Genomic DNA, 49,619 nt, shown 5'->3' on the forward strand with positions numbered 1-49,619 from the left:
ATTGTGTGTTAAACCCTCAATAAATGCAAAACTAAACAGGCCAATTACGATTGCCAATTTCTCTGTGGCATCGTAAAAACTAAAAAATGAAGCGGTGTCGGTTGTGTTTTCCGGAATATGTTTAGAATAAGTAGAACGTGATAAAGATTGTATTCCGCCCATAATCAGGCCGACAATGGCGGCCAGGGCATAAAATTGAGTAGAATTAATTATAAAATAGCCATAAATACAGCAACCTACCCAAACCAAAACTACAATTATTAAAACATTAATGTTACCCATTTTTTTGGCTAAAAGCGACATCATCCATGCGCCTAAGATTGCCACCAATTGAATGATTAAGATAACGGCAATTAAACTGCCCGATTCCATTTTTAAAACCTTGGCTCCGAAACCCGCAGCAGCAAGCATAATGGTTTGTACACCCATCGAATAGAAAAAGAAGGCAATTAAATAAGTTTTTAAAAACTTCATTTGCCTTAATTGATTCCACACTTTTGCAAATTCACCGAAACTGCTTTTAATAATCCCCTTGTTTACAGCGCCTGGATTAGGCACATCTTTTGGCAACGCCTTAAAAGGAATCTGAGCGAATAAAAACCACCAGATACCAACCAACAAAAATGATATTTGAGCCGGCAATGATTTATCCGTAATTCCAAATAATTCGGGTTTTAGCACAAAAACAAAACAGATTAACTGCAATATCACGCTACCAACATAGCCGTATGAAAATCCCTGGGCACTTACTTTATCCTGGTTATCGGTTGAAGCAATTATGGGCAGATAGGCATTGTTAAACATTACACCGCCCACATAACCCATTGCAGCCAACACAAAGCAAATAATTCCGGCTTCTAAAGTTTCCAGTTTGAAGAAAAATAAACCCATGCAGGCGAAAGATCCGACATAGGTAAACAATTTCATGAAGAACTTCTTTTTGCCTTTCGCATCCGCATAGGAAGATAGTACCGGCAACAAAACCACCATTAATAAGTAAGCGAAAGCAAGCGCATAATTAGAAAGAACGGTATTAATAAAGGTCTTACCAAAAAAAGTTACTTCGTCACCATGCGCTTTTGTTGTAGTAATTGCAACATAGTAAACAGGAAAAATGGTCGAGGTAATTACTAAATTATAGGCAGAATTTGCCCAATCGAAGAAAGCCCAGGAGCGTATGGTTTTCTTATTATCTTTTTCTATCATTTGTTTTTCGCTTCTCGGAAGACTAAACTGATTGTTTGGATACCACTGATTAAATAGTTCATTACAAAACTAATATTTTATTGCTAACTTGATAGGCATTTTTCTCCCATCTCCCATCTCCCATCTCCCATCTAAAGATAATAATTCTTCCCATCAGTTTTAATCTTACCTGCATCTAATAACTCTCTGATGGCATCAATTCTTTCAGCTTCAGTACCATTTTTAATGTTGGTAACTAAGTCATCGAGACTTAAAGGCTGTTGTTGTAGTAAGGAAACAATTTCGAATTCGATTTCCTCCCCCATTTGATTTTGGTTTTCGGCTCTTTTTTCAGCTAAGCAAACATCGCAAACACCACATTTTGTAGCATGATGTTCATCAAAATAATTCAGCAACTGAACACTTCTGCACAAATTAGACGAAGCGTAAGCCACCACCGCATTAATCTGCTTGTGTAAGATCTCTTTTCTCAGCCCGAGGTATTTCACATCGAGGTCAAAATGATCCATATCAACTCTTGGTCTAACATATTGTAACTGTGGCTGATCGGTCTGTTGAATATATGTAAGCAATTCAATAGCCTGCAGCTTATTCAATAAGCCGATAATATCTTGATAAGACAGGCCTGTTTTTTTGGCTAAATCGCCTTCATTAATTTTAACAAAACCATCGAAAGCACCTCCATGCGAACGCAAAATCGTCTTTATAATCCCATCGTAAGCCTTATTTTCAATCTGAAAACGATAAATATCTTCATGACTGGCAATAAACATTATTCTCGATGGTAAAAAAACACTTTCAGATAAGGTTAAATAACCATCATGCTCTAAAAATTTCAATGCAGAAATTGTCTTTAAAACACTGATATTAAATCGCTTACAAAAATCAGCTATATCGAAAGCAAGGGTTAGCCCTTCGCCGGCACCAAATGCAAGTTGAAAATAGTTGCCAAGATAGTGATAGGTTTTTCGGATTTCGTCAGGAGATGGAAAACTATCAAGGTACCTGGACTCAAGCCCCAAAACATCAGACTGATTGGCTAAAAGAACCGCATAACTTCGCTTTTCGTCTCGTCCGGCCCTACCTGCTTCCTGGTAGTAGGCCTCTAAACTTTCAGGTAAATCTAAATGCACCACAAAACGAACATCTGCTTTATCTATGCCCATCCCGAAGGCATTTGTAGCAACCATAATACGCGTTTTGTTGTTTTTCCACTCCTCCTGTTTTAAGAAGCGTGAATCACGTTCTAATCCTGCATGGTAAAAATCGGCTTTAATCTGATTCCTATTGATAAAATTGGCAACCTCGGCAGTTTCTCTCCGGTTACGGACATAAACTAAACCTGTACCTTTTACCTTTTGGCAAATATCGATCAGCTTTTTGTACTTATCTTCGTTACCGAAAACCACATAGCTTAAATTGTCTCTCGCAAAACTTTTCACAAAAACCTGTGGGTCTTTCATTTCCAGTTTTTCTACGATATCTTTTCGAACAAAAGAGGTAGCAGTTGCTGTAAGTGCCAAAACCGGAACATCAGGCAAAATTTCGCGGAGTTTGGCAATCTGTTGGTACGGCGGACGAAAATCGTAGCCCCATTGCGAAATACAATGCGCCTCGTCTACCGCAATCAGGTTCACATTCATGTAGGAAATACGAACACGCACTAAATCAGACAATAAACGCTCCGGAGATAGATACAGGAATTTAATTTTACCATAAATACAGTTATCAAGAAGAATATCGATTTCCCGTTTTCCCATACCAGCGTAAATGGCAATGGCTTCAATGCCTTTCGATTTAAGGTTTTCTACCTGATCCTTCATCAAGGCAATTAGGGGAGAAACGACAATGCAGATTCCTTCTTTAACCAAGGCAGGAACCTGAAAACAGATTGATTTGCCACCACCCGTAGGCAATAGCGCTAAACTGTCATTTCCTTCTAAAACAGAAGCAATAATATCTTCCTGTAAAGGTCTAAAAGCCTGGTGTCCCCAATATTTTTGTAAAATCTCTATTGCTGTCATAAATCGGCAGTATCAAAACTATACATTTAATCCAAAATCACCACTTATTATTGTTGGAAATTGAAAAAAATCATCTTTAGAAAAGATTATTAACTTTGCTAAATAAGAAGGATTAAATGTTAGAAACGCAGTTTGCAGATATTGTCAGCTTAATTAAAAATGCCCGGGCAGTGGCATTGAAAACTGTTAATTCTACATTAATAAACCTATATTGGAATATTGGTGAGTATATACACAACAGAGTTAAAAACGCCGAATGGGGACAATCAGTTGTAAAGCAACTAGCAGAATTTTTATCAAAGAATGAACCTGATTTAAAAGGTTTTTCGGATAAAAACCTTTGGCGGATGAAACAGTTTTATGAAAGCTATAGAGATTATCCAAAACTCTCAACACTGCTGAGAGAAATTAGCTGGACTCACAATCTGATTATTCTTTCTAGGTTAAAATCAATTGAGGAAAAAGAATTCTATTTAAAACTTTGTCTAAAAGAAAAATATAGTAAGAGAGAGCTTGAAAGACAGATATCTGCTAGTCATTACGAAAGATCTATAATGGGAAATACAAAACTCTCACCAGTGGTGAGAGTTTTACAAAACGAGATTGAAACCATATTCAAAGATACTTATGTATTTGAATTGCTTAATCTTTCCGAACCTCACAGCGAAAACGATCTGCAGAAAAATTTAGTTTTAGAAATGAAAAATTTCATCCTTGAACTTGGGAAAGATTTCTTATTTATTAGTGAAGAATATAAAATACAGGTCGGGAATAGCGATTTCTATATTGATCTTCTTTTTTACCATCGTGGCTTACAATGTTTAGTTGCATTTGAATTAAAGGTAGATAAATTTAAGCCCGAACATTTAGGTCAGTTAAATTTCTATTTGGAAGCTTTAGATAGAGATGTTAAAAAGTTAAATGAAAACCCAAGTATTGGTATTCTCCTCTGCAAAGATAAAGATAACGAAGTGGTAGAATATGCATTGAGCCGAAGTCTCTCTCCCACTTTAGTCGCAGAATACAAAACACAGCTTCCCGATAAAAAAATACTTCAAAGAAAAATACACGAATTATTCAAATAACCATCCAATATATAATGAAACACCTCTATTTTTTATCCGCTCTTTCGTTATTATTTTTCAGTTCTTATGCCCAGGAAAAGAAATGGGACATTGAAAAGTACCAGGGCACTACAAAAAATTTCACCCTAAATACGGATGAAGGTACCTGGATGAATCTTGATGTAAGCGCCGACGGACAGGAAATTGTTTTTGATTTACTGGGTGATATCTACGTAATGCCCATTAGCGGTGGAGTAGCTAAACTGATCAGCGGAGGTATTGCATGGGATGTACAACCAAGGTTCAGCCCTAACGGGAAGTACATTTCTTATACAAGCGATAAGAGTGGAGGCGATAATATCTGGATCATGAACCGTGATGGTTCCGGCAAAAAGCAGGTTACCAAAGAGAGTTTCAGGTTATTGAATAATGCCACCTGGATGCCCAACAGCGAATATCTGGTGGCTAGAAAACACTTCACGGCCAGCCGATCGTTAGGTGCCGGCGAAATGTGGATGTATAATATCAATGGTGGCGACGGTGTGCAGTTAACCAAACGTAAAAATGATCAGCAGGATGCTGGTGAGCCCAACGTTTCGCCCGACGGAAGATATCTTTATTTTAGCGAAGATGTGAGCCCTGGTCCAAATTTCGAATACAGTAAAGATCCTAACGGGATTATTTATGCCATCCGTCAGCTTGATTTAACGACAGGTAAATTAATTACCTTAATTGATGAGCAAGGAGGTGCTTGTCGTCCGCAGGTTTCTCCCGATGGAAATTTAATTGCTTTTGTAAAACGGGTAAGGTTAAAATCTACTTTATATGTTCAGAATATTAAAACGGGCGAAGAGTGGCCAGTAAATGAAGATTTATCCCACGATCAGCAGGAAACATGGGCGATTTTTGGCGTTTATCCGAATTTCGCCTGGACTCCGGATAGCAAAAGCATCATTTACTATGCTAAAGGCAAAATCAGGAAAACCGAAATAGGTACATTGATCAATAGTACCATTCCTTTCCAGGCCAATACCATTCAAACGGTACAACAGGCTTTACATTTTGAGCAGCAGGTTTTCAGCAACGAGTTTTCGGCTAAAATGTTGAGGCAACTTACAACCTCACCTGATGGAAAAACCATCGTTTTTAATGCAGCAGGATACCTATACAAACAAGAATTACCGATAGGAAAACCAGAAAGATTAACAAATGGTTTGGATTTCGAATTCGAACCGGCTTTTAGTCCGGATGGAAAATATGTGGTTTATACTACCTGGAGCGATGAATTGCGTGGAGCAATAAAAAGAACCGATTTCAAATCAGGTAAAACTATCACCCTGAGCGATGAAAAAGGTTTTTATTACTCTCCTCAATATTCAACCAAAGGTGATAAAATTGTTTTCAGAAAAGGAAGTGGAAATGATGTTTTAGGTTATAATTATGGCCGTGGAACGGGAATTTTCATGATGCAGGCCAATGGTGGCGCTAAAACTTTGATTTCGGATAACGGCATCCGTCCACAGTTTAATAATACTGATACCCGTATTTATTTCCAAAGTTATGCAGATGGTAAAAAGGCATTGAAAAGCATCGATTTAAACGGCGCTAACGAAAGAACACACTTTACTTCACAATATGCCAATCAGTTCGTCATCAGTCCTGACAATAAGTGGGTGGCCTTTAACGAATTATTTAAAGTTTACATCACACCGATGATCAATATTGGTACAGCGCAAGATGCATCGGCAGGTAATAGTGCTATTCCGGTTACAAAAGTGACTACCGACGGTGGAACATACATTCAATGGAGCAACGATAGTAAAAGCTTGCATTGGACATTAGGACCGAAATATTTCACCATTGATGTAAACAGTGCTTTCAATTTTGATGGCACTACACCTAAAACAGAAGCTTCATCTATCGATATCAATCTGGTTTTAAAAGCTGATGTTCCTACCGGAATTATGGCTTTAAAAGGTGCCAGAATCATTTCAATGAAAGGTGATGAAGTAATTGAAAACGGAACCATTCTTACCGATGGAAATAAAATTACGGCAATCGGAAAATCAGATGCGGTAAACATCCCTGCCAATGCAAAAGTAATTGATGTTAATGGCAAAACCATTATGCCTGGCATTGTTGATGTGCATGCCCACTTGCGAACCAGTCCGGATGGCATAACACCACAGAACGATTGGAGTTATATGGCTAATTTAGCTTTTGGTGTAACCACTTCACACGATCCATCAAGCAATACCGAAATGGTTTTTAGCCAAAGTGAAATGCTTAAAGCAGGCAGAATGGTTGGTCCGAGGGTTTACTCTACAGGCTCCATTTTATATGGTGCCGATGGTGATTTTAAGGTTGTGATTAACAGCTTAGACGATGCCTTGGCCAATTTACGCAGGTTAAAAGCTGTTGGTGCTTTTTCGGTGAAATCATACAATCAGCCAAGAAGAGAGCAGCGTCAACAGATTTTAGAAGCCGCACGACAGCTAAAAATGGAAGTTGTACCCGAAGGAGGTTCTACTTTTTTCACCAATATGAATATGGTTGCCGACGGGCATACCGGAATTGAGCACAGTATCCCGGTGTTACCGATTTATAAAGATGTAACCACGCTTTGGAACAATACCGAAGTGGGCTACACCCCCACACTGATTGTAGCCTATGGCGGCCAATGGGGTGAAAATTATTGGTACGATAGAACCAACGTTTGGGAAAACGAAAAATTGATGACTTACACACCACGATCCATTGTAGACGCAAGGGCAAGACGGAGGACCACATCCGAATACAGTGATTATAATCACATTGGTATTGCAAAAGCGACCAAACAGATTGCCGATGGTGGTACAAAGGTTAACCTTGGCGCACACGGGCAAATCCAGGGTTTAGGGGCACATTGGGAATTGTGGATGTTGGTTCAAGGAGGCTTTAGTCCGCTGCAGGCCATTAGGGTGGCAACATTAAATGGCGCTAGCTATTTGGGCATGAACAAAGAAATTGGTTCATTAGAGGTAGGTAAACTGGCAGATATGGTGATTATGGATGCTAACCCTTTGGATGACATTAGAAATTCGGAAAAAATCAAATATGTGATGATCAATGGCCGCCTTTATGATAGTGCTACCTTAAATGAAGTAGGTACAAGAGAAAAACTTCGTGGCAAATTGTGGTTCGAGAATATCAGGGGAAATGGCTACATCATTCCAAATGGAGAATCAGAAACCTGGACTTTTACCGTTCCGCACTGTGATTAAAACTAAACCCGTAAATTTCGGAAACATTTTTTGACCATATAAGACAACTAAGGTACATATAAGCTTTAAATGATCTTCTATTCCTTATATGGTCAAAAATAATACAACAGATTATTAGCTGTAATGAGAGATATTGTATTAATATTATTTTCTTACAGGTTCAGGTTTCGAATGCACAACACTTAAAGTATCAATTAGAAGAGAAGTGATTGAAATTAACAGACTATCTAGCAAAAAAATCGAAATAGATTGGGTATTAAAAGGTTCGAAAAAACAATTAATTTAGAATACATTAGATAGATGAAACCAAACAAACTTTACACCTCCGCTTCAGTTATATTCTTACTATTAAGCATACTGGTTTTCTCTTACAGTGGTTACTACATCCTGGGCATCCAAACTGTAAATTTATTCCTCGTTTTGATTGCAATGGCTTATATCACTTCATTTATAGCCTTGATAAAAAATAGAAAATCCATTATTTCCTGGTTATTGCTGATCATAAATTCGATTATACTCATCTGCATCATCTATTTCCTCACGCATTTCAAAATGAAGATCTGATTTTTGTTATTCACATTAAATCTTACTTTTATATTATGAATTCCAAAGAAATCATCATTTATTTAATCATTCCTTTAATTGGAATTATATCTTACATACTCCTGGCAAAAAAAATAAAACAGGAAAAATCAGAAAGTTTTCTTCTCATAGAATTTCTTATGATTTTTGCTAATTATGGTGGGCTGATTCAAATAGTCTTTATTTTCTTTCTGTTACAATGGTCAGCAGTTTTCTATTTGTTTTACTTTTATTTAGCACTTATTGCACCAATTATTATGGGATTTATAGCTTATAGACGAAGAAATTATAAAACACCATCCATTTTCGACCAATGGGCGTATATGTGCGCAGGATTATATTTTGTTTTTGCACCAATCATTTTTGCTGTTTTATATTTTGCATAATAACCTAAATAAATGATCACGATCATCATCTTTTAATTACAGCACTAAAAGCCCGTATTCCCTTAAAGTATTTATGGGTTTCGAATACCAGAAAAGTTCAAAGTTTTCCAATTCTGTCTCAAAATCGGTCTTAATTTCCTGAAAAGTATATACTTTTTCATTAGAGATCGAAATTTTATTCAAGATAGCAGTTAACCACTCTCCTTCTTTTTTATTGGTTTGAACGATAAAAGTTTCCTTTTTATCGTGGAAGGTAAGAGAGGCCATTTCCCAGGTATTTCCTTTTTTCGATTTTGTAAAATAATCAGCCGAGGGCTTTCCTCCTATCCACACTACTTTTGCAGTAGGTTTCGTATTAAAATGATCATCATCATTCAAAGCCTTTTCTATAAAATCTGCTGGAATTTTTGTCCTCGGGATTTTAAAATCGAACCAATCCTGCAGCTCATAATCAAAACAGATGCCATGCATAAAATTGAAGAGCGATTTCTTTAATCCATAGCTGAATTTATTGTGATCAATCCCTGTTTTATCCGTATAATTGATATCATTATTGGCAAAACTCCCAATCACTTCTGTATCTTTTACCACCCCGAATTTTTCCGGATACATCCCCACCGGACTATGTGCCGTCATGGCAAACTGGTGCCAAAAACCCGATTGTAGTATGCCTACTTCAAATAATTGACGTACCATTTCTAAACTATCAACCGTTTCTTGTATAGTTTGCGTAGGATAACCATACATTAAATAAGCATGAACCATAATTCCTGCTTCGGTAAAGTTACGGGTAACCTTAGCTACTTGTTCTACGGTTACACCTTTATCAATCAGTTTTAACAAACGATCGGATGCCACTTCCAATCCACCTGAAACAGCAATACAACCGGAAGCTTTGAGCAACAAACATAAATCCTGACTAAAACTTTTCTCAAAGCGGATATTCGTCCACCAGGTAACCGCTAATTTCCTTCTGATAATTTCCAGAGCTACTTCACGCATCAGTGCGGGTGGTGCTGCCTCATCTACAAAATGAAACCCATTCTGTCCGGTTTTAGCATATAAATCCTCAATGCGATCCACAATCAACTTAGCGGCTACAGGCTCGTAAACTTTAATGTAATCCAGTGAAATATCGCAAAACGTACATTTACCCCAATAACAGCCATGGGCCATAGTAAGCTTGTTCCACCTTCCATCACTCCACATGCGGTGCATGGGGTTAACAATTTCAATTACCGAAATATATTTGTCTAAAAGCAGGCCTGTATAATCTGGTGTACCTACATCAGCTTGTTTATAATCGTTTCTGAAAGCATCATTACGGTAAACTACTTTACCATTTTCAAGAAGAAAAGTTCTTTTATAAAAGTGGGCTTCAGCTGGGATGGGGTGCGCAATGTTATGGTACAACAATTCGATTGGCAGCTCGCCATCATCCAATGTAATGTAATCAAAAAACTCAAAAACCCGTACATCTGACAACGACCTTAATTCGGTATTTGGGAAACCGCCGCCCATAGAAATTTTGATTTCAGGATGATTGGCTTTTATCCATTGCGCACAGCGGAAAGCACTGTATAAATTGCCTGGAAAAGGAACAGAAATCAAAAATAATTTAGGCTGTACCGTTTCTATTTTCTCTTTTAAAACCGAAACCAGGATCTGATCGATGTAAGTAGGTTCTTTTAATAAAGCATTATATAATTCATCAAAAGAATTCGCACTTCTGCCTAAACGTTCGGCATAACGGCTAAAGCCAAAATTTTCGTCGATGCACTCTACAATATAATCAGATATGTCTTCTAGATAAAGTGTGGCCAGATGTTTTGCTTTATCCTGCGTACCCATCGCCCCAAAGGCCCAGTCTAATTCTTCTAGAGCAGCAAACCGTGAAGCCTGCGGCAAAAAATCATCACTACAGATCTGTAAAGCCAAGGTTGGGTTTTTGCCCTGAAGAAAGGCAATTACTGCATCAATGGTTTTTAAATATTCATCCTGTAAAGCAAAAATGCGTTTAGCATTGTCGCTTTTAGGTTTTTGATTGTCTACCCTAAATAAATCTTGTAGTCCTTTTTTAGAAAACAATTCCAAAATTACTTCAATTCCTAAGTCGGCCTGTGTTGCGCTGATATTTTTGGTGTTCAGAAAACCTTTTATATACGCCGTTGCTGGATACGGGGTATTCAGTTGGGTAAACGGCGGCGTAATGGCAAATATTTCGGTTTTCAAAAGGAATTGTTTTTTCTGCAAAAGTACAGGATTTTTCATACAGTCGTCACCCTGAATTTATTTCAGGGTCTATTTTTAAAAAAGATGCCGACCCCTAAGTAGCTATCCGACCTTTAAAAACAAAATAACAGCTCATAAAAAAATCCGATGGCTACCGGATCAGCATGACGAGTCGCGGGATATGATCCAATTAAACTAAAAGCCCAATTAACACGTTTTATCCTTACATCAACACCTTTTCTATCTGAATGAAAGTTTTTTGTCTTTACATCCTGATGCTCTTCGCGCAACTCAGCTTTGCGCAAAAAACATTTATGTTCCCCAAAATTAAAACACAAGGATCTTCTGTTGAACAGTTTACGCCTGCCGACTGGACAGTTATCGACCAGGCTTACGGCGATTTAAACAACGATGGTTTAGCCGATTTAGCAGTAATTTTAGAGTATGATAAAGCAATTGATGAAACCCGGGTTTATGGCGATAACAGCAGCGCGATTATAAAGGAAACACAGAAACCGAGGATTTTGGCCTTATTTTTTAAAGACAAATCATCAGGAAATTATTATTTATCTACACAGAACAATGATTTTATCTTACGCTCGGAAGAAGGTGGTAAACTGGGCGACCCATTGCAAAAGATTGCGATTAAAGACCAGCAACTTTATCTCCGTTTCCAGGGAGGATCAGAGTGGCGCTGGGAATTAGGTTATACTTTTAAATTCGAAAACAAAGATTGGTTTTTAACCAGCGCCATCAATCTTTACTTTAACCAAAATACTGGAGATATGACTGAAAGGGTTTACGATTTTAAAACACGCGAATTATTTACCACTGTTGGTAATTTGCATAGAAGGGATATTGCCAATAAGAAAACCAGCGAAGTATTGTATTTTTCTCAACTGAGAACATTTAAGACTTTCAAAAAGCCATGGGCTTGGGAAATTATACCAAATGTTTATTTGTAGCGGAGCAAACCTCGCAGGTTTTGAAAACCTGCGAGGTTTATTTTAGTTCACCCCTAACAACCACTGTTTTAGGTTAAATAAACCTGATAAAGTGGAAAGCCCGAAGCGAGGAACTCGTGAGGATTTGGAACGATAGCAGGGCTGCAAATCCGAAGTATTACAGCCGCTCATTTCCAAAATAATATTGACCACCTTAGCCACCTGAGGACATCTAAGTAGCGCGACTTACAAAGCTATCAGGTTCTATTCGGGGTATTTCTGGTTTCATCTACCTCATTGAAAGCTACGCCGTTTAAAAACACGAGAGGCTGGATAGCCCCTGATCCCGATGAAAAATCGGAACAGGGTGACGGATATTATAAATTCTGCGCAATTACGAAGCCACTGGCCCAGGCCCATTGAAAGTTATAACCACCCAGCCAACCTGTAACATCTAAACATTCACCACCAAAAAACAGGTTGGGTATTCTTTTACATTCCAGGGTTTTAGAAGAGATTTCATTCGTATCTATCCCACCGCGCATCACCTCGGCTTTGTCGTAACCTTTATCGCCAGCGGGTTTAACCTTAAAATGATGGATCGTTTGTTCAATTAAATCGAGTTCTGTTTTGGTTAATGCAGCAACAGGCTTATTTAAAGGCAAAAACTTACCTAAGGCATCGGTAAACTTCTTAGTATAAATCCGGTTTAACAGCGTAGATAATAAAGTTTTACCATTGTTTTTTCTTTCTTCATCCAATAGTGCAACAATATGTTGATGCAGCAACAGATTAAGGTTAACCGTTTCACCTCTTCTCCAAAAAGAAGAGATTTGCAAAATAGCAGGTCCACTTAATCCCCAATGGGTAAAGAGGATATTCTCTTCGAACGAAATTTCATCGTTGCTAACTTCGCAAAAAACAGAATTGCCCGAAAGCTGGGCAAACCACTCTTCATCCTTACCAGTAATGGTTAAGGGAACCAAAGCCGGAGCAGTTTCAATTATTTTTAGATCATTTTTTCTGGCGAAACGTAAAGCAAAATCGGTAGCGCCCATTTTTGGGATAGGCAAGCCTCCGGTGGCAACCACCAGCTTTTCAGCGCTAATGATTACCGTTCTACCATTTTTCTCGTAAGTTACTTTAAAGCCTTCAGGCAGTATTTCAATGTCCTTTACATCGGCATTACACCTGATTTCTTGTCCGAAATCTTCGCAAATGGAAGTAAAAACCTGAACAACATCTTTCGCATTTTTATCATCAGGAAATAATTGACCCAAAGTTTTTTCTTTGCCTGCTATGCCATAAGTCTCGAAAAAGCCAATGGTATCGTCAACCGTCCACTGGGTAAAGGCCGATTTTACAAAATGTGGATTGGCAGATATAAACTGCTCAGCTGATGTGAATTGATTGGTATAATTGCAGCGGCCGCCACCAGAAATTAAAATTTTGGCCCCAGGTTTTTCGTTTTTCTCAAGCACAATTACTTTCTTACCCAAATAGCCTGCCTGCACGGCACACATCAATCCGCAGGCACCTGCACCAATAATTATTGCATCAGCATTCATCAATAAAATTTATTATGGTTACTTTTGCACAAAAGTAGCATTATTTTCAAGCGCATGGCAAAACAGATTAGCGAATTAAAATTAGGTATTTTAGGTGGCGGACAATTGGGTAGAATGCTCATTCAACAAGCAATCAATTATAATGTAACTACATTAGTTTTAGACCCGGATCCTGATGCTCCCTGCAAACACATTTCAAATTATTTCGAAAATGGCTCAATTACCGATTTTGACACCGTTTACAACTTTGGAAAGAAAGCTGATATTATTACCATTGAAATTGAAAAGGTAAATATTGATGCGCTTGAGCAATTGGAAAAAGAAGGTAAAAAGGTGTTTCCGCAATCAAGGGTGATCCGCTTAATCCAGGATAAAGGCGTACAGAAACAGTTTTTTAAGGAAAACGATATTCCAACTTCTCCTTTCCAGATTGTGAATACGAAGGAAGATATGGAAAACAGTAGCATCCCTTTTCCATACATTTTAAAGCTTCGAAAAGACGGCTATGATGGTAAAGGCGTAATGAAAATCAACAATGCCACCGACCTTGAGAATGCTTTTGATGCGCCCTGTATTATTGAAAAACTGGTCGATTTTGAAAAAGAAGTAGCCGTAATTGTGGCACGTAATGCCAATGGCGATATGAAAACTTTCCCAATGGTTGAGATGGAATTTAATCCTGAAGCCAATTTAGTGGAGTTTCTGATTTCACCATCAACTTTTGGCGAAACCCTGCAGCAAAAAGCCGAAAACATAGCTAAAAATATAGCTTCGGCAATGAATATTACAGGAATTTTAGCGGTTGAGATGTTTGTTTGCAAAGATGGAGAGTTATTAGTTAATGAGGTAGCACCTCGTCCGCACAATAGCGGCCATCAGACTATTGAAGGTAACTATGTTTCTCAATTCGAACAGCATTTACGCTCAATTTACAATTTACCATTAGGCGATACCAGCAGCATTACCAATGCCATTATGATTAATTTACTTGGCGAAAAAGGTTTTGAAGGTGTAGCCAGATATGAAAATCTGGAAAAAATATTAGCCATCGATGGTATTTACGTTCACTTATATGGCAAAAAATACACTAAACCATTCCGCAAGATGGGCCATGTCACCATTGTAGATATTGACAGGGAAAAAGCAATTGAAAAAGCAAGGTTTGTACAAAAAACATTGAAGGTAATTGCATAAGCTCCTAGTCCCTGAAAGGGGAACTAATAGCGAGCTGGAAATACAAAATTTTAAAAGAAGTTAAAAAAAGAAATATAAATAGATATGAGTCAAGGAAATTCAAATTCGGCATTAGTAGGAATCATCATGGGTAGCAAATCAGATTTACCTGTAATGCAAGATGCTGCTGATGTATTAAAAGAATTTGGAATAAACTACGAGATCACGGTTGTTTCTGCACATAGAACACCAGAACGCATGTTTAATTACGCTAAAGAAGCACAAGGCCGTGGCTTAAAAGTAATTATTGCAGGTGCTGGCGGTGCTGCTCACCTACCTGGGATGGTGGCTTCTATCACTACTTTACCCGTAATCGGTGTTCCGGTTAAATCATCAAACTCTATTGATGGCTGGGATAGTATTTTATCAATCTTACAGATGCCGAATGGTATTCCGGTTGCCACAGTAGCTTTAAATGCAGCTAAAAACGCAGGTTTATTGGCTACGCAGATCTTAGCTACCGCTGATGAATCTTTAACGGTTAAAATGCAGGCTTATAAAGATGAATTAAGAAGAAAAGTTGAAGAAAGCGCAGAAACAATGTAATAAAGTACTAAGACAAATTCTTAAAAAGAGGCGTCATTCCCGCGCAGGCGGGAATCTTAAAGCTTATTGCATTACGATTCCCAATCAAGTTGGGAATGACGCTCCGCCTATGCTTGTCTAGAAAATCAACGCTCCAAACTAATTCAAACTAGGATCTACCGGAAAATTACTGATATGCGCGTATTTCGGGCCTAGGTTTACAATTACATCCCGCCAAAGTTTTTCATCGTCGTTACTAAAAATAAGATCAGCGTTAAAAGTGTCGCTCACCATCCAGGCATTCTGCTCTATTTCACGATCAAGTTGTCCATGATCCCAACCTGAATACCCCATGAAAAACTTCACCTCCTCCTGGCTTATGGCATTGGTATTTAACAGGATTTTAAGGGTTTCAAAATTACCTCCCCAATACAATCCATTCCCAATTGGCTCCCCACTCTGTAATTTATCGTAACACCTATGAATAAAATGCAAAGTATCTGCAGCAACAGGTCCGCCGAAATAAATGTAATTTTTTGCATCCCATAAGTCCTGAATTACGTCGTTCAACATCAGATTCCCTACCTGGTTAAGAATGTAACCTACTGTTCCATCATCACCATGTTCGGTTAACAACACAACGGATCTTTTAAAATTCGGATCGGCCATAAATGGTTCTGAGATGAGCAAGCGGCCAGTTTTTGGTTTTATATTGTTCAGCATGATGATAATCATTTGTTACACCGTAAAAGATGCCTATTTTTGTTAAATGCAAGTTACAAATGAATTTCTACAAAACCTGCGCCAAGATTACAAAAGCGCTTCGCTGGACGAATCTGACGTTGACCAAGATCCGATTGTCCAGTTTCAAAAATGGTTTCAACACGCAGTTGATGCCCAGATATATGAGCCTAATGTAATGACTTTAGCTACGGCTGATAAAGCTGGCCGGCCAGATGCCCGTGTTGTGCTGTTAAAAGGGGTTGATGGAGACGGTTTTAGGTTTTTTACCAATTACCTGAGTGCCAAAGGAAAAGAACTAAAACGCAATCCTTATGCAGCTTTGGTGTTTTTCTGGCCGGAGCTTGAAAGACAGGTGAGAATTGAAGGAACAGTAGAAAAATTGGATAAAGAAACATCGGAAGCCTATTTCAACACCAGACCGATTGCCAGTCAGATTGGAGCGGTAGTTTCACCACAAAGCCAGATTATTCCGGACAGGACATTTTTGGAAGAAAAAGTTGAAGAGCTTAAAGCTAAAAGTTCCGATAAAAGCATTGCGAAACCGGCACACTGGGGAGGTTATATTGTAAAACCGACAAGAATAGAGTTTTGGCAAGGAAGAAGAAGCAGGTTACACGATAGGATAAATTTCGAAAAGGCTAATGGAATCTGGACTAAAACCAGGTTAGCACCATAAGGTTGTTTATAAAAATCAAAATAGATCGGCTTTACAGCAAGATCTTTATTTCAACTAATCGTTTACTCGTAAATTCTCTTTTTTCTAATCTCATAAAGGATGAAACAAATTGCAGTTATAGGATCTGGCACCATGGGAAATGGCATCGCTCATACCTTTGCACAGTTCAATTATAAGGTCAATCTGATTGATATCAATCAAACTGCATTGGATAAGGCTATACAAACCATTACCAAAAATTTAGACAGGCAGGTTGCCAAAGGAACCTTAACAGAAGATGATAAGGCATCCACGCTGAATAACATCTCTACCTACACTTCAATAAAAGATGGCGTTCAAAGTTCCGATTTAATTGTAGAAGCTGCGACCGAAAATGTAGACTTAAAATTGAAAATTTTTAAGGATTTAGATGAGTATGCGCCCGCACATGCTATTCTCGCTTCCAATACTTCCTCTATTTCCATTACACAAATTGCTGCCGTAACTGGAAGAGGTGATCAGGTAATCGGAATGCACTTTATGAACCCTGTTCCGGTAATGAAGTTAGTAGAAGTAATAAGAGGTTATGCCACCAGTGATGAAACAACCAGTACCATTATGTCGTTATCGCAAAGTTTGGGAAAGATTCCTGTTGAGGTAAATGATTATCCGGGTTTTGTGGCTAACCGCATTTTAATGCCCATGATTAATGAGGCCATTTACACCCTGTACGAAGGCGTAGCTGGTGTGTATGAGATTGATACCGTAATGAAATTAGGGATGGCTCATCCAATGGGTCCATTGCAATTGGCCGATTTCATCGGTTTGGACGTCTGTTTGGCTATTTTAAAAGTATTGAACGATGGTTTTGGTAATCCAAAATACGCTCCATGCCCTTTACTGGTAAATATGGTTGCCGCAGGTAAAAAAGGAGCCAAAAGCGGCGAAGGCTTTTATCAATATATCGCGGGATCAAAAGAACTAGTCATTTCTGATAAATTTAAAAAATCCTAATTTTTTTAGCATTTAATTTTATATTTGCCGTATGAATGAGAACCTGGATCCTGAAGCAAGCAACCTTACCCCTACCGATCGCGATATTGAAAGGGTTTTGAGGCCACAGGCTTTTGAAGATTTTACGGGGCAGGAAAAAGTGATGGAAAACCTGAAGATTTTTGTTCAGGCGGCGAAACTCCGTGGTGAGGCTTTAGATCATGTTCTTTTGCATGGTCCTCCCGGATTAGGCAAAACCACTCTTTCTCATATCATTGCCAATGAAATGGCTACCGGTATCAAAGTAACCTCTGGTCCGGTATTGGATAAACCTGGCGACCTCGCTGGTTTATTAACTGGCCTTGATGAAGGCGATATCCTTTTTATTGATGAGATCCATCGTTTATCTCCTCTTGTGGAAGAATACCTGTATTCTGCCATGGAAGATTTTAAAATTGATATTATGCTCGAAACTGGTCCGAATGCCCGTTCGGTACAGATATCGCTTAATCCTTTTACGTTGGTTGGCGCCACTACGCGTTCGGGCCTGCTAACTGCGCCTTTAAGAGCCCGTTTCGGAATTAATGCCCGTTTGGCTTACTACGATGCTAAGTTACTCACTACAATTGTGCTACGCTCTTCTGATATATTAAAAACACCTATAAGTGACGAAGGTGCCTATGAAATTGCCCGCCGTAGCCGTGGTACGCCCCGTATAGCAAATGCACTTTTACGAAGAACAAGAGATTTTGCGCAGATTAAGGGAAATGGAAATATCGATACCGAAATAGCCCGCTATGCCTTAAATGCACTAAATGTGGATGAACATGGCTTAGATGAGATGGATAACAGGATTCTGGTTACCATTATCGACAAATTTAAGGGTGGTCCGGTAGGTTTAAAAACCATTGCGACAGCCGTTGGAGAAGATGAAGGTACTATTGAGGAGGTTTATGAACCGTTTTTAATCCAGGAAGGATATATCATGCGTACTTCACGTGGCAGAGAGGTTACCGAAGCGGCTTATAAACATTTAAAGAAGAACTATCCAGGCCAAACCGGGAAGTTGTTTTAGTGTGGTAAGTTTATACTTAGTCGTCATTTCGACTGAAGCGCAGCGGAATGGAGAAATCTTTGAATTTGCACTAAACCTGGCTTAAAGATTTCTCCACTGCGGTCGAAATGACGATTTATCTTAAATATCGATTTACACGGCTCACCATGCTCCTCTTCAGTTCGCGATGACGATCTGCGGAAAAAAAATAAAATCCTTCTGAACATTTAAGCCCCTTTGGTGTTCATAAAATACAAATCAAACATTATGAATATTGAATTACGTAAACTAACGCTCGAAGATTACGAAGATCTTAAAGAATCAATGCTACAAGCCTACGACAGTATGGGTGGTTCCATCTGGCCGAAATCGAGTATTGCGAAACTTTTAAATATTTTCCCTGAAGGACAGCTCTGTATCGCAGTTGATGATACAGTTGTGGCCTGTTCATTGGCTATTATAGTAGAATACGACGAATATGGCGATCGGCACACCTATAAATTAATCACAGGTGATTATTCTTTTACAACACACGATCCAAATGGCGATACCCTGTACGGCATCGAAATTTTCGTTCACCCCGATTACCGGGGCCTGCGTTTAGGCAGAAGATTATACGAAGCCAGGAAAGAACTCTGTGAAAGCCTTAACCTCAAAAGCATTATTGCCGGCGGAAGAATTCCTGGTTACCATGAGTATGCAGAGCAGTTAAGCCCGAGACAATATATAGATAAGGTAAAGGCAAAAGAGATCTACGATCCTACATTAACTTTTCAGATTTCGAATGATTTTCACGTCAGAAAAGTATTAAAGAATTATCTACCAGGGGATAAAGAATCAAAAGAATATGCCACCTTAATTGAGTGGAATAATATTTATTACCAGGGTATTGATGCCTCGGCTCGTTCGGCGATGACCATTCGATTAGGTTTAGTACAATGGGAAATGCGTTTGTTCCCAAATATGGAAGCATTTTACGAACAGGTAGAATTTTTTGTTGATGCTTTGAGCGGTTACAAATCAGATTTTGTGATGTTCCCCGAGCTGTTTAATACGCCCCTGCTGCAACCATACAATCACTTACCAGAAATTGAGGCGATGCGCAAGCTTGCCGAAAAAACGAAAGAGATTGTACAAAAAATGCATGAATATTCATTGAGCTACAATACAAACATCATTACCGGGAGTATGCCGCTTATTGAGGATGGTAAACTATATAATGCTACTTACCTTTGTCACCGTACTGGCAAAATAGATGAGTATAGAAAAATCCACATCACACCAAATGAGCAAAAATATTACGGCATGATTGGTGGCGATAAGGTGCAGGTTTTTGATACTGATTGTGGTAAAGTAGGCATTTTGATTTGTTATGATGTAGAATTCCCTGAATTAAGCCGCATTTATGCCGAGCAGGGCATGCAGATTTTATTTGTACCATTTTTAACCGATACACAGAACGGTTATACCCGTGTTCGCCACTGCGCGCAGGCAAGGGCAATAGAAAACGAATGTTACGTTGCCATTGCAGGTTGTGTAGGTAATTTACCGAAGGTGAATAATATGGATATTCAGTTTGCTCAATCAGCAGTTTTTACTCCGTCCGATTTCGCCTTTCCAACCAACGCGATTAAAGCAGAGGCAACGCCAAATACCGAAATGGTGCTGGTAGTAGACGTTGACTTACATTTGTTAGATGAACTACATCATTACGGAACGGTAAAAGTGCTAAAAGACAGGCGGAAAGATCTTTACCAGGTTAAACTTTTAAAATAATTACAATATAAAAAATGCCGGTCAAATTAATGTACCGGCATTTCATTTTTAATCTAAAGCTAATTATTTTCTCATCACAAACCAGATAATTAGTCCAATGATAACCGCTATCGGCAATACCCATTTCAGGGCTTGTCCTGCGCCGTTTTCATCTTTCTCGGTAACCGCGGGTTTTGCCGGTCCCGGATCTTCTTTATGACTTTCGTAATCTTTTTCAATCGGTTTAGGAGCTGCTCCTGATTCCGTATGTTGTGGATCTATATTTTCCATAGCTAATGCTTTAAGCTCTCCTGTATAGTGTTACACCAATCAGGGCGAACCATAATTAATTAATTTAGTTTCTGTAGCTAGAACAAGTGATTAATGAAAATGTTTTAATTCCTAAGCCTTATCTTTGCAGACCGGTGTATAACAATTATGCGAAATATAGCCAATTGATCAAAGATGAAGCCCTGCGTTTGGGTTTTATGGCCTGTGGTATTTCCAAAGCTGAATTTCTTGAAGAGGAAGCACCCAGACTCGAAAACTGGCTCAACCAGAACCGTCATGGAGAAATGAAATACATGGAAAATTATTTCGATAAACGCCTTGATCCCAGGTTACTGGTTGATGGCGCTAAATCTGTAATTTCCTTGTCGCTAAATTATTATACCGAAGAAAAACAATCTGATCCCAATGCGCCAAAAATTTCTAAGTATGCTTACGGACAGGATTACCACACCGTAATCAAAGAAAAATTAAAAGAACTGACTTATTTTATAGAAGAAAATATTGGAGAAGTTTCTGGAAGAGCATTTGTTGATTCTGCCCCGGTTTTAGACCGTGCCTGGGCAAAAAAATCGGGAATTGGCTGGATTGGTAAAAATTCTAACCTGATCAGTAAAACCGATGGTTCTTTTTTCTTCCTTGCTGAATTGATTGTTGATCTGGAATTGGGTTACGATCATCCATACCAGGCCGATTACTGTGGAAGCTGCACCCGATGTTTAGATGCATGCCCTACTGATGCCATTATTGCACCACAGGTTGTAGATGGAACGAAATGCATCTCCTACCTCACCATTGAGCTCAAAAATGAGATCCCAAATGAGTTTAAAGATAAAATGAGCAACTGGATGTTTGGCTGCGATATCTGTCAGGATGTTTGCCCATGGAACCGTTTCTCTAAAGCACACAATGAAGAAGCCTTTAAGCCTGAGAATGGCTTACTGGATTTGAACGCAAAAGACCTGACCGAAATTACAGATGATGTTTTTAGAAAGGTTTTTAAAGGCTCGGCAGTTAAACGCACCAAATTTACCGGACTAAAAAGAAATATCAATTTTCTGAAACCAGAAAATTAGTTTGATATTAAAAGTTCTATCTGATCAATCCAAACTGCCTTACGATCGTAAGTTTTATTAAAATTATCCAGTATAATTTTTTTATCATAAACAGCCATTTTTTCAATCCGTTTAATTCCATTTATAAAAACAGATACCGGTTTACTTACATCAATCATTTCTGGTGATAGAAAGATGGTCAGCGATTTAACCCGTGATGTTTCTATATGAAATTCATTATTGCTAAAAGTAGCCCTGACTGCAGCCGATTTTCTTGGAAAGTTAAATGCTTTAAATAATGTATCGGTTGTAATAACTGTATCTTTTGATTGATCATAGTCAACCATTTTATATATATCGAAATTTATTCTTTTATGCCAGTCTTCCTCTTTATTGGCCGTATCCAATGCAGTAATCTGGATCCAATCTGTTTTACCATATTTCACATCATCGCATTCCCAATAAATGGATTTTTGAAATGGATTTCTGCTTCTGCTTTTTAAATCCTTAAATAATAACTGGTAAGCAGGCTCAGATTCATCAAATTGCGGAAACCAGTGAGGCCACCCGTTATATCGGTGATCCTGATAATCTGCCCCCATTTTTTTCATTATTACATTTAAAGAATCATTTGCATCTGGTGGAAAGTAGTAATCTTCATCCGTAGACACATTAAAAAACGATCTGTTTAAAATATTGCGCACAAATGTACCTCCGGTTCTAACTCTTGGCTGCGTATTAAATCCATAAAAGCCGGCAAACGGACTTTGTTGCTTCATTAAATAAGAAAAAGAACCTGTTGCTCCATTTGAATGCCCGGTGATAAAAACTTTATCATCATCTACATTGATAGATTTTTTAATTTCCCTTAGCATTGCTGGTACCATGAAGAAACCATCATCAGGTTTCATCCAGTTAAATTTCTTTGAACCTTTTGGATAAACCATTATTACCTCATTTACAGCAGCGTATTTAGTATAATATCTGTTCCAGCCATCCATAACCCAGGATGCATTTTGAAAACTCGAAAGGCTATTACCACTTACCGCTCCATGAAGAAAAAACAATACAGGGTAGCTTTTTTTAGGATTATAGCGTGATGGTAAACTAACATAATATGAGGTAATTAAACTATCTGTCACTTTAAATTCTATGGAATAACCAATGTCCTTTTTTGCCTGATAGGCATTGAACGATTTAATCTCCTGATATACTTGTTTGCCATTCTTAGCTTTAAAATAAGTATCCTGTTTTAAGGGGCCAGCCTGGAATTCGTCCTGCCGATCGTGCAGCTTTTTAAAAAAAGTCGCCTTCATCTTTTGAGCTTTCGCCAATACGACCGGCCATCTGCCATCATTAAAAAGATTTTTATATTCATTTTGAGGATATTCAAAAGTTAAATAATCCCATGTAGTTCTTTCATCATTATTGAGCGCCAGTAAATGATTTAGATATTCGATTGCATCATTATTATCTTTAAGTTCTGAAGCTAAAACAGATGCTTTATAAAGAGACTGGTCGCCTACCTCTTTTGGAAATAGTATAAATGCCTTTTTATATAAGTTAAGAGATTTCCTGTAATCTACAGTATCCTTTGCATCCCACATCAGGTTTAATGCACTATCAGTTAACTTGGTATAGGTTTGGGCATTTAGTTTTAAAACAATACTTAAAAACAAAAACAGGATCACAATTTTCTTCATGACTATTGATTTAGATCCTCAAATTTAAGAGAGAATTGGATGCCATAATTGTAAAATTGGGACATTTGGCTAACTGCTAAACTTCCAGAAGGTATCTTCTTTACCGATAATCTTTCCATCATTAAAAAACTTGGCCGGCGCAACACCTGTGAGCAATTTGCAGGCTTTAATAAAATGAGATTGATCGGTATAGTTTGCCCGATGAGAAAGATCAGATAGATTCTGATCACTGTTACTACTTAACTTATTCGACATTAATTCTCTAAAACGTACAATCGACCTGTATTTCTGTGGACTGATATTAAGATATTTATGAAATAGCCGGTTTAAATGTTTTCTGCTGATGCCGAGTTTATTTTCAGCAATCGAATCAATTGAAATATCATTAACATTATCGCGAAATAAATCTAATGCTTTTTCAATGTATAAGTTCTCAACTTTAGCATATCGCTTAATAAGCAGATGATCAACTAAAGTAACAAGTTTTTCAATATTACTTGTTCCAAATAACTGCTTAATTTCTTCCTCCTCAAAAAACGAAAAATTTTCATCGAATGCCAATAATGATGAACCATTTAAAAATTGATTAATTCCAAAGGGGTTAAAAACAATGGCTATTTTACAAACAGCTCCAGTTTGCGTAACCTTTAATGGCCGTTCTCTGATTGGGGTATAAATTTGAAGAGGTTTCGACTCAATATTAAATTCTAAAGTGGCATGGTCTGGTTCGTATTTAAAACGATGACTGCTGTATAATGAGATGGTATTGTTATAATGAGGGTAGCAGATATACTCGTTTTCTTCATGTTGATCATCGGTGATGTGCAGATAATAATAACTTACATATTTCCTTATTAGTTCACTTTCTGGCTTAAAGGTTTCGAATATGTGCATTAAACAAGCTCATTAAATATCAATTCACTGTACCCTTTTTAATTCACCGAAAAGCTGTTATCACTTTTAACCTTATCAGGTGTGTGCGGGTTCCCCATCACTACTTTAGATAACTTTTTATTAGTTGTTATATTTATTTTCACCTGTCGATCACCTTTTTCCCATACCCCAATAGTACTGTGATTTTTTTCTTTGGTACCGTCTTCAAAGGTTAGCATTAAATCAATAGGCAAAGGCTTAACACTTTTATTTTCAACACTTACTGTATATCCACCTGAAGTTTTATCTACGGCTTTAATGGCCATATCAGTCACACCATCTTCAAAAAACCAGGCTTTCCAAAACCAGTTTAAATTTTTACCACTGCCCTCGTTTATACTGTTAAAGAAATCGTATGGCATTGGGTGTTTGCCATTCCAGTTTTGAATATAAGTATGTAAAGCCTTAGTAAACAATTCATCTCCCAGATAATCTTTAACGTACAAGTAAGCTAAACCAGGTTTAGGATAGGAGTTAGTAAAAGAGCCTGATCCTTTTAAATCAGGTGTTAAGGTCATAATTGGCGTATCGTCTTTTCCACCAGAAGATGAAGCGGTAGGCTGCACACCATATTCATCTACAATGGTAGCATCAATCATTGGTGATATTAGCCACTCACCGATAGTTGCCCAGCCCTCATCCATCCAGCCATATTTAGTTTCATTTATGCCCATATAAAAAGGAAACATGGTATGGAAAATTTCATGATCGGTTAAGGTAATGGCATCTGTACGATTATCAACCGGATTATCATTTACCATCATTGGATATTCCATCTGGTCTAAACCATCAAATATCGTTTCATGGTTATAAGGGAAAGGCCATTTTGGAAAAGTGTAGCTCATCGATTCTACCGTTTTACGGGCGAAATCAATCACTTCATAATAATCTTTATGTTTCGGGTTAAAAACAGCATCTACACGTGTTCTTCTTTTCGTTTTAGGATCAACCACTAAACTGCTCGATTTCCATAAGTAATGATCACTCAAAGCAAATACAAAATCGGTTACATTTTTGGCTTCAAACTTAAAAGTGTTATAAGCATTAGGTTGCGTTACTTTTTTATCGGCTAAATCTTTATCGGTAATCACATCAATTACACCATCGTTCTTTTCAGCAACTAACATTCTCGAAACAATATCTTTCTGGAAAACTTCCGAAGGGTTTTTCAGATCTCCTGTTGCCCAAACACCGTAACCTCCCGGTACCGTAATTGAAGCATTAAACTGGTCGAAATCATTGTAAAATTCTTCTGCGCCTGTGTAAGGAAATTTATTCCAACCATCAACATCATCGTAAACTGCTATCCGCGGAAAAAAGTAGGCTACAAAATGAGAATCCTCATCTATTTGACCTGTACGCACATGTGACCCCTTATTTAAAGTATAGCTGTAATCGATAGAAAAGCTAATGGTTTTGCCTGGCACAACTGCAGGAACGTTAACGGTCATATTTGTTCCATCAATTTTAAAATCGGTGATTGATTTTCCGTTCGCAACCATTTTTTCTATCGCAACCCCATTACCGAGATCAGACTCTGCCAGGTTTGATTTTCTTGGTGTCCCTTTTTTGTACAGATTTGGATAAAGTTTAAACCAGATTTCTTTCAAAGTATCAGGACTGTTATTGGTGTAAGTTACCTGAACCTTACCCTTTAATAACCTGCTGCCAGGATTAAAGTCTACATTCAAATCGTACTTTGAAGTATTTTGCCAATAATGCTTACCGGGTTTCCCATTCGCATTTCTGGTTTCCCTTTGATAGGTTTTCTGAAATACGGGTGCTATCGGTAAAGTAGTCTGCGCGCTGGCGTAAAATGCTACACACAATAAAAGGCTAAATATTTTTATAGATTTCATTTTTTTAGCTTAGGGCTTGGCGCAATGCGCATGGCGTTTAACAATTATCCAGTCTGCTACTTACCAAATTTCATCTTCAATTGTTCCAACATATCCGTATCGATCGGCTTTGCAGGTTTTTCTGGCTTCGGCTGAGGTTTCTGCTGATATTGAGGTTTATTGGCAGGTGCGTTATTTTGAGGTCGCGCTGCTTTGTTCTCGTTTTTCTTCGCATTGAACTTTGCCCACTCCTCATCTAATTTCTTTTTTGTATACAAGGGGAAATCGCCATTTTTCATCCAGGCATAATAGCTGGGTTCAACCGAAAATACCTGAGCAGTGGTTTTACCTTTGTGTTTACCAAAGTTAAAACATACCTCATCATTATCATTGTAAACCAACCGGCCAGCAAAATCTACAGGTTTATTAATGTTGGTGAAGATATGTAATGCATCGATGTCGTTTACAACCGGAATACTTTTTACGCCCTGTTTGCTTTCGAACTCGGTTTCCTTGTACATTTCTAATTGTCCAAGTAAAACTTTATAGGTTGCTATAACATCTGCTTCTGCAGCATGCGCATTAATTAAATCTTCCTGACAATAGAATTTATAAGCCGCTTTTAAGGTACGTTGCTCCATCTGATGGAAGATATTCTGTACATCAACAAACTTGCGGTTGTTCATATCAAAATCCACCTCAGCTCTTAAAAATTCTTCTAAAAGCATAGGGATATCAAATTTGTTTGAATTGTATCCTGCCAGATCACTTTCTCCAATAAATTCAGCAATTTCTGCAGCTAAAGTTTTAAAGGTAGGCTCGTTCGCAATATCTTCATCATAAATACCGTGTATTAATGAAGTTTGCAAAGGAATTGGCATTTCCGGATTTACGCGCCAGGTTTTAACAAGTTCAGAACCATCTGGCATGGCTTTTAAAATCGCTATTTCAACGATCCTGTCAGCTCCAACATTAACTCCAGTAGCTTCTAAATCAAAAAATGCTAAAGGGCGCTTTAAATTTAATTTCATTTCTTATGATGTGAGATTTGCGACATTAGATTTGAATCGGAATGTCAAATTCTTTTTTTCAAAAATGCTAAAAAGGTTTCATTAGTTCTGTAAAACAGCTTTATTAATTATAAATTTAATTTTCAAATTATTTTAGAATGTTACTTTGTAGGGTTAAATTGCGACAATTTATACACGCTCAAATGAATAAAATATTCCCCATACTATTCCTCCTGTCTTTATCGTTAACCACTCATGCTCAAAGCTTTAACTTCGGAGCAATCAGCTATGATGATTACGAATTCGACAGAAAAAAATTAGACAGTAATGCGAATGCGATTGTTTTAAAAGAATTTGGTACCGCATCAATTCAATGGGACGACATTACAGGCAGTTTAGAGTTGATTTTTGAACAGCATGTAAAAATCAAAATCTACAATAAAGAAGGCTTTAAAGAAGCTAATATTGTTATTCCAACCTATAAAGATGAATCCCGCGAAGAGACGATCAGTGATTTAAAAGCTTCTACCTTTAATTATGTAGACAATAATTTTGTTGAAACCATTATGGACAGGAAGGCCATTTTCACAGAAAACCGTTCAAAATACACCAGACTGACCAAGTTTACCCTTCCGAACCTCAAAGAAGGCTCAATAATTGAATATAGTTACAGGTTAAAATCGCCCAACTTATTTAATTTCAGAACATGGGAGTTTCAAGGCGACATTCCAAAGGTGATTAGCGAGTATTTGGTTTATATTCCAGGGATTTACAACTATAACGTTTCTTTACGCGGATTTCAAAAACTGACTGATCAAAAATCAGAATTGAGCAAAGAATGTTTAAGGCTTTCAGGCGTTGCTATCGATTGCTCAAAAATTACCTACGTGATGAAAAATATTCCGGCATTTATTGAGGAAGATAACATGACTGCTCCGAGTAACTTCAAATCGGCCATCTACTTCGAGCTTTCTGATGTTCAGAATTTAAATGGTAGTAAAACGTCCTATACCAAAACGTGGAAAGATATTGATTATGAGCTGTCATCCTATAAAACACTGGGCGACCAGATGAAAAGGAAAGACGTTTTTAAAGAGCTCATTCCAGAAATCACAAAAGGAACTACTACCGATTTGGATAAAGCAAAAGCCATTTATAATTACATTAAAAAACAGATCAAGTGGAATAATTATTACGGAAAGTACGCAGAAGATAACATCAAAAAGGCATTAGAAAACAGATCGGGTAACGTAGCAGATGTTAACCTGAGCTTAATTGCAGCACTTTCTGCAGCTGGTTTAGATGCAGAGGCTGTTATCCTTTCTACCCGTGATAATGGAACAGTAAACAAGCTTTACCCGGTTATGAGTGATTTTAATTACCTGGTAGCCAAAGTAAATATTGCCGATAAAAGTTATTTATTGGATGCTACAGAGCCACTGTTACCCTTCGGGTTATTACCGTTGCGGTGTATTAACGATCAAGGCAGAGTAATCAACTTAAAAAAACCATCTTACTGGATCGATTTAATGGCGAGCCAGAAAGCAACTACCAGTTATATCCTTACGGGAAAAATGACTACCGATGGAAAAATTATTGGTACTTTAACCACCCATACAATGGGTTATGCGGCATATAGCAAACGTAAAGACATTCTGCGTTACAGTTCTCCGGATGAATATGTAGAGAAACTGGATGAACGGTTAACCCGAATTAAGATCCTGGATCATCAAATTTCGAACCTGGATAGTGTAGAAAATTCTTTGGTAGAGAAATACGAGGTAGAATTTACCATAAACGATGGCACCAATAAAGATCAGTTTTATTTCAGTCCATTTTTTATCAATACCATTTCAAAAAATCCGTTTAATTTAAATGAACGAACCTACCCCGTTGATCTAGGTGCAGCATCTGATGAACGGATTATCATCAATGTGCTTTTACCAGAAAAATATCAATTGCTGGAAAAACCAAAAGATATGGCCATAGCATTACCTAATGCTGGCGGAAGGTATTTATTGCAAACGGGTTTAGATGAAAACACCATTTCGATGAGTCAGATTTTACAGTTTAACAATGCTATCTATCAGCCTGAAGAATATCTTTTCTTAAAGGAATTCTATAGCAAAATCATCCAGAACCAGAAAACAGAATTTTTATTAAAAAAGGCGAATTAAATGAGATTCCTATTCACCACGTTTTCCTTCCTTTTAGTTTCTGTAATAAGCTTTGCTCAAGACAATTATGATGTTGATCTAATTTCATTGAACCTCCGTAACCGCGCCAATGCCTGTATCCGCAATGAGGAAATAACTGTCGATATGCGCTCACCTGATAACGTAATGCTCAATGTAAAAAAAGCCATTACAGTTTTTAACCAAAATGGAGAGGATGAAGCCCGTTTAGCCATCTATTACGATAAAAATATTTCGATTAAAAGTATAAAGGGAGAAATTTACAATAGCGTTGGCAAACTCACCAACAAGTTTTCTCAGAATGATTTTGCTGACATGAGTGCGGCCGATGGGTTCTCCTTATTTGTTGATAGCCGTGTAAAACACTACCTGCCGTTAGTAAACCAATATCCTTATACCCTGGTTTACAATTATGAAATTAGAAATAAGCAAAATCTGATTATTCCTGATTGGAATCCTAAACCAGCAGATGATGTTTCAGTGGAAAAAAGTACCTATACTTTTATTTGTAAGCCGACAGACCAAGTAAGAATTAAAACCAATAATTATAGCGGAACACCAGAAGTTTTAACTGATGAGAAGCAGAAAAAAACAATTTGGAAAGTAAATAATATCCTGGCCGTTAAAACTGAACCCTATAGCCCGGCACACGAAACCTATGCAACCAATATCCAGATTGCGCCGCAAACGTTTTATTATTACAACCATAAAGGCAGTTATACCAACTGGAAAGAGCTGGGTAAATGGATTTACGACGATTTGTTAGCAGAACGCAAAGCCCTGCCACCTGCTACCATTGAAATGGTAAAAGATCTGGTAAAAAATGAAAAAACGGACAAAGATAAGGCGCGTAAAATCTATCAGTATTTACAAGATAAAACCAGGTATATCAGCGTACAGATTGGTATCGGTGGTTTTCAACCCATTGCAGCAAGTGAAGTAGACCGTTTGGGCTATGGCGATTGTAAAGCTTTGGTAAATTACATGCAAAGCCTGCTCAGTGCGGCAAACATAGATTCTTATTACTGTGTAGTATCAGCTGGTTCCGAAAAGAAAAGTATGGACCCAACATACGCCAGTATGGTGCAAGGCAATCATATCATCCTATGTATGCCATTAAAGGGTGATACCACCTGGTTAGAATGCACCAGCCAAAAAATCCCCTTCGGCTTTTTAAGCGATTTTACTGATGATCGATTGGTACTGGCCTGTACTGCCGATGGGGGCAAACTATTGCATACGCCAAAATTAACAACCGCAGAGAATCTGCAGATCCGTAGGGCTGACTTAACGGTTCAGTTAGACGGCAGTATATCGGGAAAAATGAATACTGTTTATTCGGGTTCACAATATGAAAATCAGGAATCTTTAATTGGGAAATCGATAACCGAACAGCATAAATTATTAAAAGAAGCCTATAACATTGATAATATCGATTTCGAGGCAGTTTCCCTTGCGCAGAAAAAAGATATATCGCCGAAATTAACAGAGGAAGTAAGCATTAATATCAGAAATTACGCTCCGGTGAATGGGAATAAGATGTTTTTACAGCTCAATGCTTTTAACGTAAAACGATCAATCCCTGAAATAAAGAACAGAACTCTACCCGTTTACATTAACCGCGGTTATACAGATGAAGATACCATTGTTTATACCTTGCCAGATAATGTAATTAAGGAATTGATTATTGGACAAGACAAAACTTTTAAAAGCCCTTTCGGGGAATATGTATGTAAGACTGGCCTAGAAGGCAACAAACTAACCTATTACCGGAAATTTATACTCAACGATGGCACATTTGCCGCAGCGCAGTATAATGAGTTTTCAAAATTCATTAATGAAGTAAATGCTGCTGATTATTTAAAATTAGCACTCAGCTTAAAAAAATAGGCTGAGATATACCTGTAACAAATCATAAAAAACAGTCTTTAGCTTAAAAAAATAATCCCGAGGCCAATACCAATAATCATGATCAGGTACATCAAAATTTCTGTTGAAGCAAATCTCTTGTATTTGGTCCAGAAAGAGTAATCATTTTCTTCGTTTGGCATTTTACATTGTTTATGCAGCAAAAATAGGCAAATAGATTTAATTATCGGGCTTGTAAGTGGTAATCTCCCTGGCCATCCCCTTAAATAAAACAATATGGAATGGCCACATGGCATACCAATACATTCTACCCCATAAACCCTTTGGTCTGAAAGTAGCGATTTGCGATAAAAAAGCTTTTCCATGAAACTCTACCAGCTTTAATTCAAGCCATGCCTCACCAGGCACTTTCATTTCAGCATATAGTAACAATCTTTTACTCTTTTTATCGGCAAGCAGTACGCGCCAGAAATCGAGTACATCTCCTGCCTGTAAATCGGTATTGCTGGTCCTGCCTCTTCTGGTACCTACTCCACCAAACATTTTATCTAAAAAGCCACGCAAATGCCACAGCCAATCCATGAAATACCAACCCCTATTCCCTCCGATACTCCAAATATTTTCAAATACCTCTTCGGCTTTACGTTCGAATGGCATTTTTACTTTGTATTCTAAGGTTCCATTTTGTGGCACCTTAATCTGATCCATAAAATTAGAATTTAAATAACCACGGTTCAGGGCATCTTTCCAGCTCGAAACAATAGAATTCTGGTCGATCTTTTCGAAAGCTAAGTGCAAAGCTTCTGCATAGCTTAAACATTTTATTGGTACAACTTCCTGGATACGGTTATCTTTACATATTACTTCATTCTTCATGCTATCTACCAAACTACGGGCTAACGAATAAGGTACAGGTGTAATCATATTCAACCATAAAGAAGATAGTCGGGGTGTTAGTACCGGAACAGTAATGATCCATCGTTTCAACCCACGTTCTTTAGCATAGCCCAAAAGCATTTGCCTGTAGGTTAGCACATCAGGTCCGCCAATATCAAATGTCTGATTAAATGCTTTCTCATGATGCAAAACACCTACCAAATAAGACAATACATCGCGAATACCAATCGGCTGACAAAGCGTTTCCACCCATTTGGGCGTAATCATGAAAGGAATTTTTTCAGTTAAATCTCTAATAATTTCAAATGAGGCACTTCCCGAGCCGATAATAATAGCCGCTCTTAAAATGGTGCAGGCTTTTCCTGATGATTTAAGTTCTTCCTCTACCGCTAACCTTGACCCCAGATGTTTAGATAGATGTTCGTCATTGGCAATGCCAGTTAAATAAATAATCTGCCTGCAATTGGTTTTTCGTATGGCTGCCGAAAAGTTTTCGGAAGAAGCTTTCTCCATATCAGAAAAACCTGTTTGACTTGAAGACATGGAATGGACCAGGTAATATGCGGCATCAATATCTGTTGGAATTTCGTTTAAGCTTTCTGCATCCAGTAAATCACCTGTAATAACCTTCACCTGATCACTTAAATCAGAAGCTGAAACAAACCTGCGCTTATCCCTAACCATACAAACGATTTCATGCTTTTCTTCTAACAATAAAGGGATTAGTCTGGTGCCGATATAACCGTTCGCTCCGGTTAATAAAATTTTCATAATACAGGTTTAATACATAACACAAAATAAAAGCGATTGTTAGCGATATCCATTTTCAGCAGTTAAATTTAAATTCCTAAAAGCTATATATGCTCATGCCTTAAGTCACAAGAATGTAAAACCAAATGTAATTGTAGCACTACAGAATTGATTTGGGCAACATTTAAGCAAAACAACCGTATAAATAACTCAACATCAAACTAAACCATACTGAATGAAGAAATACATCCTGGACATTGCTACGATTTTTTTAGTGGGCATGAGCATTGTCGGAACAAGTTGGAAAGCGATAGATCGACCCCAAACACAACAAGATACAATTAAAAATATAGCGGCAGACAGTCTGTACAATCAATACATCTTAAATATATACCACGAAATTCATTTAGATTCTGCAGGATTAAATGAACAGGTTTTCGAAAAGGCATTAACCGGGTTTTATAACATGAAATATTCTGGTTTATTACATGCTAAATCTATTTTAACAATTGCTGATTTCGATCAGGAAAGCACTAAAAAACGTTTATACATTATCGATCTTGCAAGCAAAAAACTGGTATTAAATACCTGGGTAGCTCATGGGCAAAACAGTGGTGGCGATAAGCCTTCATCTTTCTCGAATAACATCAACTCAAACCAGAGCAGTTTAGGCTTCTATTTAACCGGCGAAATTTATAGTGGCAAACACGGTCGTTCGATCAAGTTGGATGGCATGGATCAAGGTTTTAACAGCAATGCCAGAGAACGATCAATTGTGGTTCATGGCGCCAGTTATGTAAGTCAAAAAAGCATCGATCAATTAGGTAGATTGGGCAGAAGCCAGGGTTGCCCTGCTGTTCCTGCTAAACTCGCCGATCAGGTCATCAATACCATTTCAGACCGGACGGTGCTGTTTATCAATAATTCAGACCAGCAGTACAATTCATCATTTTTAAATGAAACACTTGCGGCAAGTGTTATACTGAATCAGGAACAGATTTTAGCAGCTCAAATGGATTAATGGTGTTTAATATTTTTGGCATTTAGTTTTTTAGGCAGGATGTTAATGAAAAGTGATTTGCTGCCTGCAAGCAAATCCCAAACCCAACGGTTGCTGTCTACCTCTTTTTCACCACAATCTACAACCTCCGCACGCTTGAGCAGTTTTTTAACGAAATCCTGAATCCATCTTATTTGTACAATACGGTTAAAGCATAAACCCAGGTAATCGCAGTACACATGTACCAGGATTTCTACAATCAGCGAAGCGTTAGAAATAGCAAGTTTTTTACCGAAATGCTGTTCATAATCGGCTTTAATTGTATTGACCAAAAGCTCGAACCGCTCAAGCCTTGCATCTGCTTTTCCTGCCAGATAAGCCCAAAGTTGAGCATTGCTGTACACACGAATTAATTGAGGCTCGAGTCCAACTTTAATATTATTTCCTTTCAGTTCGTAAATTTTATCCATTCATTAAAATAATTGCAAGCAGTTAGATGGTGATATTATTAAATTGTTAATCAATCCGATATAAAAATTGCCAATCCAAATAATGGACAAAGTTATCTGATAATTGTTTATCAAAATGAATGTTAAAAGGCATTGTGAGTAATTTTTTTAATCTGTTGCCAATATTTTAATCATCTTTGCGCTTGAGAAGATAAGCCCATTCATGAAGATTGTAATTGCAGAAAAGCCTTCTGTTGGTCGTGAACTTGCTAAAGTTTTCGGAGCAACCACCAGAAAAGATGGATACATTGAAGGTAAAGGGTATTCTTTTACCTGGGCATTTGGGCATTTATTACAATTGGCTCCTCCTCAGGATTATGGTTTTATTGGCTGGAGGAAGCAACATTTACCCATGCTTCCACAAAAGTTCAAACTTGCTGTCAGGAAAATTAAAACGAAAGATGGTTTTGTAGAAGATCCGGCAGTGCGCAAACAATTAGACACGATAAAAAAACTTTTTGATGAGGCGAGCGAAATTATTGTAGCAACAGATGCGGGGCGTGAGGGTGAATTGATTTTCAGGTACATTTATTATTACCTGAAATGCAAAAAACCATTTAAACGCCTTTGGATCTCTTCGCAAACAGATGAAGCTATAAAAGATGGATTCAGAAATTTAAAACCCGGAACAGATTACGATACTTTATTTAATTCGGCTCATTGTCGCTCAGAATCTGATTGGCTGGTGGGAATGAATGCTACACAGGCACTAAGTATTTCTGCAGGCAATAGAACAGTCCTTTCGCTGGGTCGCGTACAAACACCTACCCTCGCGATGATTTGTGCCCGTTTTTTAGAGATTAAAAATTTCGTTCCTCAAACCTATTACCAGATCAGCATTTTACTGGCTAAGGATGAGCAGGTTTTTAAGGCTATATCAACCTCAAATTATAAGGAAAAGGAAGAGGTAGAAAAGTTATTTGCGCTTGTAGAGGATGTGGCCTCTGGCTTTCCAACAGGCGGAAACATTACTGCTGTAGAAGCTAAACCAAGAAAAGAACCCCCTCCACTACTGCACGACTTAAGCAGTTTGCAGCAGGAAGCCAATAAGAAAAAAGGATATACTGCTGATCAAACACTTAATATCTTGCAGAACCTTTATGAAAGCAAATTGGTTTCTTACCCGCGTACCGGGTCGCGCTATATTGGCGATGATGTTTTTGCCGGCGTTCCGGATCTGATTGCAAAATTCACCGATCATGCTGACTTTGGAAAACAAGCACAGTTTCTGCAAACCATTACTTTAAATAAAAGAAGTGTCAATGCTAAAAAAGTAACCGATCACCATGCTGTTTTACCGACTGGCGAACAGGCTTATGGATTGAGTCCGGATAAACAAGCGCTGTACGATATGGTTGTTGGACGTATGATCGAGGCATTTCACCAGGAATGTATCAAAGAGTTAACCAAAATAACCATTCAATCGGGAGTTACTTTTGTGGCTAATGGAACTGTAATTCGTTCTGCAGGTTGGCGGGCTGTTTTTAACGATCCTGAAGATGATAAAAAAGATGAAGACAATGCAGCATTACCTAAAGTTGCTGTTGGCGAACAATTGCCTATTACTGAAAAATCTCTTTTAGAAAAACAGACTAAACCAAAGCCAATGTATAACGAGGCTTCCTTATTAAAAGCGCTTGAAACCTGTGGAAAAGAGATTGAAGACGAAGAATTACGTTATGCTATGAAAGATAGTGGTTTAGGTACACCCGCAACCCGGGCATCTATTATCGAAACGTTAATTACCAGAGAATATATTACAAGGGAAAAGCGAAATCTCGTACCTACCAATAAAGGTTTAGCTGTTTACGAAGTGGTTAAAGATAAACAAATTGCGCAGGCAGAGCTTACCGGACAATGGGAAAAAAGACTGGAAGAAATACGTTCCGGCTCATCAGTAAAAGATTTTAAATCCGAAATTACAGAATACACCAAAACCATTACGCACGAACTGTTAATTGCAGGGGCAAGTATATCGGGCAAACTTGCAGAAGAAAAGAAACTCGAAAAGGTTTAGCTTACAGGTCTATAAATTCCCAGGCGCTGTGGTAGGCATTCAGTTTTTCTGCATATTGGATAAACTCCGCATAAAAATTAGATTTCGATAAGGTAGCGCTATCGCCAATCACAACCAGCTTTTTCCTGGCCCTCGTCATGGCCACATTCATTCTCCTCGTATCTGATAAAAACCCTATACTTCCATCGCCATTACTCCTGGTCAGGCTGATATAAACCACATCACGCTCCTGCCCCTGGAAGCTATCAATGGTATTTACCGCAATTTTATGTCGATATGGAATTAAAATTTCATTTTCATGAACCAGGGCATTTAAAATCTGAACTTGCTGTTTATAAGGCGAAACAATTGCAATGGATGGAAAGGCATCTGTTGTAGAAATAGCGGATAAATTGCCAACCAGGTGCGTTAAATGTTTAACCAAAAACGCGGCTTCATCTGGATTGGTTGTACTGGTTCCATCTAACTTTTCGTCGAAACTACAACCTGCAGTATCAATAAACTGAATCGGTTCATCGCCAGTAAATAATAATTGATCGGCAACAGACTCATGGGCTTTTAATTCATTTTTGTAAAATACTTGGGATGAATAACCCATAATGTCTTTATTCATCCGATATTGTTCATTTAGCAATACAACTGATTCTGGATGAAGATTTACCGCTTTTTCTAATAAAGTATTACTTAAACCATTTCTGGCTGCTTCATTAGATTTTACAGTTGGCGAAAGCTGGAAATGATCCCCGGCCAATATTACTTTTTGCGCCTTTAAAATTGGTATCCAGCAAGCTGGTTCTAAGGCCTGACCTGCCTCATCAATCACAATCGTATTATATTTCAAATTTCGAACGGTATAATGGTTAGCACCTACTAAAGTGGCAGTGATAATCTGTGCTTTGGTAAACAGATTATCCATAATATACTGCTCCGTCTTTTCCACTTCTTTTCCAATTTTATGTGCTTCATCAAACAGTGCCTTGCGCTGGTCGCGTTCTGCTTTACCAAAACTCCGTTTGTATTTGTGGGCCATATTTTTATACTCACTGGCCTGTTTTTTTAAAGCTTTAATGGTTTTCATCTCCGGATGATCGGCCATTTGATGATCCAGAGTAGCTGCAAGCAATCTTTCCGAAACCCTCGCCGGATTGCCCACACGGATTACTTTTAACCCTTCAGCAGCTAACTTCTCTGTAAGTAAATCAACAGCGGTATTACTTGGCGCTACCACCAGGATTTTTTGATCACTGTGTTTAATCAATGATTTTATGGCATGTACCAGTGTTGTTGTTTTTCCGGTGCCTGGCGGACCATGAACTACAGCAAGATGATCGGCTGCGATAATTTTATTCACCGCTAATTGCTGCGAGTCGTTTAGTGTATTGGGAATGATAAATTTCTCTTCTCCCTGAAATGATGGTTTTTCTCCTGCCGTTAAAATACGGATCAGTTTATTTTCTGATTCATTTTCTGCCAGATGCGTAGCCTGTTTAAGGGCGCTCTGCATTTCGTCGTAACTGTTATTATCAAAAAGTAAATCTACGCCGAGTTTGCCATCTCTGGTCCAATCTGGTAATTCATCAACACGGAAGCTGATTTTCATTCTGCTACCACTTTGATGCGTTATAATTCCCTCTATCCGATCTTCTTTAGCATCGTGATTAGAAAATAATACCACAGCAGAACCAAAACGGAACTGATGGGAAAAATCCTGATGGGTAGTTCTTTCCAGTTCAACAGTTAAATAATCGCCACGGCCTATTTCTGTATTCCTGATTGCAATAGGATACCAGGTCAGCCCCAAGGCCCTCCTATCGGCAGCCGAAGTATTTTCAGTAAGTTTTAGGTACGATTGTAAATCTTCGTTGCGTTCGGTATCGAGCAGATCCTGAAGTTTTTTGAAATATTCTTTTGGCAAGGTAGATGGGTTATTTGTGGAAATTAGTTAATTGTTGAATTGCTTGATTGTTAAATTGATTGCTTGCTTGATAACTGAAGACTGCCAATTGTAAACTGATTAATTGTTGGATTGTTCAGGAACTGAATATATTTTGTTTTAAAGGTAGTTCAAACGCTTAGCGCTTAGCGCCATGCGCTACAGAACCAGCTCCTGGTGCAACCTCAATAAAGTCTCTTCCGCATCATCGCAAAAGCCTGGGTGTACCTTAGAGCACTGCACTACGGTACTTCTGGTTGCCGTAAGCCACCTGAACCGGGAAGCCTGGTCATATTGACCAATGGGTCCTGATCCTTTTGCAGACGTACTTATTCTCTTAAAAGCACATAAATTCTCTTTTAGCTCTTCTAAATCTATCTCTGCAGAAAAAGCCTTTACTCTTTTCTCATCCAGAAAAAAAACACTTTTTAGAAATTTTTGCCTCGCGCAAAACAAAATAATGCCAACATTAATAAACTCTTCACGTTCTACCCTGGGCATTACGCGAATCACAGCATACTCAAATAAGAATTTCCCTTGCATGCTGTGCTTCTTTTAAAAATATAGTTGAGTGAGCTAATCGGGTAGTAAGAAAATGCGTATAGGCATTACGGTGTTCTACCTTGCTTTCGAAGTTCGTTTCGCCTTCCAACCAGTCATCAGGAATTAAATTAATAACCGCTTCGATCTTTTCAGCATTAAGTAGTTTACTAAATTCTTCATTTACACTTTGCAGTTCAGTAGCCCATGGTAACAATACGTGGTCTTTTACCAAAAAGAAAGGTTTAATAGCCTGCTCTTCCCAGTTCTGCCAGGAATGATGGAAATATAATGCAGCGCCATGGTCGATTAGCCAAAGTTCCTTATGCCACACTAACATATTGGTGTTTCTGCAGGTACGGTCCATGTTGGTTAAAAAACAATCAAGCCATACAATCTGCGAGGCGAGTTTAGCGTCTACCGTAGTTACAGTCGGGTCGAACGTTATTGCGCCAGATAAGTAGTGCAATGCCAAATTTAAACCCACACTGGCTTTTAGCAAATCCTGAATTTCTTCGTCGGGCTCTGTTCTCCCAAAAGCTTCATCTAAATTGGCAAAAACCAATTCAGGTACGCGCATACCTAAATAACGGGCAATTTCGCCACCAATTAGCTCTGCAATTAAAGCCCGGGTACCCTGCCCCGCCCCTCTAAATTTCAGTACATATAAAAAGTTATCATCAGCCTCGGCAATGGCAGGCATAGATCCTCCTTCGCGCAAAGGCGTAACGTATCTGGTTACATTTACCGTTCTAAGTTGTAAATCGTTCATATCTGCAGATAGAATAGCCATTTATTTTATTTAGGGCACAATTCTAAACTTGCTGCAAATTTAGCAGAATTCCAACAATAAATTAGTCAAAGTTTAGTCGTAAAGATCCTGATAAGAGATCTGCAGATCAATCGTTAAAAGTTGTAGTTATTTTTTTGAAGCGCAATACCAGTAACCATTATCAAGGGTTCAGTCCTGCTGTACATTTCAATCCTTTTGGTTAAAATCATTAAATCAGACAATTCAACAATCATCCAAAAGGGATTTCCATTGCCATCAGGGCTATTGGGCACTAACAGTAGTTAAATTAAAATAATCTTGATATTGAATGATTACACAGATTCCAAATCATTTTAACCATACAAAACATGTAACCTTACATGACCTTATATTTCTTATATGGTCAAGGATTTAATTTATTTAAATGGTCTCCGACTACCCTACCATAGGATAGAATCCATTAGCACGTTCGTCATTCCCGCGCAGGCGGGAATCTTAAAGCACTTGCATTACGATTCCCAATCAAGTTGGGATTGACGATTCATCGAGGATGATCGTATCTTAAAATTACCTTGTCATTTATATTGATTTTATACCATAAATTATTACTCAGACTGAAAAATAAATGTTAATCTGCTTTCTCTGGAATTTTTCTTTGTAAATCTTCGTGGTTAAACCTTTTCCAGTATCGACAGCCACTGGCAGCTTTGTGATCTCCGCGCTCTTCACTCTGTGTTCTCTGTGGTAAAAATATTCCAATCTGTCCTAATCATGCCCCAAATAAGCAATGCCGGCAGGAGTTATCGCAGACGACCATTGCACCGATTCGCGGTTAATTTTAATCAGCCCCATGCTTTCCAACTCTTCATATTCTTCTTCCATGCCACCTAAAACTGAAGAACTTACCTGTTGGTTAATTACCTCTAATAGAGATATAATTTCTGATCTTTCCATAAAATAAATAATTAGCTATATTTTATTTAACATAAATGTGATTAAAATGTTCGTTGCTTAATTAAACATTTTCAAGTGTTAAAGGTTGTATTTATAATCCAATTTGATTACTATGGAAACACACCTTTATTATCTCTTCATTATGGCTTTGCCTGTAGCCTGCATCGCGTGGACAGTTACCAAAGAAGAGATTTTCAGAGAAGCACGTGAATTCTGCGTAAATCGCTCTAAAAACTGCAATCAACTGGTAAAAAGGAAATTTTTTTATGTATTTACATGTGAATACTGCTTTAGTCACTATGTAACCTTAATACTGCTCTTTATTACCAAATTCACATTAATTTACCCAGATTGGCGTGGCTATATTATTTCTTTTTTTTCGATAGTATGGATAGCAAACGTGTATATGAGCTTATACAACATTATCCGTATCGATTTGAAGAAAGAGAAAATCAAAGCTCAGAAAGAAGAAGCAACACTTAAGAATGATTGAAACCATTTATAACGGTCGCTGTTTTATAAGGTATAACCTGATATTATGCCATCATCAGTAATTAAATATTTTAGTTATGATAAGGCTACAGAAACCTTAAAAATCATTTTTGTAACCGGCATGGTTTATCTCTACAAAAATGTTCCAGGAAAGATTTACAAGATGTTAAAGGCATCCGGATCAAAAGGGAGATATTTTAACAGCAATATTAAAGACAAATATAAATTCCAGAAACTGGAGGAAGAATAATATGCCTGAAGGTCCATCAATCGTAATATTAAAAGATTTAATCAAGGAGCTTCATCTGGGTAAACCAGAAGTGCTGGAAGTGGCGGGTAATGTAGATTTCGACACAGATAGATTGCTCCATCAAAAAATACAGGATTTTAAAAGCTGGGGTAAACATTTTCTGATCTGTTTTAACGATTTCACCATCCGTATTCATTTTATGCTGTTTGGCAGTTATTTAATTAACGAGCGCAAAAAAACGCCATTAAAACTAGGACTGATCTTCAAAAAAGATGAATTAAATTTCTATACCTGCAAAGTTGACCTTTTGGAAGGAAACGTTAAAAAACATTACAATTGGGAAAACGATGTAATGGCTGATGAATGGAGTAGTAGCACAGCTATTAAAACATTGAAAGAAAACCCCAAAATACTTGTTTGCGACATATTGCTTGATCAGCAAATTTTTAGCGGAGTAGGTAATATTATTAAAAACGAGGTCTTGTACCGTACGCGTATACATCCCCTGACCAAAATTGAAAATTTACCACCTGCAAAATTAAAGGCATTAGTTAAGGAGTCCAGGAATTATAGTTTCGATTTTTTAAAATGGAAAAAGGAAAATACATTAAGTAAACATTGGGAGGTATACAATCAGAAAGAGTGCCCGCTTAAACACAATATAGAGAAAAAGGAACTTGGCAAAACACATCGTCAGACTTACTTTTGCGAAAAATGCCAAAAACTATATCTCTAGCTAAAAAATATTCTTTAGCTTATTTTTTTAGCAAAAAACATAAAACACTAAATATTAAGCATTTAAATTATAGTAAAACCTTTTACGTTACATCGAACTATAATCTTAAAGTAAAAGAAATATTAAATTTTAGGAATTTTCAAAAGTAGCCTTATATTTGTCCTCGAGAGCGTTAATTTAGATACGGGTATATGGCTTAGGCTGTATGCCCGTTTTTTGTTTTAGCTGTTGATGCATGTGCGATCACCTGAGCTAAAGAGATTCTCAACCATGGTGTATAGGCATTTGGATTAACCTCAATATCCTTTGTTAAAGTTTCCAGATCCACATACTTAAAGGATGCTACTTCATCCAGATTTATAATGGGTAATTTATCGCTCATGCCAAAAAAAACATGGTCTATCTCATGTTCCGTTAAGCCATTTTCAAATATTGCTTTATAAGTAAATTTAAACAAAAAGCTTAATTCGCAATCGATCCCCATTTCTTCCATCAACCTCCTCTTAGCCGCGAGGATATTACTTTCTCCAATCCGCTGATGACTGCAGCAGGTGTTCGTCCATAAGCCCATCGAATGGTATTTGTGCAGTGCTCTTTGCTGCAGCAGCAGTTCGCATTTAGAATTAAAAATAAAAACAGAAAAAGCACGGTGTAACATACCTTTTTCATGCGCTTCCATCTTACCCATCTGCCCTCTGGGCACATCATCCAGATCAACCAGAATAACTTGCTCTTCCATTTAAATTACATTTAACTTATTACGGATAATCGAATCAAACATCAAACCAACCTTATGGGTGTTCGAAATCCTGATCCGTTCAGTCATGATTTTTTCAGCACTTAAGCGCTTTATCTTTGCAAATAGTTTTTTATAATAAATGTACGACAAATATACGCCATTTCTGGAAGCAGCAGGTAATAGCTTAATACCAGTTAGTGCCATCGCAAATTCTGTTTCAATTTCTTCTTCGATTTCTCTTTTTTGATTATCACAAAATGCTGCCAGATTAACATTAGGAAAATAATTCCGGCTAAGTGTTTGATGATCAGCTTTAACATCCCTTAAAAAATTAACCTTCTGAAATGCAGAACCCAATTTCATGGCATAAGGTTTCAACTGTTCATAACCTACATCGCTACCATGGGTAAAAACTTTTAGGCACATCAACCCTACTACTTCTGCAGAGCCTAAAATGTATTCGTTGTAAAGTTCAGGAGTATATTTCTGTGTGGAAAGATCCATTTCCATACTTCTTAGAAAAAGAACAATCAGTTCCATATCTATCTGGTATTGATTCACAACCTTTTGAAATGAATTTAAGATAGGGTTTAAACTTATGCCCAGGTTAATGGCTTCAAAAGTATCCTCTTTAAATTTTGCTAATAAAAATTTCTTGTCATAATGATGAAAGCTATCTACAATTTCATCTGCTAAACGTACAAAGCCGTAAATAGCATGTATGGGTTGGCGTAGTTCTTTACCAAGAAAATAAATTCCAAACGAAAAGCTCGTACTATATGATTTAGTGGTAAGCCGGCTACAATCGGCAGATAGTTGATCAAAAATTTCTTTCATGTAAAACAGGGTATTCTATTGTTTTTTCAAATTCATCAAGTGTTTTAATCCAGTTGATGTGATCGATATGGTTTAGTTTACCGATAACCTCACTATTCCCAGCAAGGTGGATTTTAGTGGCTGAGCATATTTCAGACAATTGATCGATATATTGTTGTGCTACAGACGCTAATTGGGATTTTATCATAAAAAGCAGAACATGGCCAACATTTAAGGTTGAAAATATTCGGCTAATCGAATCCAGCGGGACTTTGCTACCTAAAAAAATAACCTGATGGCCCTGCATCCGCAGCATATAATTGGCAAAAAGAAGCCCAATATCGTGATCTTCGTCTTCTGGTAAAAAAAGCAGCCAACGCTGACCTGATTGCTTAATTAAAGGAAGATTATTAATATGGGAGAATATTTTTTGACGGATAATATTTGATAAAAAATGCTCGTGCGCAGGACAAATATCGTCTTTTCGCCACATTAAACCCAGGCGTAATAACAAAGGATATATTATTTTCCGGTAACAGTCAGAAAGCCCAAATTGATGGATACATTGATCAATTAAATGATTAAAAGAGGACTCATCAAAAGCCAGACCATACTTTATAAGTTGAGAAACATAATAATCATCTTGCTTATCATCAGCAGGACGAGAAAACTGTTGGTCGAGAAGTTCATCAATCTGTTCATCTGAGAGACTGCAGATTTTAGAAATTTTTAAGCCGCTTTTATTTAAGGTTACAATGTTTAATAGTTTTACAAGCTGCTGATCATCATATAAACGCGTATTGCCTTGAGATCGCAACGGACTCAACGCATTATAACGTTGCTCCCAGATCCTGATGGTGTGAGAGTGGACGCCCGAAAGCTGTTCAAGATCTGCAATGGAGTAAGTCATTATTTTGTTTAAATATATTCAATAAAACTTAAACAAAAAAGAGAAGATAAAAGTTTTTCAAATGTGCAGCAATTTATTTAAGAGAACATCGAAAGACTTACCTCGGGGCGCTGAGCAAATAGTTAAAAATGAATAATTAAATGCTCTGATTCTATAAGGTGTATAAAAAACAAGTTCCTTAATTTTTATCATGTTAGGCTCAGGTTATACCCTGCTAAAAGAAATGTTGAAACGAATCAGATGGCATTAAGACAGACCTTCGAAAGCATGTCATCTTTGTTTATTCTCGTGGCCTATGATCGGCACTAAAGGAGATAGTAAATTAATCTTAGGTTAAAGAATAAATCAGAAGGCCAGGAAACAGTAAGTTAAAATAGCTTTTCGGTAAGTAACACACCTTTTTCACCATTACCAGTTTCTATGGTATGAACATTTTTATAAGATTGGCTGAAGAAATCGTAGCCATGTTCTCTCTGCTTGATGGCTACTGTACTCAACGGATAATTTAAATTTGTTTGCATACATTGCAAACTACCATTGGCCAGCAAAAGAAAATCACAGTCGTAACCTTGTTCCTGCAGTTCGATAACCTTTTTTGTAATAGATACGTTTAATCTGTTGAGGTTGCGGATTCTATTTTCCATAGGATATTGTCTTAATAATTAAGGATAATTATTCTGTTATTAAATATATCTATAAATTAATACGTTTCAAAATATAATATATTATGATACAAGCAATTAAATATTTTTTTTATTGAATTTTGACTTTTGCACTATTTACCTTCTTGCAAGCGTTTAGCTTCAACCTGTTCCCTAATTCAACCTGTCACCCGTTAAACAAATATTTCGAAGTAATATGGTTATACAATATAATAAGGAACTGTTTTAATAATTTTAATTAAAATTTTCAAATCATACATCATCTCAAAAAAAAGCTATTTTCCTTGCCGAATACATAAAAACACATTGCAAACATGTTTTTTTTTCGTTTTAATGCCTGAAATTGTAATTTGCATCAACTAAACTATAAGAAATGTCGATAAGTTGTATTGCTATTGATGACGATCCTCATTCGCTAGAGAGCTTGACGGCATATATGGAAAAGCTGCCTGATTTAGAGCTTATCCAAATTTTCACTGAACCGCTCAAAGCCCTGACAGAGATATCGGCATCTAACCCTGTTGATATTATTTTTATGGATATCGAAATGCCCTCATTATCCGGAATAGAACTTGCAAGCTTGTTAAGGCAAAAAACAACATTCCTCGTTTTCACTACTGCGCACCCAAGGTATGCCATTGATGCCTTTAAAGTAGAGGCGGATGCCTATTTGCTTAAGCCCTACTCTATTTTACATTTAGCAAAAACGATAAATAACCTTTACCCAACCGGAAAAAAAGCAAAACATCATTTTTCCATTTTAGACGATCATTTCTTTTATATCCCTTTGCATGGAGAAAATGGCGACCTGGTAAGAATAGACCTGAATGAGTTAATTGCTGTTGAGGAAATAGGAGAAGATATTCAGTTTAAAACGACAAAAAATGTTTTTTTGAGTTCGAAATCTAATTTTACCAAGACCTTGAAAATGCTAAAAGAGCATTCTGCATTTATTCAGATTACCCCTTCTGTTGTGATTGCAAAACAGCATATCAAAAGTGTACTTAATAATAAAATACTGCTCTCGGGCGAAATATCTTTTACCATTTCAGACACCTTTACAGAACTTTTCGCGAATTTTATCAAAAGCAATTTGCCACAAGAAAAACCCCGTCCTGATGATATCATATAGTCTTTTATCGCCCATCTTCAGCATCTCCAATCATTTTAATGCATAATCAAAACATTACGTCCAAAACTTTGTATTAGGATAATCTATTTATTGTTTAATTGATTTATCTGTTTTGAAAAGAGTGCTGATTGTGGATGATGATCCAGATGTATTAGAAGTTTTCCAGGAAGTATTAGAAACCGAACATTATAAAGTTTATCCACTACTTTCCCCACGGTATATTTTTAAAACGATAAAAGATTTTAGACCCGATCTGATCATTTTGGATATCATGTTAAATGGAATGGATGGCCGTGCCGTATTTAAAGAATTAAAGTTAAATACTGAAACAGCACATATACCAATTATAATGGCATCGGCCAGATATGATGAAAATTACATCACATCACAAAAATACCAACCCGATGATTATTTAGAAAAACCTTTTAATATAGCAGATTTACTCAGAAAAGTAGATGCTTTAACCGAAAATTAAAAAATCAGATATGAAATTAAAACTACTAACACCTGTTCTATTGTTGGCTATCATGGTATCAACCAAAGTAATGGCACAAAACAGGCCTGACAAACTCTACTCGATGAGTGGAATTGGCTTTGCATTCCCCATGGGTGAAACTTCCGATTATTTTAAGCCTAAATTTTCAACATCATTAGGTTTAAACCTGGGTTTAGGCGATGGTGGTTTATTTCTTTACCCCAAAGTAAGTTTACACGCCTTTACTTTTAATCAGATTACACCAGATGCGGGATATACCTATACTCTTCAAAAAGGAAGAGCTACCACCTATTTATTAAATGTGGCATTGGGTTACCGTAAAATTGTAAATAAATGGGCTTTTTATGGTTTTGCAGGTGCAGGTGGTGGAATTATCCTTACCCCCCAGGCAGCGGTTAATGCATCAACTTTGCAGGTTACGCAGGATAATAAATCAAATAGTTTAGGCATTGCCGAAGGTGGTGGCGGAATTGAATACAATATTGGTGGTGCTAATTTATTTGTGGAGGCCAGTTACATGTATGGTTTTAGTAAGATCCAGAACAGGGCTTTTAATACTGTACCAATTTCTGTAGGTATTAAACCTAATTTAAGCAAACTACTCAATAAACTTAAATAACAGCTACATACAAAATACGGAAGCGGTTACGTTAAATATGTAACCGCTTTTTTTATGCTAAAGAAATAATCAAAATTATTTTTATACTAATTATTTTAGCATAGATTTGTATTTCAAATTATTTTAATGTTATACGCAGTTGTAGATATCGAAACCACTGGTGGTCATGCCTCAGCAAATGGCATTACCGAGGTTGCTATTAATGTCCATGATGGCAATCAGATTGTTGAATCTTATACTACCCTGATCAATCCAAAACAACCGATCCCGGATTACATTACGGCCTTAACCGGCATTGATAATGCCATGTTGAAGGATGCGCCAACTTTTGCTGATGTTGCACTGCAGATCTATCAGTTGCTGAATGATAAGGTTTTTGTGGCGCACAATGTAAACTTTGATTATTCGTTTTTGAAACATCATTTAGCAGCTGCAGGGTACGATTTACAATGCAAAAAACTTTGTACGGTACGCTTGAGCAGAAAACTAATTCCCGGTAAATCATCTTATAGTTTAGGGAAACTTTGTACCGCCTTGCAGATACCGATTCAAAACCGACACCGGGCAGCAGGAGATGCCGATGCCACCAGCATCCTATTCAACTTATTGCTGGAGTATGATCTGGAAGGGATCATTCCAGAAATGTTAAAGAAAACATCGAAAGAGCAGGTTTTACCGCCGCACTTAGATAAAGCTTCTATTTTAAGATTGCCCAATCAGCCTGGGGTTTACTATTTTAAAGATAGTAAAGGCAAAATTGTTTACGTGGGTAAGGCTAAAGACCTTAAAAAACGCGTAGCCAGTCATTTTACCGGTAATACACCCAACCGGCAGCGACAGGATTTTTTACGCACCATCCATCATGTCGACTTCGTGATCTGCGGAACTGAACTGATGGCCTTAATTTTAGAAGCCAATGAAATTAAGCGCCTTTGGCCTGAAAACAACCGGGCCATGAAACGTTATGAGCATAAGTATGATTTATACGTTTTTGAAGATCAAAACGGTTATTTACGTTTAGCAATAGATAAACATAAGAAGAACAATAATGCCCTGCAGAGTTTTAACAGTTTATTGGAAGGTTATAATTTTTTAAACCAACTGGTTAATAAATACCAGCTTTGTGCAAAGCTCTGTTATTTACAAAAAACAGCTACAAAATGTTATGCACACGAAAATGGGCAATGTTTTGGTGCCTGCAGCGGAATAGAAACCGTGGCCGTTTACAACAAAAAATTAAATGCTGCATTAATTGATGTTCAGAATCAGCAACCAAGTTTTGCATTAGTAGATGAAGGCAGAAAAGAGGAAGAATTTAGTTGCCTGGTAGTAGAAAACGGCAAATTTTATGGAATGGGTTATTTTACAGATAAAAATTACCTGGCAGATGGATTGGCGCCGATCAAGAACGATTTATCCATTTATCAATCCAATAGTTATATTTTAAATTTAATTCTGAATTACGCAGAACAACATCCACAGAAATTGTATAAATTGTAGTATTATCATACGCCATGGATTCATCAACTTTCATAGCTCATAGCTTATCTTTTGACGAAGTTATTGAATCGCCACATAACGCACAACATTGCAGCAATACTTTAACCATAAGAAATAAGCTAACCATAATAGCCTAAATTGTCTCAAATACCCCTGTAATTTTTCGCCTTTAGCAAGGACAACTCTATTATTCCTTACCTATCTTTACTTACAACAAAATACAAAACGTTATGACAAAATCACTTTGGATAAACCTTCCGGTAAAAGACATTAACAAGTCTAAAGTATTCTTTACGCAACTTGGTTTCACGCTTAATCTACAGTATGGTGCCCGTGAAGATTCGGCCTGCTTTTTAGTAGGAGAAAGTAATTTAGCCATTATGCTTTTCGAAGAAGCTTTGTACGAGGGTTTTGCAGGAACAAGTATTGCCGATAAACGAAATGGCGGCGAAGTACTATTCTCTTTTGATGCAGAAAGTCCGGAAGAAGTAGATGACCTTGCTCAAAAAGTGGTAGCTGCAGGCGGTACACTCTATGGCGAGCCAGGATACAAAGATGGCTGGATGTATGGCTGTGGTTTTATTGACCTGGATGGTCAAAGATGGAGTATCCTTTATATGGACATGAGCAAAATGCCTTTGGGTTAGTTTTTTTTTTTAAAGAAAATAAACTAAAATTTGCCTATGCAGTTATTTACTCAATTGATTTTATGAGAAGAAATGTATTTCAAATTTAATACTGATCGTAGGGTCGCACTAATACTGGTCGTAGCGTCT

General features: G+C 37.4%; 44 protein-coding genes (1 of these 44 only partly in view). 23 read left to right on the forward strand and 21 right to left on the reverse strand.

Annotated elements, in window-relative coordinates:
- Both IM793_RS19780 and IM793_RS19785 read right to left on the reverse strand, forming a co-directional pair.
- Positions 1-1,206 carry the 5' portion of an MFS transporter gene (locus tag IM793_RS19780; protein WP_193424332.1) on the reverse strand. It extends 102 nt beyond the left edge of the window, so only the first 1,206 of its 1,308 coding nucleotides appear in the window; its start codon is at positions 1,204-1,206; the stop codon falls past the left edge of the window.
- 131 nt (positions 1,207-1,337) lie between these two features.
- The gene (locus tag IM793_RS19785; RefSeq protein ID WP_193424334.1) at positions 1,338-3,230 is read right to left on the reverse strand and encodes an ATP-dependent DNA helicase RecQ; all 1,893 of its coding nucleotides are present in this window, start codon (positions 3,228-3,230) and stop codon (positions 1,338-1,340) included.
- Positions 3,231-3,346: 116 nt separating this feature from the next.
- On the opposite strand from IM793_RS19785, the gene IM793_RS19790 reads away from it, so the two are divergent.
- The 3 genes from IM793_RS19790 (at position 3,347) to IM793_RS19800 (ending at position 8,525) form a co-directional block, all read left to right on the forward strand.
- Positions 3,347-4,315 carry a YhcG family protein gene (locus IM793_RS19790; RefSeq protein WP_193424336.1) on the forward strand — a complete coding sequence of 323 codons (969 nt, stop codon included), beginning with the start codon at positions 3,347-3,349 and terminating at the stop codon, positions 4,313-4,315.
- Positions 4,316-4,329: 14 nt separating this feature from the next.
- Positions 4,330-7,557, forward strand: coding sequence for an amidohydrolase family protein (locus IM793_RS19795; RefSeq protein WP_193424338.1), 3,228 nt, complete (start codon positions 4,330-4,332; stop codon positions 7,555-7,557).
- A 599-nt stretch (positions 7,558-8,156) separates the two neighbouring features.
- Positions 8,157-8,525: a hypothetical protein gene (locus IM793_RS19800; RefSeq protein WP_193424340.1), complete on the forward strand. Its 369-nt coding sequence runs from the start codon at positions 8,157-8,159 to the stop codon at positions 8,523-8,525.
- A gap of 36 nt (positions 8,526-8,561) precedes the next feature.
- Here the strand turns inward: IM793_RS19800 and IM793_RS19805 are convergent, their stop codons facing one another.
- Positions 8,562-10,757, reverse strand: coding sequence for a radical SAM protein (locus tag IM793_RS19805; RefSeq protein WP_193424342.1), 2,196 nt, complete (start codon positions 10,755-10,757; stop codon positions 8,562-8,564).
- Between the two features lie 248 nt (positions 10,758-11,005).
- On the opposite strand from IM793_RS19805, the gene IM793_RS19810 reads away from it, so the two are divergent.
- Positions 11,006-11,722, forward strand: coding sequence for a hypothetical protein (locus IM793_RS19810; protein WP_193424344.1), 717 nt, complete (start codon positions 11,006-11,008; stop codon positions 11,720-11,722).
- Positions 11,723-12,078: 356 nt separating this feature from the next.
- Here IM793_RS19810 and IM793_RS19815 read toward each other — a convergent pair whose 3' ends face one another.
- Entirely contained in the window at positions 12,079-13,269 is a 1,191-nt protein-coding gene (locus IM793_RS19815; RefSeq protein ID WP_193424346.1) for an NAD(P)/FAD-dependent oxidoreductase, read from the reverse strand.
- 54 nt (positions 13,270-13,323) lie between these two features.
- On the opposite strand from IM793_RS19815, the gene IM793_RS19820 reads away from it, so the two are divergent.
- On the forward strand, positions 13,324-14,463 hold the full coding sequence (locus tag IM793_RS19820) for a 5-(carboxyamino)imidazole ribonucleotide synthase (protein ID WP_193424348.1): 1,140 nt from the start codon (positions 13,324-13,326) through the stop codon (positions 14,461-14,463).
- 84 nt (positions 14,464-14,547) lie between these two features.
- The gene (purE, locus tag IM793_RS19825) at positions 14,548-15,048 is read left to right on the forward strand and encodes a 5-(carboxyamino)imidazole ribonucleotide mutase (RefSeq protein WP_132397306.1); all 501 of its coding nucleotides are present in this window, start codon (positions 14,548-14,550) and stop codon (positions 15,046-15,048) included.
- 138 nt (positions 15,049-15,186) lie between these two features.
- On the opposite strand, the gene IM793_RS19830 is transcribed toward purE, so the two are convergent.
- The gene (locus IM793_RS19830) at positions 15,187-15,750 is read right to left on the reverse strand and encodes a YqgE/AlgH family protein (protein WP_193424350.1); all 564 of its coding nucleotides are present in this window, start codon (positions 15,748-15,750) and stop codon (positions 15,187-15,189) included.
- A gap of 46 nt (positions 15,751-15,796) precedes the next feature.
- Between IM793_RS19830 and pdxH the strand changes: the two genes are divergently transcribed.
- The 4 genes from pdxH to IM793_RS19850 all read left to right on the forward strand — a co-directional run bounded on the left by pdxH (position 15,797) and on the right by IM793_RS19850 (position 20,249).
- Positions 15,797-16,447 carry a pyridoxamine 5'-phosphate oxidase gene (gene pdxH, locus IM793_RS19835; RefSeq protein WP_193424352.1) on the forward strand — a complete coding sequence of 217 codons (651 nt, stop codon included), beginning with the start codon at positions 15,797-15,799 and terminating at the stop codon, positions 16,445-16,447.
- Positions 16,448-16,546: 99 nt separating this feature from the next.
- A complete protein-coding gene (locus tag IM793_RS19840) occupies positions 16,547-17,440 on the forward strand; it encodes a 3-hydroxyacyl-CoA dehydrogenase family protein (protein WP_132397312.1) in 894 nt (297 codons plus the stop codon).
- Between the two features lie 31 nt (positions 17,441-17,471).
- Positions 17,472-18,494, forward strand: coding sequence for a Holliday junction branch migration DNA helicase RuvB (gene ruvB / locus IM793_RS19845; protein WP_121283333.1), 1,023 nt, complete (start codon positions 17,472-17,474; stop codon positions 18,492-18,494).
- Positions 18,495-18,740: 246 nt separating this feature from the next.
- Positions 18,741-20,249: a bifunctional GNAT family N-acetyltransferase/carbon-nitrogen hydrolase family protein gene (locus tag IM793_RS19850; RefSeq protein WP_193424354.1), complete on the forward strand. Its 1,509-nt coding sequence runs from the start codon at positions 18,741-18,743 to the stop codon at positions 20,247-20,249.
- A gap of 63 nt (positions 20,250-20,312) precedes the next feature.
- On the opposite strand, the gene IM793_RS19855 is transcribed toward IM793_RS19850, so the two are convergent.
- Positions 20,313-20,519 carry a hypothetical protein gene (locus IM793_RS19855; protein ID WP_132397318.1) on the reverse strand — a complete coding sequence of 69 codons (207 nt, stop codon included), beginning with the start codon at positions 20,517-20,519 and terminating at the stop codon, positions 20,313-20,315.
- A 134-nt stretch (positions 20,520-20,653) separates the two neighbouring features.
- On the opposite strand from IM793_RS19855, the gene queG reads away from it, so the two are divergent.
- The gene (gene queG / locus IM793_RS19860) at positions 20,654-21,592 is read left to right on the forward strand and encodes a tRNA epoxyqueuosine(34) reductase QueG (RefSeq protein WP_193424403.1); all 939 of its coding nucleotides are present in this window, start codon (positions 20,654-20,656) and stop codon (positions 21,590-21,592) included.
- Here queG and IM793_RS19865 read toward each other — a convergent pair.
- The 4 genes from IM793_RS19865 to IM793_RS19880 all read right to left on the reverse strand — a co-directional run bounded on the left by IM793_RS19865 (position 21,589) and on the right by IM793_RS19880 (position 27,076).
- Entirely contained in the window at positions 21,589-23,274 is a 1,686-nt protein-coding gene (locus IM793_RS19865) for an alpha/beta hydrolase-fold protein (protein WP_193424357.1), read from the reverse strand. The two genes, queG and IM793_RS19865, sit on opposite strands and share 4 nt — an antisense overlap.
- Before the next feature lie 69 nt (positions 23,275-23,343).
- Positions 23,344-24,168, reverse strand: a complete 825-nt coding sequence (locus IM793_RS19870; RefSeq protein ID WP_193424359.1) for a helix-turn-helix domain-containing protein — start codon at positions 24,166-24,168, stop codon at positions 23,344-23,346.
- 38 nt (positions 24,169-24,206) lie between these two features.
- Positions 24,207-26,066, reverse strand: coding sequence for a M1 family metallopeptidase (locus IM793_RS19875; protein ID WP_193424361.1), 1,860 nt, complete (start codon positions 26,064-26,066; stop codon positions 24,207-24,209).
- Positions 26,067-26,122: 56 nt separating this feature from the next.
- A complete protein-coding gene (locus tag IM793_RS19880) occupies positions 26,123-27,076 on the reverse strand; it encodes an exonuclease domain-containing protein (RefSeq protein WP_193424363.1) in 954 nt (317 codons plus the stop codon).
- A gap of 182 nt (positions 27,077-27,258) precedes the next feature.
- On the opposite strand from IM793_RS19880, the gene IM793_RS19885 reads away from it, so the two are divergent.
- Together IM793_RS19885 and IM793_RS19890 are read left to right on the forward strand one after the other, a co-directional pair.
- Positions 27,259-29,232, forward strand: a complete 1,974-nt coding sequence (locus tag IM793_RS19885; RefSeq protein ID WP_193424365.1) for a DUF3857 domain-containing protein — start codon at positions 27,259-27,261, stop codon at positions 29,230-29,232.
- The gene (locus tag IM793_RS19890; RefSeq protein WP_193424367.1) at positions 29,233-31,140 is read left to right on the forward strand and encodes a transglutaminase family protein; all 1,908 of its coding nucleotides are present in this window, start codon (positions 29,233-29,235) and stop codon (positions 31,138-31,140) included.
- Positions 31,141-31,178: 38 nt separating this feature from the next.
- On the opposite strand, the gene IM793_RS25035 is transcribed toward IM793_RS19890, so the two are convergent.
- A complete protein-coding gene (locus IM793_RS25035) occupies positions 31,179-31,301 on the reverse strand; it encodes a hypothetical protein (RefSeq protein WP_255512125.1) in 123 nt (40 codons plus the stop codon).
- A gap of 37 nt (positions 31,302-31,338) precedes the next feature.
- A complete protein-coding gene (locus IM793_RS19895) occupies positions 31,339-32,787 on the reverse strand; it encodes an SDR family oxidoreductase (RefSeq protein ID WP_193424369.1) in 1,449 nt (482 codons plus the stop codon).
- 214 nt (positions 32,788-33,001) lie between these two features.
- Here IM793_RS19895 and IM793_RS19900 point away from each other — a divergent pair, with 214 nt between their 5' ends.
- Entirely contained in the window at positions 33,002-33,787 is a 786-nt protein-coding gene (locus IM793_RS19900) for a murein L,D-transpeptidase catalytic domain family protein (protein ID WP_121283325.1), read from the forward strand.
- Here IM793_RS19900 and IM793_RS19905 read toward each other — a convergent pair.
- Positions 33,784-34,236 (reverse strand): hypothetical protein, encoded by a 453-nt coding sequence (locus IM793_RS19905; RefSeq protein WP_193424371.1) that lies wholly within the window; start codon positions 34,234-34,236, stop codon positions 33,784-33,786. The two genes, IM793_RS19900 and IM793_RS19905, sit on opposite strands and share 4 nt — an antisense overlap.
- A gap of 202 nt (positions 34,237-34,438) precedes the next feature.
- Between IM793_RS19905 and topB the strand changes: the two genes are divergently transcribed.
- A complete protein-coding gene (topB, locus tag IM793_RS19910; RefSeq protein WP_193424373.1) occupies positions 34,439-36,292 on the forward strand; it encodes a DNA topoisomerase III in 1,854 nt (617 codons plus the stop codon).
- 1 nt (position 36,293) lies between these two features.
- On the opposite strand, the gene IM793_RS19915 is transcribed toward topB, so the two are convergent.
- The 4 genes from IM793_RS19915 to IM793_RS19930 all read right to left on the reverse strand — a co-directional run bounded on the left by IM793_RS19915 (position 36,294) and on the right by IM793_RS19930 (position 40,491).
- Positions 36,294-38,207, reverse strand: a complete 1,914-nt coding sequence (locus IM793_RS19915) for an AAA domain-containing protein (protein ID WP_193424375.1) — start codon at positions 38,205-38,207, stop codon at positions 36,294-36,296.
- Positions 38,208-38,384: 177 nt separating this feature from the next.
- Positions 38,385-38,768 (reverse strand): DUF3037 domain-containing protein, encoded by a 384-nt coding sequence (locus IM793_RS19920; protein WP_193424377.1) that lies wholly within the window; start codon positions 38,766-38,768, stop codon positions 38,385-38,387.
- On the reverse strand, positions 38,746-39,558 hold the full coding sequence (locus IM793_RS19925; protein ID WP_370629827.1) for a HipA family kinase: 813 nt from the start codon (positions 39,556-39,558) through the stop codon (positions 38,746-38,748). The genes IM793_RS19920 and IM793_RS19925 overlap by 23 nt, the downstream gene beginning before the upstream one ends.
- A gap of 744 nt (positions 39,559-40,302) precedes the next feature.
- Positions 40,303-40,491: a hypothetical protein gene (locus tag IM793_RS19930; RefSeq protein WP_090987306.1), complete on the reverse strand. Its 189-nt coding sequence runs from the start codon at positions 40,489-40,491 to the stop codon at positions 40,303-40,305.
- Positions 40,492-40,603: 112 nt separating this feature from the next.
- Between IM793_RS19930 and IM793_RS19935 the strand changes: the two genes are divergently transcribed.
- The 3 genes from IM793_RS19935 to IM793_RS19945 are packed head-to-tail and all read left to right on the forward strand — an operon-like array spanning position 40,604 to position 41,969.
- On the forward strand, positions 40,604-40,984 hold the full coding sequence (locus tag IM793_RS19935) for a hypothetical protein (protein ID WP_193424379.1): 381 nt from the start codon (positions 40,604-40,606) through the stop codon (positions 40,982-40,984).
- Positions 40,985-41,029: 45 nt separating this feature from the next.
- The gene (locus IM793_RS19940; protein ID WP_132397344.1) at positions 41,030-41,233 is read left to right on the forward strand and encodes a KTSC domain-containing protein; all 204 of its coding nucleotides are present in this window, start codon (positions 41,030-41,032) and stop codon (positions 41,231-41,233) included.
- A 1-nt stretch (position 41,234) separates the two neighbouring features.
- Entirely contained in the window at positions 41,235-41,969 is a 735-nt protein-coding gene (locus IM793_RS19945) for a DNA-formamidopyrimidine glycosylase family protein (RefSeq protein ID WP_193424381.1), read from the forward strand.
- A gap of 196 nt (positions 41,970-42,165) precedes the next feature.
- Here IM793_RS19945 and idi read toward each other — a convergent pair whose 3' ends face one another.
- The 4 genes from idi to IM793_RS19965 all read right to left on the reverse strand — a co-directional run bounded on the left by idi (position 42,166) and on the right by IM793_RS19965 (position 45,078).
- Positions 42,166-42,708: an isopentenyl-diphosphate Delta-isomerase gene (idi, locus tag IM793_RS19950; protein ID WP_193424383.1), complete on the reverse strand. Its 543-nt coding sequence runs from the start codon at positions 42,706-42,708 to the stop codon at positions 42,166-42,168.
- Positions 42,709-43,545: a phytoene/squalene synthase family protein gene (locus tag IM793_RS19955; protein ID WP_193424385.1), complete on the reverse strand. Its 837-nt coding sequence runs from the start codon at positions 43,543-43,545 to the stop codon at positions 42,709-42,711.
- The gene (locus IM793_RS19960) at positions 43,529-44,434 is read right to left on the reverse strand and encodes a MerR family transcriptional regulator (RefSeq protein ID WP_193424387.1); all 906 of its coding nucleotides are present in this window, start codon (positions 44,432-44,434) and stop codon (positions 43,529-43,531) included. The genes IM793_RS19955 and IM793_RS19960 overlap by 17 nt, the downstream gene beginning before the upstream one ends.
- A gap of 368 nt (positions 44,435-44,802) precedes the next feature.
- On the reverse strand, positions 44,803-45,078 hold the full coding sequence (locus IM793_RS19965; RefSeq protein WP_121283314.1) for a hypothetical protein: 276 nt from the start codon (positions 45,076-45,078) through the stop codon (positions 44,803-44,805).
- Between the two features lie 391 nt (positions 45,079-45,469).
- On the opposite strand from IM793_RS19965, the gene IM793_RS19970 reads away from it, so the two are divergent.
- From IM793_RS19970 to IM793_RS19990, 5 genes are all read left to right on the forward strand, one after another.
- The gene (locus IM793_RS19970) at positions 45,470-46,228 is read left to right on the forward strand and encodes a LytTR family DNA-binding domain-containing protein (RefSeq protein ID WP_193424389.1); all 759 of its coding nucleotides are present in this window, start codon (positions 45,470-45,472) and stop codon (positions 46,226-46,228) included.
- A gap of 121 nt (positions 46,229-46,349) precedes the next feature.
- A complete protein-coding gene (locus tag IM793_RS19975; RefSeq protein ID WP_370629830.1) occupies positions 46,350-46,703 on the forward strand; it encodes a PleD family two-component system response regulator in 354 nt (117 codons plus the stop codon).
- Between the two features lie 10 nt (positions 46,704-46,713).
- Entirely contained in the window at positions 46,714-47,343 is a 630-nt protein-coding gene (locus IM793_RS19980; RefSeq protein ID WP_193424393.1) for a hypothetical protein, read from the forward strand.
- 126 nt (positions 47,344-47,469) lie between these two features.
- Positions 47,470-48,843: an exonuclease domain-containing protein gene (locus tag IM793_RS19985; RefSeq protein ID WP_193424395.1), complete on the forward strand. Its 1,374-nt coding sequence runs from the start codon at positions 47,470-47,472 to the stop codon at positions 48,841-48,843.
- 230 nt (positions 48,844-49,073) lie between these two features.
- On the forward strand, positions 49,074-49,490 hold the full coding sequence (locus IM793_RS19990; protein WP_193424397.1) for a VOC family protein: 417 nt from the start codon (positions 49,074-49,076) through the stop codon (positions 49,488-49,490).
- Positions 49,491-49,619 lie beyond the last annotated feature (129 nt).

Origin of the sequence: Pedobacter sp. MR2016-19, assembly GCF_014947265.1 — a bacterium.
GTDB lineage: Bacteria > Bacteroidota > Bacteroidia > Sphingobacteriales > Sphingobacteriaceae > Pedobacter.

What these genes read in the sequence shown, in the direction of transcription:
- IM793_RS19785 (WP_193424334.1), bottom strand. Translation starts at nt 3,230, where the DNA reads ATGACAGCAATAGAGATTTTACAAAAATATTGGGGACACCAGGCTTTT.
- IM793_RS19790 (WP_193424336.1), top strand. Translation starts at nt 3,347, where the DNA reads ATGTTAGAAACGCAGTTTGCAGATATTGTCAGCTTAATTAAAAATGCC.
- IM793_RS19795 (WP_193424338.1), top strand. Translation starts at nt 4,330, where the DNA reads ATGAAACACCTCTATTTTTTATCCGCTCTTTCGTTATTATTTTTCAGT.
- IM793_RS19800 (WP_193424340.1), top strand. Translation starts at nt 8,157, where the DNA reads ATGAATTCCAAAGAAATCATCATTTATTTAATCATTCCTTTAATTGGA.
- IM793_RS19810 (WP_193424344.1), top strand. Translation starts at nt 11,006, where the DNA reads ATGAAAGTTTTTTGTCTTTACATCCTGATGCTCTTCGCGCAACTCAGC.
- IM793_RS19815 (WP_193424346.1), bottom strand. Translation starts at nt 13,269, where the DNA reads ATGAATGCTGATGCAATAATTATTGGTGCAGGTGCCTGCGGATTGATG.
- IM793_RS19820 (WP_193424348.1), top strand. Translation starts at nt 13,324, where the DNA reads ATGGCAAAACAGATTAGCGAATTAAAATTAGGTATTTTAGGTGGCGGA.
- purE (WP_132397306.1), top strand. Translation starts at nt 14,548, where the DNA reads ATGAGTCAAGGAAATTCAAATTCGGCATTAGTAGGAATCATCATGGGT.
- IM793_RS19830 (WP_193424350.1), bottom strand. Translation starts at nt 15,750, where the DNA reads ATGCTGAACAATATAAAACCAAAAACTGGCCGCTTGCTCATCTCAGAA.
- pdxH (WP_193424352.1), top strand. Translation starts at nt 15,797, where the DNA reads ATGCAAGTTACAAATGAATTTCTACAAAACCTGCGCCAAGATTACAAA.
- IM793_RS19840 (WP_132397312.1), top strand. Translation starts at nt 16,547, where the DNA reads ATGAAACAAATTGCAGTTATAGGATCTGGCACCATGGGAAATGGCATC.
- ruvB (WP_121283333.1), top strand. Translation starts at nt 17,472, where the DNA reads ATGAATGAGAACCTGGATCCTGAAGCAAGCAACCTTACCCCTACCGAT.
- IM793_RS19850 (WP_193424354.1), top strand. Translation starts at nt 18,741, where the DNA reads ATGAATATTGAATTACGTAAACTAACGCTCGAAGATTACGAAGATCTT.
- IM793_RS19855 (WP_132397318.1), bottom strand. Translation starts at nt 20,519, where the DNA reads ATGGAAAATATAGATCCACAACATACGGAATCAGGAGCAGCTCCTAAA.
- IM793_RS19865 (WP_193424357.1), bottom strand. Translation starts at nt 23,274, where the DNA reads ATGAAGAAAATTGTGATCCTGTTTTTGTTTTTAAGTATTGTTTTAAAA.
- IM793_RS19870 (WP_193424359.1), bottom strand. Translation starts at nt 24,168, where the DNA reads ATGCACATATTCGAAACCTTTAAGCCAGAAAGTGAACTAATAAGGAAA.
- IM793_RS19875 (WP_193424361.1), bottom strand. Translation starts at nt 26,066, where the DNA reads ATGAAATCTATAAAAATATTTAGCCTTTTATTGTGTGTAGCATTTTAC.
- IM793_RS19880 (WP_193424363.1), bottom strand. Translation starts at nt 27,076, where the DNA reads ATGAAATTAAATTTAAAGCGCCCTTTAGCATTTTTTGATTTAGAAGCT.
- IM793_RS19885 (WP_193424365.1), top strand. Translation starts at nt 27,259, where the DNA reads ATGAATAAAATATTCCCCATACTATTCCTCCTGTCTTTATCGTTAACC.
- IM793_RS19890 (WP_193424367.1), top strand. Translation starts at nt 29,233, where the DNA reads ATGAGATTCCTATTCACCACGTTTTCCTTCCTTTTAGTTTCTGTAATA.
- IM793_RS25035 (WP_255512125.1), bottom strand. Translation starts at nt 31,301, where the DNA reads ATGCCAAACGAAGAAAATGATTACTCTTTCTGGACCAAATACAAGAGA.
- IM793_RS19895 (WP_193424369.1), bottom strand. Translation starts at nt 32,787, where the DNA reads ATGAAAATTTTATTAACCGGAGCGAACGGTTATATCGGCACCAGACTA.
- IM793_RS19900 (WP_121283325.1), top strand. Translation starts at nt 33,002, where the DNA reads ATGAAGAAATACATCCTGGACATTGCTACGATTTTTTTAGTGGGCATG.
- IM793_RS19905 (WP_193424371.1), bottom strand. Translation starts at nt 34,236, where the DNA reads ATGGATAAAATTTACGAACTGAAAGGAAATAATATTAAAGTTGGACTC.
- topB (WP_193424373.1), top strand. Translation starts at nt 34,439, where the DNA reads ATGAAGATTGTAATTGCAGAAAAGCCTTCTGTTGGTCGTGAACTTGCT.
- IM793_RS19920 (WP_193424377.1), bottom strand. Translation starts at nt 38,768, where the DNA reads ATGCAAGGGAAATTCTTATTTGAGTATGCTGTGATTCGCGTAATGCCC.
- IM793_RS19925 (WP_370629827.1), bottom strand. Translation starts at nt 39,558, where the DNA reads ATGGCTATTCTATCTGCAGATATGAACGATTTACAACTTAGAACGGTA.
- IM793_RS19930 (WP_090987306.1), bottom strand. Translation starts at nt 40,491, where the DNA reads ATGGAAAGATCAGAAATTATATCTCTATTAGAGGTAATTAACCAACAG.
- IM793_RS19935 (WP_193424379.1), top strand. Translation starts at nt 40,604, where the DNA reads ATGGAAACACACCTTTATTATCTCTTCATTATGGCTTTGCCTGTAGCC.
- IM793_RS19940 (WP_132397344.1), top strand. Translation starts at nt 41,030, where the DNA reads ATGCCATCATCAGTAATTAAATATTTTAGTTATGATAAGGCTACAGAA.
- IM793_RS19945 (WP_193424381.1), top strand. Translation starts at nt 41,235, where the DNA reads ATGCCTGAAGGTCCATCAATCGTAATATTAAAAGATTTAATCAAGGAG.
- idi (WP_193424383.1), bottom strand. Translation starts at nt 42,708, where the DNA reads ATGGAAGAGCAAGTTATTCTGGTTGATCTGGATGATGTGCCCAGAGGG.
- IM793_RS19955 (WP_193424385.1), bottom strand. Translation starts at nt 43,545, where the DNA reads ATGAAAGAAATTTTTGATCAACTATCTGCCGATTGTAGCCGGCTTACC.
- IM793_RS19960 (WP_193424387.1), bottom strand. Translation starts at nt 44,434, where the DNA reads ATGACTTACTCCATTGCAGATCTTGAACAGCTTTCGGGCGTCCACTCT.
- IM793_RS19965 (WP_121283314.1), bottom strand. Translation starts at nt 45,078, where the DNA reads ATGGAAAATAGAATCCGCAACCTCAACAGATTAAACGTATCTATTACA.
- IM793_RS19970 (WP_193424389.1), top strand. Translation starts at nt 45,470, where the DNA reads ATGTCGATAAGTTGTATTGCTATTGATGACGATCCTCATTCGCTAGAG.
- IM793_RS19980 (WP_193424393.1), top strand. Translation starts at nt 46,714, where the DNA reads ATGAAATTAAAACTACTAACACCTGTTCTATTGTTGGCTATCATGGTA.
- IM793_RS19985 (WP_193424395.1), top strand. Translation starts at nt 47,470, where the DNA reads ATGTTATACGCAGTTGTAGATATCGAAACCACTGGTGGTCATGCCTCA.
- IM793_RS19990 (WP_193424397.1), top strand. Translation starts at nt 49,074, where the DNA reads ATGACAAAATCACTTTGGATAAACCTTCCGGTAAAAGACATTAACAAG.